The following is a 57,671-nucleotide window of genomic DNA, read 5'->3' on the forward strand; positions in this document are numbered from 1 at the left end:
TTTAGGTTTTAGGTTTTAGGTTTTAGGTTTTAGGTTTTAGGTTTTAGGTTTTAGGTTTTAGGTTTTAGGTTTTAGGTTTTAGGTGAAAAAAGTTTGTTTCGATTACAAATTCAAATACAATTTCAATTTCTTATCAACATTTTTTTTGATCCAAAATCCTATTCTCGATACACTTCTACCTTTGGTCGAAGCACTCGAATCGACGAATTTTACACTTTTCACTTAAAGCTTTTCATTTAAAACTCTGCGTTCCGTACAAATATTTGGTTCTCTATAGCGTGTATAACTAGACCTGCAATATTCTTAGAACCCGTTTTTACTAATAAATTATTACGATGCCCTTCTACTGTTCTTGGACTGATAAACAATTGTTCTCCTATTTCTATTGTAGTTTTTTGTTCGCAAATTAGTTTTAAAACTTCTCGCTCTCGTTTGGTTAAATACTCATCCTCTCTGGATTGTTTATTCATCTTCAAAGAAGCTTCTTCCAGAATACTCATCACATTTTCATCATAATAAAAACCTTTTATTGCTACGTGGTTTATGGTACTTATAACCTCTGTAGGTGTAGCATTTTTGGCAAGATACGCTACGGCGCCTTGCTGCATCATATTAGTAATAAAAGGTTTGCTATAATAACTGGTTAGTGCGATGATTTTGATTTCGGGAAACTTTTTCTTGACAATCTTAGTGGTTTCTACTCCATTAAGATCTGGCATTTTAAGATCCATTAAAATAATCTCCGGTAAATCTCTTGTTAGATTTAATTGTTTGATCAGATCATTGCCGTTCTCTGCCTGAATGCAAATCTCTATATTACTTTCTTTATCCAGGATGAAAGTAATTCCTTGTCTAAATAATGTTTCGTCATCGGCTATGGCTAGTTTAATGATATCTTTTTTCATGGTTGAGGTTTTTTAGTGCTAATATTAAAAGTTGCTCCATTACCGATCTCACTATGATATGAAAGCTTCCCATCGAGTATCTCTACTCTACTTTCAATATTTCTGAGGCCTATTCCCTTATTTTTATTTACCGACTTTATATCAAATCCTTTTCCATCATCAGAGTATTCTAAATCTAATTGTTCGTTAGTCTCATTTATTTTTAATCTTATATTTTCTGCTTCACCATGTCTGACCGAATTATTTAGAAGTTCCTGAATAATCCTGAAGATATGCAATTCATTGCTTTTAGACAATAGATCTTTATATTTTATCTCATAATTTATTTTTACTTTTTTACTACTTATAAACTCATCACAAAGTTCTTCTATAGCCGCCTGAAGACCGAAGTTTTCTAAAATCGGCGGTAACAGATTGTGAGCTAATCTCCTAGAACTTTCTAGAGTTCTGGTGGTTACCGATAATATATGTTGTAAGGTATGTGCCTGCTCATTTTTCTCTAATTTGCCATCTATTAGCACATTGGTACTAAGACTTACCACATTAAGTTTTGCACTAATAGCATCATGCAGATCCTGTGCTATTCGTTTACGTTCTTCTTCTTGTGTTTCTATAGTGCTATGCAACAGGTCTTTTTGGTAAGACAATTCTAGCGTTGCTTTTTCCAGCTCTGTAGCAATAATCTTTTTACGAGAAAAGAAAAAGAAAAGCACTAATGCCACTGCCATAAGTAATAAGACCAAAATAGCAATTAAGATAATCACTATGATTTGGGAATCTTCTTGTAGTAATTCTTTCTCCATTCAATAAAGATTAGGATTTGGAATAAAAAGTATAATATACGATTTGTATTAATTAGTAAAAAATTCATCGAATCCGAAATATTTAAATTAAATATCAAGTTACCCGAAGCAAATATTAACGTACTAGATACCAAATATAAAAACAAACCTACATTTACTATTAAAAATAAATTTTCTCCTTGTAAACATCTATATAAGTATACTATAGCATATACAATTAAAATACTTTGTGTAATTGATATTCCAATAGCATGATATCTAAAAAAAATGTCTGGATCATCAATATATTGGTAAGTTAAAACACCAAAAATTGGTAGTAATAGATATAGTATAAATTTATTTTTAAGCAATATTCTGTAAAAAATAGAAAGAATAATAAATTGAGAAATGAAATAGAAATGAGATAAAAATAAATTCGGTTTGTGTAAAATTTTTGCTACAAAAATTGTTGCTAATTGAATTAAGCTAACAAAAAAAAGATAACAGGATAATACTTTAAAAGCTCTACCAAATTTGATAAAGCTTTTTAAGAATAAAAATGTATTAAATATTAAAAATGTAATCGTAAATACATTTAAAAGTGAAAAAAAATTAAAATCCACTATTGCTGATTTAAAGGACTGTTCTGATCACAATCTGGAGGACAAGGCGTTGTAAAATCATAAATCCCACTAGTTGTAGTATCTGAAGCTGATGATTTTAACGTTGTAGGATTGCCATCCACTGTACCATCAATGATATCTCTATAGACTCCATCAACATTTTCTGTTCCAACAAAGATTATTTTTTCTGTACCATCACCATCAATAGCTAAATACCCTCTTACTTTAGAATTTAAATTGTTAGCATTTGTTTGTGCCTGTTGTGCGGCAGCATCATCTAGTATTCCAATTTCATTTAATACTTCTACAAAATCAACAGCAGGTATTAAAAATGCATTTACCACATTAGGATGTTGTGTTCTCCAGTTTGCTGTCCATTGTGCTCCTGTGTCTTTAGAAATTGTGTTTTCGTTGTCCGGGTTCATTTTGTTTTTGGTTTAAATTAGTAATACGATTAAATAAGCTTACAAAATATAGGGTAACAGTTTGTAAATAATCTGCTCAAGATAAACTAATAATGATTTTTTTATATCACTATTAAATTTAAATTAACATTCTCTAAATTTAGTATAAATGCTACATATTTCGTTAAATAAATGTGAAAAATTTATTCGATTTAAAAGTAAAATCTCCCTCTTGATTGAAAACCAAAAGAATAAAAATTATTTTATAAGTAATCTGAAATAAATTCGTAAAATATGTACTTCCTCATCTAACCTATAATTCTAAGGAGAGGAATAATAACCTACAAAAAACCTGACTGTACGACGCGACGTGCAGTCAGGTATTATAACCTAATTTATTGATTTTTTTAAGATAACTCTTGGACATTAAAAGAAACCTGCCATTTGGATACCCATTCTTCAAACGTCTCTTTTAACCAATTATTTGCTTCATCAAATTTCTTCTCTGCTAGTAATTCTTTAAACGGGACAATCTTTTCGTAATATGTAATTCTTAACTCTTCTTCTTTGTTTTCGCTTTCATCTATCATAGCAGTAATCAAAGGTGAAATAAAATAGTACATTTCATATTGTACCTCTCCATTTTCCAACTCCAATAATATAAAATCTCTGAAATAACGATATATATCTAGTTCTTTTTCGTTCGAAAACATAGATACTGTTAATTCTGTTTTACAAGGAGGATCACTATCAGGATCTCCACAAAATGGAGGACAAGGATTAGTAACGTTCATATAAATCTCTTCAATAAATGCCGAGTTACTATTAATCGGTCGAAAAACAGGTTTTAATACCTTTCCTTGTAATCCAAAATCTATCGATACACATTCACAATTTTCGTGACTTACTAAATCTAGTAATGAATTCTTACCTAAAAAATTACCTCTTGTTACTTCCTTATAGATTAAGGTATCATCCATTTTAGTCATTTGACCTACATAAGCTGTTATACCTTTTACAACATCTGTTAAAGTATTTAAATGACCTGCATGATCATAGTACCCATATTTAGCTACTAATGGTTTTGATAAATCAAGATTTTCACTGGTATGTGTGCAAGGAATTAAAAATACACGTATCGAATTAGGATTCATAGGATCATCTAATCCATACATAAATCGAATGCCGGAAATCCATTCATGAGAATTTAACGCTTTTACAATAATCTCTTTTTTAATAGTTATAGAATTAATTATTCCAGGAAACTCTTCTTGATAAGCTGATGTAGCTTTATCAAAATGTTCTTTACTTACGTAACCACCAACATTCATGGCGTTTAACTGATGAATTCTCTTCATACTCATAAATTTTAAGATTAATAATCAATATAAATATAGCTGTAATAAGTAGGCTCTTAAAAATACGAATTATTTTTATTCATGTTGCAGATTTCCCGAAAACCCCACAACAAACTTCTTTAACCTATAAGAGAAATCTCCTTCTATATTGAAATCAAATAAATAAAATTTATATTTTGAAAAATTCTAAAGGGATTCTCTAGAATCTATAAAAGAAATAGGCTTACGACTCATCTCAGGGAATTTTTTCGCTTTTAGAGCTTCTTTGGTATTTAGTATTAAATCCGGGACTACTCTTAAGTTCGCTCTAAGATGTTCTTTTAGTTCTTTTTGTTGCAAAGGATTTAAAGAATCAGATACATGAATTAATAATCTATCCGTACCAAGCTCGCCAATCACTACTTCGATTACATACATTCCTAATCCTTCGAAACTGGTCAGTACTTCTATGACACTTTGCGGATATAATGTAGTTCCTTTATACTTAATCATGTGCTTCTTTCTACCAAGTACAGGACTTAAACGCATAGTAGTCCTCCCACAACTACACGGTTCCGTATGTGCCTGTACCATATCACCTGTAGTATAACGTAACAAAGGCATTGCTTCAATACCAAGCGTAGTGATTGCCAACTCCCCTACTTCTCCTTCTTTAACCGCATTACCCTGTTCATCAAGAATCTCAGTAATGATCAATTCAGGGAGGTGATGTCCTCCTTGATGTGCTTCGCACTCTGTAAATGCCGTACTCATCTCAGTAGACGCATAGGTAGAATACAGGTCAATATCCCATTTCTCTTTGATCTTGCTTCCTAAGGTATTTAGATTAAAATCTTGATCTCTTAGTGGTTCTCCTATGCATATAGCAGCTTTTACAGAAGAGTTTCTATAATCAATACCGTGTGTCTCTGCATAAGAGATCAATTTTAACAAAAATGAAGGGACTACTACTAAATATGTCGATTGAAAACGTTCTATAGAATCCCATTGTAATTCCGGAATACCGGACCCAACACGAACCATGGCTGCGCCCAATTTTCTTGTTCCCAAAAAATATGCAAGACCAGCCATAAATCTACGATCCAAGGTTGTGGTTAGTTGTACCACATCTGTTTTGGTTACTCCTGCAGTTTCAAAAGAAGCCGCTTCGTTATAAGCCAATCGTTCTAAGTCTTTTTCTGTGAGGGCAAAGGTAACTGGTTTACCTAAAGTTCCTGAGGTGGTTACATAATCCACAATTTCTGATTTAGGTACACATAAAAAATCATCATTATATGCTTGTAAATCATCCTTGGTAGTGATAGGAAGTTTTTTAAGGTCCTCAACGGTTTTGATAGCTGATTCTGAAATATCAAGCGTAGCGAACAATCTTCTATAGTAAGGAGAATATTGCGAAACAAAATCTACTAACTCCCGAAGTTTTTTATTCTGAAGAATTGATATTTCTGTTAGTGTAGATTGATCTATATTCCTAATCATTAACTTATATTTTTCGTTCACACTTTCTGATATATTTTTTTAGATTCTCCATATCAGGAACTGTAGTTACTTCTCTTTTCATAGCTTGCTTAAAAGCTACTAATGCCTTTTTGTAATCTTTTTGTGTGTAATGATATTCTCCAAGCACAAAATATGTCGCCCAATAATTAGGGTTTAAATTTTGAAATTTTGAAAGCTCCTCTTCTGATACCTTTTCTTCTGTATCGGTAGCAGCTTCAATTTTTCTACTTAGCACCCTAAATACCTCATAATTAGCATACGTTTGGGTATGAATAAATGGATCTTCCGAAACATTTAGAGATTCTGAAGCAATCACAACTTCTTCCTTTTGTTCTTTTAATCTTCCGAAAACTTCATCTAAATCATAAGCAACGAATTCTCCCATTTGATAAGGATTTGTAGAAACCCAAACTTTCCGTTCTTCGGGTTGAAATACAATTCCGTGATGCGCTAACATTTGATTCAAAGCCTTTTCATTACCATATCCTATTAACCCATTGTCCAGACCATCTCTGTTTCTTAATATGGCTACTGCTTTTTCTGGATTCAGTTTATCATTTTCCGATAAAAGCTCTGTCATTCGCTGATATCTATAGAAAGAATGACTTTCTGCTATTGCTTTTTGATTACGCTTATCTTCGACATAAGTATCACTCTGAAAATGATTAGAACACACCAATTGATTGGTATTAGGAACATTATAAACTCCAAAATTATTTGGTGAAACCTCTATCAACGCTGCTCTTTTATCTTTGGCACTACCTATCATAATAGATTCTGACACAAAGACTTCTCTTTTTTTAGCAATCGCTATAGCTTCATCAATTGTAGAAGCATATTGCAATATTTCTCTTGTCAGAATAGATATAGGCGTTTTAGCCACCAATGGAATTTTAGATTTACCAGCATTAATCGTAATAGTCAATCCTTCTTCATTCATTCCGGATAATGCTCCCATCATTCCTGCCCATCCATAAGTCATAAACTTATAGCCTTCTGAAGGATTCATAAAAGTGACTAATTTTTCTTTGGAAAAATCATCTCCTGCATAGAAGTCAAAATTACGTCCGATAAGTAATTTCCCATCTTCAGTTTTATCACCCCAAGCAGCAAAAGACGTACATCCTACCAGCATTAAATCTTGTAATGCATGTCCAATATCGTGCGCTCCGTGCGCATAGAGCATACGTACATAAGGTTCTGCAAAGTTATTATAATCATTAGAGGCATATCTAGAAACTCCGTAAATTTCGGTTTTATACTCTTCTGGAACGTTAAGGTGTAACTTACGATTATACCAAGCTATGATTTTACTTAAAAACTTAAGATACCCTTCTGAAGGAATAAGTTCTGTAATCTTTCCGATAAAAGCGTCTTCCTGTATTTTGATCAATTCTCTCCCTAAACTTCCAGCAGCAATTCCTCTTTCTAGTGGTTTTCCTTCAAGGTACATTTCCCATAATCCCTGCTTATTTTTACGAAGAAGGTTATTATTAAGGGTGAAAAACGTGGAACTATGTTTTATTCTAGTTGTGTCGACATTTTCGATTCCTGAAATATCAGGTCTCGCTGCCAATGACTTCTTTACACCACAAGATGATGATGTTATTACAACAAACAGAAAAAATATATAATAGAAAAAATTCCTCATTATGAATCGGATAATTCTTTTTCTTCCAAAGTATTTTTAATTCGTTTTAGTAAATATTCTTTACCTACTAATTCTCCGCAAGTTACAACTGCGCTTATTGTTACTCCTAGCACACCGTGCATATTTAATCCTTGACCTGTAAATAATAAATTAGGAATCTTAGTTCTTGGTGATAAAAAAGATTTCATCGGATTCTCTGCATCTTTTGCAAAACCGTACATAGAACCCTCGTAACAACCGATATAATCTCTATAAGACAAAGGTGTAGAAGTATGTACTGATTTTATACAAGACCTAATATTTGGAAATTTTTTCTCTATCTCTTTTAAGTATGCCTCGATTTTACGTTGTTTAAACTCCTCATAGTCTTCTCCTCTATCATTCTTTTCTGCAACCGTATTAAAAGTGTCTGCCCAAGGTTCCATTTCATCAAATCGCATATAGGCAATAGAAGTTAAATTTTCTGCAAAACCTGGATTTTTAATATCTTCAGTGGTAGAAATCAAATATGCTTCTGGCCAATTTTCTTCTTTGTATTCTTGTGTGGTCCATACTTTCTCTGGTGAGCTTGTATGATAATAGTTTTTATTGATATACTGAAAAGTTCCCTTTTCGAAAACAATATATATGCTAAATGAAGATATAATACTTTCCGTATTTTGAATCCTCTTATAATATAAATTCCTAAAACGCTCTTTACCGATAATCTGTAAGGTAAGTTTTGGATCCACATTAGAAATAAAATTATCACCAACAAAAGTGTCGTCTTTGGTGGTGGAAACCGAGACTAGTTGACCTTCTTCAAAATTAAATTTATTTACTTCCTGATACTTATAAATTTTACCTCCCAGCGCTCTAAATCTTTTTACTAATAACTTAGCAATCTGACTTCCTCCCTGAATACACCTCCAGGCACTTTCCATGTATGAGTTAATAGATAATGCATGTACATAAAATGGAGTTTTATCTGGATCACCTGCATACAATAGATTGGAACCGGCAAGAACTGCTCTTAATTTGGGATCTTTTACAACACTATCTATATAATCCTTAGCTTTAAGTGTTAACAGATCTTCTCCATAATATCGATCTCCTTCTTGTAAATTATAGAGCGGAAATCTATAGCAAGTATCCCTTACCTTATCGACATATTCCTTTATTCCTTTTTCTTCTTCCGGAAAAAACTTCACCAACTGATTTACAAAATTATCATATCCTTGTGCGTGTGGATACTCGAACTTATCATCATCAAAAGTTACTACATCATAGGCATCAATATCCATTCTTTTGATTTTCAGATCGTCCATAATATCCAGATACTTAAAGTACTGATATAGATTCTGTCCTTTATCCAAACCTCCTATATAATGAATACCGGTATCAAATATACTTTTGTCTCTAACAAAAGTCTGTAGGTTACCTCCGAACTGGTTGTTCTTTTCTAAAACACATACCTTTTTACCTTCTCTGGCAAGGATATTTGCAGAAACCAATCCTCCTAATCCACTCCCAATAATAATGACATCGAATTTCTCTTGCATCTATTTTATTCTATTCAAAACTGTTAACCCAAACTCTTGAATATCTACTCTAAAAGTAGTTTTCATTAATTCGGGAAACTCGTTACTCTCAGAAAATATAATAATTCGCTTTATACCTTCTGATAGTATTTCTTTTATGTATTGTGGTTGTATTGGTGTAGCTGTATGTAACAAAAGTACATCAAATTTTGTCGATGTCAAATCCTGATCATCTACAAATTCCACTTTATTTCTTTTAGTACTATAACAGTTTTTTGCGATAGCCAATTTTTCATCTTGAGTAAGTATTCCCTTTAGCTTAACATACGGCCTTTTAAAACTTAGATATAGTAAAAACTGTCCATAATCATCGCTGTATTGCAAAACACGATCTTTGTGATCAATGAAACTTGCAGCCTTATAGTATTTTTCTTTATGTAATGCATAATCAGCTTTGATTTCTTTAAAGCAACTTTTATATCTATAATTATTTAGCAATGCTTTTTTATAATAATCGACACCTTCCAGATCTTTTTGTACCTCAAAAAATTGTTCTCTAAAATAAGCACTTATCTTTTTAGTTCTTTCTGCATAACCACTTCCAAATTCTTTATTATCTTCAGTAATTCTTGGTAAAATCTTTAATTGTACCGCACCATCGTGAATTATAAAATCACCTTTTGGAGATACTTGAGCATTACCGTGAATTACCACAGGTAGTATATCCAAGTTCAATTCTTGAGCGAGATAAAATGATCCTTTATGAAATCTGCTCATCTTAGCGGTATCTGTTCTAGATCCTTCTGGAAATGCTATTAATGAATATCCTTGTTTCACTTTTTCCCGTAAATGCTCTACTCCACCTTCTATACCTGAAGAAACCGGATAAAACCCTGCTAGTTTTGCTGCTCTTCCGAAAACTGGATTATCATACACCCAATCCTTCACTAAATAGATCAGTTTTGGGTATAACATTCCAACTGAAATAATATCTAAAAACGAAGAGTGATTAGCAATAATGATACATTGCTTACTAAAATCTTCATTTTCTGAATTATATACTCGTTTTTTTACAAAAGGGTTAGAATATAAAACAGATCTCATCAACTTAGATGTAACGCTATGAAAAATGGCCATTTTCTTTTTCATACGTGCCGGAAACCAAGGAATAATCAAACTACTAATTATTGACACAATAAATCCTCCAATGATAAAATATCCAAAGCTAAAGAGTGACCATAATGTTTGACGCATTCTAAGTGGTGTCAGTCCTTTTTTAACACGATTAGTAATGAATGCTCTAAATAGCATTGGCTGAATCGTAAACGCTACCAAAACCGCTGATAAAATCCCAATTAGAGATACTATAGAAATAGATCGAAGTGCAGGATGTTTAGCAAATATCAACACTCCTACTCCTAATATGGTCGTTATTACCGATAATAAAATAGAAGTTTTATATGTAGACAGTTCTTTTACTCCATACGTAAATTCTTTTACAAGTCCATTTGTGATAAAAATGCTATAATCTACTCCCAAACCAAAAATAAATGTGGAAATAATGACATTAAAAATATTAAAGTCTATGCCCAACATTTTCATAACTCCCAACGTAATTACCCAAGTAATTGCAATCGGTAGTGCAGTTAACAACGTTAGCATTGGATCTCTGTAAAACAATAATAACAATAAGACTACCGCTATAAGAGAATACCCGATTAATGAATTAAAATCATTCTTAAGGTTTCCTAGTAAAGTTTCATTTAGCTGCTTTCGATCAATAACAACTGTATTTGCTATCTTACCCAAAGAAGTATTGATTTTATCGGCATTCTCGTGATCCACTTTTATTGCAGAAACCACTGTTGAAAAACCATCTTCATTAGTCACAAATTCATCAAGATATAATTCTTTGATATTTTGATATTCAGTAAAACTTATCGGTTTGATTTCTGAATTTAATGTTGTGTAAAACTGAGTAAATGTTTCTGGTTTAAAACCAACAACACTTCCTTTTTCTTTTAATAAATTAGTGATAGCATCTACACGATGTTTTGTCCAGAATTCATTCCATAATTTTATTTTTTCAATTTGGGCCTCCTGAGAAAGAACCACTCCTCCTACTGAGCTGAAATTAATTAGTTCCTTATTTGACTTCTTCTGTTGTAAAGTCTCAAATAATTTATTGTTGGCATTTAAAGCTTCATTTAGCGATGTTCCGTATGAAACCAGATAAATTGATTTTGCTTTATTGTTATTGATTCTATCCAAATCTTCTTCTGCCGCTACCAACTCTTCCGGTTGATAGTTCATTGTACTTAGATCTGTATTAAACCCTACTTTATGAAACAGAAATAATCCAATAATAAATACTCCCCCAATAATTGAAATAAGAATTTTACTTTTATGAAAATCTGTTTGCGAGATTCGATCTATAAATGTTTTTCTTTTAGCTTTTTTACTTTCAGAAAAACGATATACCTGTGGAATAAATATCAAAGCAAAAACAGATGCTCCTACTACGCTTACGGCTGCAAAAATTCCAAGATCATTTAACGCTTCTGACTTTACAAAAATCAAACACAAGAAAGCAACAGCTGTAGTTAGACTACTCATAATAACCGGCATAGAAACGTCTCGATATAGCTCTCTTACATTGTTATTATTTCTGAAATGTGTAAGGATATGTAACGAATAATCTAAGGTAATTCCTAACAATACAGAGCCTATACCTAAAGATATGGCAGATATTTTTCCTTTGATCAAATATAATATTGCTATGGCAATGATTGCTCCAAAAACAGTAGGAGTAAAAATAATCAGTGGTACCGTGAGTTTTCTATAAAAGAAAATCAAAATCAGTAGTAGGATGCTCATTGCAATACTAACCGTAAGCTGTATATCGTGTTTTATTTGTTTGGCATTCGCCACAGCATATAATGTAGCTCCAAACAAAGTAGCTTCCGCCTGTTCAGAGTACTTATTATTTAGGTCGGATGTGATTTTTTTTAACTGTTCAACAAAGAATGTATTTTCTCCTGTCTCATTAGTTGCTAACGCAGGAGTAAGAAATAGCAGTAAATTTTTTCGATCTTTAGTAATTAAAAAACCATTATATAAATCGTAATTATCTCCCAACTGTAATTGGGCTAGTTTTTGTAGCCCTTTTGGGGTTAATGCTAAAGGATCTTTAACAATAAATTTTTTGGTGACCAAACCTGTCGGAGAAATCAAAGTCTTGTAGTTATTCTCAATAACTTTAGCAATAGAGTCCGGATTAATTTTCTGATCTATATCCTGATAATCCGATTCAGTAAGAAAAAATGGAAGATGTTGATATACAAAATCATATAATTCCATCACATTATCATCTGCAACCTTTCCTTGTATTTTTTTTACATATTTAGAAAGATGTGTATTGATAGAATCGATATAAGCAGAAGCATACGCTACAAGATCATCTGGATTTTCATTTTTATTAGTGATATTAACCACAATTTTGTCCGAAAACGATACTGTTTTTAGAACTTTCTGTGTAACTTCTGATTTATCACTATTAGGAATTAGTCGAGTAATATCTTCCTCAAACCCAATTTTACTTGCCAAAAATGCAAATACAGCAAAAACACCAATAATTATAGGCCAAGCAATTAATTTATTCTGCTTGATATACCGATATACTAAAAGAAAAAACTTATGCATCTATTGCATTACTTTTGGATTTGCGAGAGCTAAAATACAAATACGCAATGACTCCTGAAATCAATGATACCAATGTTGCCAAAATAAAACTCCCTAATATATATTGTCCTAAACTTTTGAAGATATCGGTTCCTGATTTTACATCTTCTATATTAAGGGTAACGTCCATTTCTCTTCCCATCGCGATCGCACCAATCTGATAGCTACCATAAATAATAAATGGAATTAATGGAGGTATACTTATATTAGAAAACAAAAATGCAATAGGTCTATTTAGTTTGAAAGCAATTGCCAATGATATAACCAAAATAGTCTGAAATCCCCATAAGGGCGCAATACCTATGAACAAGCCGAGAGCAATCGCACTTGCTTTTTTTACTGGAGGATCATTGCTTCTTAATACATTTTCTCTCCAGTATTGCTTAAACCCTTTTTTTTTTACTCTATTTATAAGTCGTTTAGGTAAGTAAAACAACAAAGTTAACGTTACTAACCAAGTATTCAGGATACTAATTCGAGTGAAATCTTTGAAAGGTCTAAAATGAGATACTCGTTCGGTCTCGTCATATAGAACTTGAACTGGTATATTCCGAACTTCCACATTTCTCCAGGCAAGTTTAACAATCACCTCTATTTCTAACTCGAATTTTGTTGTGAATAGTTTTAGTTTACTAATCTCCTTTATTGGATATAACCTATACCCTGACTGTGTATCTTTTAGTTTGATACCGGTTTCTATATAATACCAAAAATTAGAGAATTTATTTCCAAAACTACTTTTACCAGGTACCGATGGATCATCCATATTTCGAGAACCTATCAACAACAACGATGAACTAGAGTCTTGTTTCTCCAATTCGTCTAAAAATAAGGTTAAATCACTCGGAAAATGCTGGCCATCACTATCGATAGTGATTATATAATCATATCCCGAAAGGTCCGCTTGTTTAAAAGCTTCCCTCAGCGCCATTCCTTTCCCTTTATTCTCTGAAAAAGTAATAATTGTAAAATGATCTTGATAGTTTTCTAAAATACTAGCAGTATCATCTGTGGAACCATCGTTAACGATAATAATTCTATCAGTATGCTTCAGAACACCTTGGATCACTCTTTCCAATGTTTTCTGGTTATTATAGGTAGGAATGAAAACACAGCAATTTAGTGTCTCAAAACGATGGTCTAGTAATGTAGTTGTGGTCACAGTGTTATTTTTTCCATGTCAAAAATAGGATATGATACGATTAAACAAATAGAAATATTACCTAATTCTTTTTGTTTTTTCAACAAAAGACGAAATTTTGATTTGTTCCATCTTATTATTTCCAACTAAAGAAATTATTATTTCATCTTTTGTAGTGGTGATCATTTGATTTTGAAACTCATTGTCAGGCCTAATATTTAATAAATACTTCCCTTTCTTCGTAATATTTGTAATAATTGAATTGGAGCTTACATCCATAATATCAAATCTTAATTTTTCTTTTTTGATATCTAATTGAGGGAACATAATATCTTCTATTTCAATGTTTTGATCATCTTTAGTTACTTCAAATTGTATCTTATATTGGACAAATTGATTTTCATTTGGCCTTCCTGGTATGGTTATTTCTTTAACTGCAGACACTAATAAAATTTCTTCTTTACAGGATAAGAACGTGCACAGCATTAAGAAAGTAATTATCACGGATACGTATTTCATTTTTGTTAATTTCTATAAATTAAAAACCGGTAAAGAAAATAAACATTCTTTACCGGTCTAAAAAATTATGGTTTCAATTATTTCACTATAATTCTTTTTACTATTCTCTTGTTGTTATTTTTCATGTCAACTAGATAAACTCCCGAACTGTATGATGATAAATCGACAATAGTAGTTATTTTGTCTGTTTTAAAACTTTTAACTACACCACCAATTATATTATATATCGTAATTTCGGATTCACTATCAAAATCGGCTAATTTTATAGTAAATCTTCCATTAGTTGGATTAGGAAATACGGTCAATACACTACTATCTACAAATTCTCCAATTCCTAACACAGAAGAGTTTATAGGGATTTCCCAAATACCACGTCCGTAAGTAGCTACTCTTAATTTACTTGTTCCGTAATGTACTTCTAAATCATTAGATATTACATTAGGTAGTCCTTCACCATAAACTTCCCAATCTGTACCTGAGTTATTCCTATGAAAAACTCCAATATCTGATCCTAAGAAAAGATCTCCATTTCCTCCCGTTAAATATAGAATTTTATGCATAGGTACGTTAGGTAACGTTCCAGATATGTTAGTCCAACTAGTTCCTGAATTATCAGATTTAAAAACTCTATTTCCATCATTATATCTTCCATAGCAAATATAAACTTCTGCCGGATTAGTAGAATTGACAGCAATGCTAGTTACAAGACCGTTTACAGGTAATGTTAATGTATCCCAACTTGAACCTCCGTCGGCAGTTGTATAAACACCGTTTCCATCAGTTACATAAAGAACTTGATTGTCTGAAGGAGCGACTGTAATTGCCCTAGGAGCTCCACCTGGTGAACGCATATTATCCCAGATACCTCCAGAATTAGATGAACTATAAATATTACCAAATCCGCCGTAAATAGTATTTGGATCTATAGGATCTATCTCCAAAGGCCAAACAAATCTTGCTCCATTTGGTGTGTTTAATCTTGTAGTTTGTGTTGCCCATCCATCTGTAGTTCTTTCTACATATCCAGCTTGACTACAGGTCCAAGCTATATTAGAATCACTATAATTCCATAAAGCCTCTACGCCATCACTTCCATAATTCCTATTAATCCATTCTGTACCATTATACTGGGTAATATCATTATCCTGTGCTCCAGCTAATAAAAAATCTGCATTCTGAGGTGTCCCTGCAACTTTATAATATTGTGTTATTGATAGACCAGAAGATAAATCTTGCCATGGATCATCAGTCTTAATATTTCCTACAAACAAGCCACCATCATTAGCCGAAAAAACCTCAGTACTACTTCCTGGTAAAAATTCTAAATCGTGATGATCCGAATGCACATAAAAAAATGGATTTCCTGGCACCCAATATCCATCAAGATATTTTTGCCAAGTACTTCCTCCATTAGTACTTCTCCATCCATCTACTCCTCCTATAATAATTAGGTCCGCATCATCTGGTGCTACTAAAATTGTTTGGTTATAACCTCCTTGTGTGCTCAATGAAGATGGAGTGGATATCAATAATGAATTCCAAGAAGCTCCTCCATCAGTTGATCTAAAAACTGTACCGTTGTTCATACCAACCAAAAACTCTGGGTCGCTTGCTGTAGTTGTAATATCAAAACGACCTCTATTAATCAAACCAGTAGATGAAGTAGTCCAGTTTTCTCCATTGTCAGTAGAAATATGAAAAGTTGTTGATCTACCCCCAGTTGCAAACAAAATAGTACTCGAGCCTTCTTTATACATTATATCATTAAAACCTGTAGCTGTTGTTTTTAAACTCCAAGTTGTTCCAGCATCAGTTGATTTATAAATCCCACCATTTGTAGTTGCAAAAATGGTATCTGGATTATTAGGATCTATAAGCAAATGTGCTATTAATCTTGTTTGCGTAACTTCATAATTTAAACCGGTTGTCGTCCAAGTTTCTCCGTGATCAGTAGATTTTAAAACTCCAATAGAATTGTTTTGAAATCCATCATAGTCTCCTGTAGCCATATACATGATATCACTATTGGTAGGGTGAAAAACGATATCTGACACACCAAGATTAGGAATATTATCCCCTTTAGGCGTCCAGGTATTTCCGAAATCATCAGATCTCCAGATTCCACCCCCTGGTGCTCCTACCCATATTTCATCTGTATTTGCCGGATTAAAAGTAACGACATTCAATCTTCCCATACCTGCATAAAAAGTAGTCTCAGATTCAGGAATCACCTTAGGACCTATTAAAGTCCAGCTTGCTAAATTTTCATTTTTTTCTACTGAAACATTTTGCAGATATTTATCCCACTCATTATACGCTATTAAAGGACTTGGAAAAGAACCATCTTCATTTATACGGCTCTCCCAAAAATAGGCCCAACGCTCAAATTGTTTGATTTTTTTTCTATCTGCTCTAGCACTACTTTTGCTAATTGAAGTATATTCCTGTCGCTTTTTGTTTACTACTTCAAAATAGTTACTGTCATCTTTAGCAGGTGAATTACGCCAATCTTGTGCCGTTATTATATAACAACTTAAAATTGCTATAAAAAAAAGGAAATTTTTTCTCATTTATGTGTTAGTTAGAATTAGTCTATAATAACTAAAACAGTAAAAGCTTAAAAAACCCTACTTTTTTTGAACAATTATTTTTTAAAAGCCTTTGACGTCAACATAAAACCTTTGATAAATTTCTTTAATTTGGGAGAGGGTACTTTATCAATATTTTCTGTCAGAAAGCTTTTATCTGTATCTATATCCTTGTAGTATCTGGTAATTCTAGGAGCGCTAGTTTGCACACTTAATCTAATCATCCTTAGTTCTATATTATTAGGATCAGATACTATTGCTTCTTCAATTAACTTCTTTCCTTGTTTAAAAAAAGATATTTTATCTCCTCTTTTTTCAGAAAACGAAGCCTTCAGCGTCAGTGCACATCCATAATACGCTGATAATACGGAATTTCCTTTGTAGTCTATATTCTTCGTTAACTCATGAAATTTCTCAGTATTCTCTTTGGAATCTTTTGCATATTTATATGAATTTCTTACTTCCATAATATCAGCAGTAGTGGCATTTGCAATAAGTAATCCAATAAATAAGACAAAAAACTTCATATCGTTAATTTATAATTTAATAAAAGTAATCACAACTTTTAATGCTATGGTATCATCATATTTTACAGTACTCTTTACTTTAATTTCCTCTTCATTATCTGTAAAATCATTGGTAATAACTAAATCCGGAGTCTTTTCAGGATTAATCACGGCCATAAACTTTACATTAGAAGCCTTTTTCATAAATAAAGAACATCCTTTTCTGTTTTCTGTAAGCTCCTTAATAATCTGTAATGTACAAACACCAGGAGTTATCGGATTACCAGGAAAATGGCCTTTAAAAATATCATTTTCAGGATTTAAAGATATAGTCGTAGTTTGTATACCATCCTTTACAGAATCTTCATTGATTTTATATAAATCAGCTATTAGCATATTATTTTTTTAGGAAGTTTAACTCTATATTTAGTTTGATGTTTTTATGATCAATACGTATGTTTTTAGCTATCAAATCCTTAGAAACATCCTTAAAAAGTATCATGAACTTTTCTTTTCTTTTAGTCGCATGAATTATTTTATGTAATCTCAGATTAGATTGATTGTAAAAGTAGTAATTACTGCGTTTGTCTCTTTCATTTTTAAGAACATTATAAGTAGTATCGTAATACTTTTCCTCAACCGTTCCTTTTTCTTTGATTAACAATGAAAAATCTCTGATTAAAGTATTCAGAATAATTCTTCTATTAAGCTGATCTACAATTGAATTAATTTTATATTCATCTTTCTCAAATTCTATATCAAAAAAAGTACTTCCAAATTGTGAAGTAAAAACGATGCGATGCTTGTATGGAGTTATTTTTTTCAAAATAAGAATACCACTAAATTCATTACCATACACTTCTATATCTGCTTTATATACATAATCGATATCAAGGTTTGAAAAATATGGATTTTTCACCATATCATTTGTTTCCACTTCAGATTCCATGAAATTATCTACAGTTGCAACTTTACAACCAAAAACAGACACAATCAGTATACTAATGAGTAAATATCGCATCAGGAATAGGTTTATTTACAGATGTATTCTGAAACTTTATAAGTGTATAATCTCCTGAAGGTTCTATTAATTTAACACTGGAAACTAAATATTTTTTTGATTCAAAGCTTAAAACAATCTGCTTAAACATATTTTTTAAGGTCTGATCTTTTGGAGATAGTTTTGCTATATATTGATCATCATTCTTAAAAAAACTCATAGAAAACTGAGTATCATCTAGCATATCACCACTTACGCTCTTGGCAATCAAATCATTCAGTTTTTTAAAAACTTTATTCGAAGCAAGATTAATATCACTTTTTTTACCTGCATCATTAATAAACAGCTTCTTATCCTTAAAAATTACGCTATACTCATATGGTTTTGTGTAAGACCATTTGATAATATTTGGTGATTTAAAATATAAATTCCCACTACTTTCTATATCATTAGAGAGAAAATCAATATGCTTTATTTGTGTAAATGCATTTACAATTGTTTTAGACTGTTTTGCACTAGTGCTCACGGCATTCTTAAAAGTATCTGTTTCTAATGTAGAAAGTGCCACTTCTTGAGCTTGTAGCCAAGAAAAATTTATGAAGAGGCAACCAAATAATAAAAATCTAAGCATACGCTTGTATCGAAAATAGTTCATCTATAGTAACTGTTGTAAAATTATTCCTTTGCAAAAATAGCAACAATTGTTCCAATACTGCTACAGTAATTATTTTTGTATCATGAAGGAGTATAATATCTCCTCCTTTTAGGTTTTTTGTAATTCTTTTAAGTATTACTTTTTCTGAAGGAATTGTAGTATCGAATGACCGCTTATTCCATCCAATAACTGAATGCCCCGTATTTCTAACAGCTCTAGCTATATTTGGATTGGTAATTCCATATGGAGGCCTAAAAAGCAATGGCTTTTTTTTAGAAAACTTTTCTATTATAGTATCCGTTTCCTTAATTTCATTAGTAAACTTATTCGTACTGTAGATATCAATAAATTTATCGTGGGTAAAGGTATGATTCCCAATTATATGATTTTCTTGAATAATTTTTTTAAGTATATCAGGATGTTTTTCGATTTGCTTTCCGATACAAAAAAAAGTCCCTCTAACATTATACTTATTCAACACTTCCAGTATCTTTAAAGTATTCAGATCTGGGCCGTCATCAAAAGTAATGGCTATTTTTTTCTTTGTTAGCTTTGGATTACTATTTAAACTTTTAAGAAAGTATCCTGATCTTATATTAGCAACTCCGTAAGTGGTAATTAGAAGCCAAAGAAGCCCCAGTACAAGTAAACTCCACCAAGGAAGCTTATTGAAATTAATTGCGGTAACAATAAGAATACCTGCAATTATGGATATAATATTGACTGTTTTCCTAATTAGCATCGTTGCAACAACGCAATACTATGATTTTTTCCAAGATATTGATTATACAAAAGTACATTATTATGATTCTTTGCCGTAACATCATTAACCTTTAAGACAGAAGGTATTTGATTAGTTTCAAAAATTTTACAAGCAAGCCAAAAACCGAAACTAGAAGCAACATAATAGTCACCTATCAAGTGCTTATAACACAATTGTTCTATATTTGAAAAAATCGAAGATTGTAAATTTTTATAGTAATTATCGTATTTTACATCTCCATTATTACCTAAAACTACAGCGTCTATATCATCTAAAGACAGTCCTTGACGAAAAACAAATTTTTCGATATCTGCTTTTATTTCATTTGGTGTTGCCTCACTTATAGTTTCTACATCAACAATATTGGCCAAACTTTTATCAGTTTTTGCACCTAAAACCATAAATGTAGCACCTTCACTAGCAACTGTACCTAATGTATTTGAGTCCAATAAATCAATTAAGTCAATATCATCATTCTTGATTTGACCATCTAATTTATGTAGTAAAGTAGAGTTTTTAGCAATTTCATCAATACCACCAACCAAAATATTTTTTCCGGATTCTTCTGACAACATTAACTGAGCATCCATTACAGAAGTTTCAAACGAAGCTGCTCCTTGAACGTAAGTAACATTATACGCCTTACACCCTAATCCCAATGCTACTTGACCTCCAACAGTATTATGCGTCGATTGAATAAATAGTGTTGGTGTTAAAAACTGCTCATCATTATGAAGAATGTTTTCCAAAAATTTCTCAGAATCTTGTTTACAGCCCATTCCTGTGCCTGTAATTATAGCATCAGGCATTTCTACTCCAGAATCTTTTAAAGCCATAGATGCGGTTGTAACTCCCATCTTTACAGATTTAGACATTCGTCTCATAGCTGCTGGCTTTATATAATCTTTATAATTAGGATCATGACATCTAAATATCGGTTCCTTGTAAGAAATTAATTCCTCTAAAAACGTACCTGGATCCGTTGTAGGTTGTGCAGAAATGCTAGCAATACCATTAATAAAACAATCGCTCATTATTTTGTAAAAATTAAAGTGGAACAATTGCCTCCAAAACCGAAAGAATTGGATAAAATAGTTTTCACTTCTTTAGCCACTAATTCGGTTTGCGGGACTAACGAAAACTCTTTCATTTTAGTTTTGAAATTCAAATTTGGGAAAATCAGATTTTCCTTCAGCGATAAAAGCGAATAAACCGCTTCTACAGAACCCGCTGCAGCTAGAGTATGTCCTGTAAATGCCTTTGTAGAACTAAATACAGGTATGTTTTCTTCTCCAAAAATTCTAGTCATAGCCACACCTTCTGATAAATCATTATTAGGAGTTGCAGTTCCATGAGCATTTACATAATCAATGTCTTTAGCAGTCATATTAGCAACCTTCAATGCTTTATTCATGGCAAGGTACGCGCCTTCTCCATCTGATGATGAAGCAGTTTGATGAAAAGCATCATTCGCATTTGCCCAACCAGCAACACGACCTAATACTTTTTTATTTTCTTTTTCTACTATAGCATCGCTCTCCAAAACTAAAAAAGCTGCCGCTTCTCCGAGGTTTAATCCTTTTCTGTTATCATCAAAAGGAGTACACTCTGAATCCGACAAAATCATTAAAGTACCAAAACCATTAATGGTAAACTTAGACAATGCATCTGTTCCTCCAACAATCATTCTGTCAATCTTACCTGCTTGAATCATACGTGCTCCAAGCATTATTGCATTTGCTGCTGAAGAACAAGCAGTACTTATAGTAGAGACATATCCATGTATTCCTAAATAATTAGAAATAGATTGTGTAGTAAAACCAGCATGTTGTGCCTGAATGAATCTTCTATAATCTTCAATTTCATTATACCCTAAATAATATTTTTCGGTAGTATCCATACCACCTACACTAGTTCCTGAAATAAAGCCGGTTCTATATTTATTTATATCCGAAATCTGAGCATCCTGCAATGCCTCTTTTGCCGCAATAGTTCCAATCATAGCTGTTCTAGAAAAACTGTGTAAAGGTTCCAAACCTAGTTCTTCTTCCAGGACATTGTTGGTTTTTTTAATCTCACCAACCATGATTTGATCGCTATGGCGAGTTTTCAACATCTCGATTCTAGAAATTCCCGGAGATACTGATTTTAAAGCATTAAGATTTTCTTCTACGGTGTTTCCGATAGAAGATATTATTCCCATACCAGTAATGGCAATGCCTTTATTCATATTATTTTGTACGGTGTTTTGAAATATAATCGGCCATTACGCTAATAGATTCAAATATAGCTTTGCCTTCTTTTGGATCTTTTAGCTTAATCCCATAGTCTTTTTCTAATAACACAATTAGTTCAAGTGCATCAATAGAATCTAATCCTAAACCGTCACCAAATAGAGGATCATTATCTCCTATTTCGCTTACCTCTACATCTTCAAGGCTTAATTGTTCTATTAATTTCTCTTTTAGCTCTTCTCTTAATTCAGCCATAACTATTGATTATATAAATTATTTAATTCTTCTTTTGTTAGCTTTTTTTTACCTTTTTTTGAAAGAAAAGCCAAAAATACGTCATATTTATCATTATCCAAATCTACCCATCCACAAATAACATTACTTGCTTTTCCGGTATTCATTAAAATTTCAGAATATCTGGACATAAAATCAGCATCAAAACTTTCTGTGACAAAAAATGCATTCTCACTTTTCATCTTATTCTTAATACTTATCTCTCCCATAATAATATTAGGGAGTGTATAAACAAAAACTGCTGGAGATGGATAAAAATCTTCACGATCACGAATACTTACTTGATGCTTTCTATCCGTATCAAGGCTTGATGATCTATTAGATAATACCAGAGCGGTATCTTGGTCTACTTTTTCTCTGTCTTTTAATAAAACTTCTGAAGCTAAAAACCCCAGCTTACACAACTCGTCCATTTTGTGAAATTTTGGGTATTTTAATTCCAAAAACTTATAGACCCCTTTTGCAAAATCCTTCAGATTATCTGATTCTGAATCAATATATAATTGATCTCCATTTTTAAAGACCTTGTTATCTCGAATCGAACAAAAATCTGATATGTAATATTTTTCTTTAATCACGATACCTCTTTTTCAATAATCAGTGCCACATTACATCCACCAAAACCAGATGCGGTTTTCAGAACCCTTTTTAATTCTTTTTTATCATTCTTGGCAATTACATTAATTGATTCTGAAACTCCTAATTCTTCAAAACCTAAAGAAGCAAATAACTCATTATTAATTAGACAATGTCTGGCTATGATACTTTCGATTAAGGCAGACGCGCCTAATGTATGTCCATAGTATCCTTTTAGACTATTGATAGGAACGCTTTGCATTCCAGCTCTATTAAAAGCAATGGCTTCCATTTCGTCATTATACGGAGTTGCTGTACCATGCGCAGTAATATAATCAATCTGATTACTCTCTAAACCTGCTTCTTTTAAAGCTTTTTTGATGCTTATATACAAACCTTCTCCGGTTCGTGAAGGGCCAGAAATATGGTTTGCATCATTTGCCGAGGCATCGCCAACAATACTAATGGCTTCATCTGTTACATTCTCCTTATTAGAACTCAACCATGCACTTGCCGCTGCTTCTCCTAAACTTATACCTGTCCTATTTTTACAAAACGGTTTACAGGGAGCAGGACTTACTGCCTGAAAAGAAAAGAAGCCAGAAAGCGTAAATTCAGAGAGTAAATCTCCTCCTATTACCACCACATCTTCAAAAAGTTCGGACTGAATCATTCTCTTTCCAACAGCCAGAGCTAATCCTCCAGAAATACAGGCATTAGATAGGATAACAGGTGTATGATCTGATTTAAAATAATGCTGAACAGCTTTGGAAATACTTGCCAGATAGACTTTCTCATCAGAATCATCTCTCAAATTATTAATATTTCCCTTTGTGGTAGAAATAATAATTCCACATTTAGTAATATCTAAAGAAGGATTCTCTACGAGTAGTTTAGAAACAGATAACAACATCATCTTTTCTAACTTAGTATACCCTGAATCATTTGAGATTTTTTTCCAAGCTTTAGAAAGTTCATCATTATTAATCACCGCGCCAAAAAATGGTTCTGACCAAATATAATCATCTTCAATTTTTTTGATTCCAGTCTGATTTAAGCGAAGATTATTTATGTTTTCTTCTGTAGAAAATCCAAGAGGAGAAATTATATTATCCGCAACTAAGTAGATTTTTCTCATAGTAATCCAACTTTACGTTTCCAATCAAGAAAGAACTCTGGAATATTAAGAGACATATTACCATCCATATCCAAGAATACCTGCGTTGTTTCGCCCACACAAACTAGTTCTTTGTTTTGATTATATACATTATATCTAAAAATCATTTTTGCAGCAGGACTATCTACATACACTGTTTCTACTGTCGCAATATCACCATATTTAAGTGGTAACTTATGATCACAATTAGAATTAACAATTGGTGTTACGTAATCATTATCTTTCACATGAAGATAAGAAATTCCATGGCTTCGACCAAAGGCTTCTCTTCCTTCTTCGAAATAGGTTATATATATTCCGTGCCAAACAATACTCAAAGGATCACAATCATTAAATCTGACTCTCACCTCATGAACATGTTTGATATCGGTTATAACTTCTTTAGACCGCCTTTTTCTTTTCATAGTATAGTATAGCGATTACGATAGTACTAATAAAAAACCCAATTAGCAAACCAATTTCTGGAAGAATGTCTATCAAACTGCCTTTTCTTAAAAAACAATCATAAAAAGCCTCTAATCCCCAGTTCATAGGAGAAATTTTAGCTATGAGCTGCATCGTATCAGGCATTGCAAATACAGGAACCCAAACCCCTCCAATTGCGGCTAATAAAACAACTAATACAGCTCCAAAAGGAGCTGCTTGTTCATGCGAACTAAAAACAGTTCCTAACAAAATCCCTAAGCCAATAGCTCCTAATCCGGAAGATAAGGCTACAAGGTATAATAATCCTAAATTATCTCCCAAATCCAAAATAGGTAACCCCAATTTCGGAAACACATAAATCCCTAAAAGTAAAATCAAGGTAAACTGTAATAAACTTACTAATAGGAACAAAAATGCTTTACCTGCTATAATTGTTGAATAATTGATTGGTGTTGTTTGTAAACGAACAAATGTTCCTTGTCCTTTTTCGTGTACAAGATTTAATGATAATGGTAAAATCATAAAGAAAATCGCAAACAACGTCCAAGCAGGTATGTTATGCTGTACCGAGTTAGGAAGAATTGATTCTCCAGATAACGAAGGGTTTATCTGTTCATATTTTACAAAATTATCTCGATTAAAAGACTTAAGGCTTTCTGATGCTCCTAATTCTTTTTCGAAAGCTTCGTAAATCGATTTAGTCTCAATACTCGCCACCAATTTATCCACTGCAAATATCACGGAACTTCTAAAAGTTTCCTGTGTTATCGGATCAAAATACAGCTTTACAACCTTACTAGATAGTTTTTCTTGAACGTCTTCTACTTTTACAGAATCCACTGCACCTTCAAACTCTTCAAGAATTTTAGTTATGTTTTTATCTATTTGTTTCTGAAGTCCATCACTCAATCCTTCAGGAATCACAACTGCCAACTGGTAGTCGCCAGAAGCAACTAAAAGCTTCGCTTTTTCTTCTGTTAAGGGAATATTATCTATTTCTGAAATCGGTTCTAAAAACTCTATTTCAGAAAAGCTCTTTTGAATTTCACTTGATAACTTCCCGTTATCTTTATCTACTAATAAAATTTCGATGGAGTTGCTTGAAATCGATTTAAAAGTAGCATCCTGAATCAATGTAATTGCAACTACCAAAATAATTGGCATTACAAACAATATAATTAACCCTCCAGGATCCCTTAGAAGCAATAAAAACTCTTTTTTTATGGAAGCTAAAAATCTATGCATAATCACGAAGTTCTCTTCCTGTAAGTTCTATAAAAACATCTTCTAAGTTTCTTGCGTCCTTGGTATCAGAGATCAATTTGGACGGTGTGTTTTCTGCAATAATTTTTCCTGAATCAATTATTCCTACTAAAGAACACAAATCTTGTGCTTCTCTAAGATGATGAGACGTATAGATTATAGTTGTGCCTGCTTTATTTAACTCTTGGAGCTTTGATGTAATTGCCTGTTTTGACTGAACATCCACTCCCACAGTTGGTTCATCTAAAAATAATAATTCTGGATTATGAAGTATTCCCGCAATAAGATTTACTCTTCTTTTCATTCCTCCAGAAAATGTTTTAATTTTTTTATCTGCAAAAGATAGTAATCCTAATTGATCCAAATGTGATAAAACAATTGGTGTTAATTCGGTTTTTTTCATTCCGAACATACTCCCGAAATACAGTAAATTCTCTTTTGCGGTTAATTTTGGATACAACGCATACTCCTGAGGCACCACGCCAATTGTTTTCCTAATTTCTTTAGCTTGTATCGCAAAGCTCTTACCAGAAATCAATACTTCTCCGGAAGTTGGCTTAATCAAACCACACAAAATAGATATTAATGTAGTTTTGCCTGCTCCATTAGGTCCTAAAAGACCATATATCTCACCTCTGTTAATTTCTAAATTTACAGCATCTAAAGAAAGAAAAGTAGCACCTTTATACTGTTTAGAGATATTTTTTATCTGAATCAGAGGAGTAACATCCATCTTAAAACTATTTAATTGCTTTCTTAAGATCTAAAAAGAAAGCTCTCTCTGCCAGAGCAATCGCATCTAACTTATCTGCAATTTTATTATATGCATCAGTTTCTCTACTTCTATTCTTATATAACCTGGAAGCATCAATAGCAAAATCTCTCCATTGATCACCAATTACAGTCATTTCTTTCGAAAGTTCGGCAAGCCTAGGATTTTCCATAATTACGGAAGCTTCTTGTAAAAACGCAGCAAAAATAAATCGAAAACCTCCGCCACCAGTTCCTATCTCTTCTTGCATACGAACTAATTGCCCTAAATAATGATTTGTCTTTTTTACTCCAATCTTATCAGGCCATTTACGAATTTGCTTAGCAACGTACCTAATCCCTCTATACCCAACTACTGGAACTGGAGCTAGCATATGTCTATATGCCTGTTTAATTCCCTTGGTAATTGCTTTTTTAAGATCTATATTACTGGGCAATTGCGTGGGATAATAAATATGTCCATTAGGCGCGAATGGTCCTTTAGCAAAACGTACTTTTTCTAATTCTTTAGAAGATAAGGTAGTCACTTCTGGCATTACAGGATCACTGATTAAATAATCATCTCCTACTTTTCCATAAACAACCAGGTTATGCGCATTAAAGTGAAAACGATACTCATCAGGAAAATACGTTAAGTTATACACTCCTACTTGTAGTCCTACCGGATTATTTTTGGCCAACTCAGCATCAAGTGCTTGCTGTGCTTTTTCTGTAGATTTATACTTATACCTTTTAATTTTAAACCCCAGTCTCTTACTTACCCTAGAAAAGATAAATCCAGGAACAGGTCTAAAACTAAATGCGGGTGCAAAATTAACCTTTATAAAAGGTATATATATAAAGAAAACTCCAGAGGCGATACCAAAAACCATTGGTTCACTTACCTTGAGTCCATTATAATTCAATAAATTAGAAACCACTCCATTTTCGCAATGGGCAGATTGGTTGTGTTCAAAGTTTATTTTCAAATCTTTGGATTTTTAAGTTCTTCTAAAGAGACCTCGAAAGTTTCAGCATATTTCTTTAATGTCTTTTTACTTAGTTTTTTAAATGTTTTGGCTTTTAAATGTCTTTTTACTTTCCATTGCCAAAAACCAACATATCCAGATAAAACCACAACATCCATTCGCTGTAACTCCATATAATATGCGATAGGGCTAAGCTCTCCTTGTTTTATTTTATGGATGGTTTCCTGAAGTTGTTCTTCTATTAATTCTAAAGACTTATTTAGTGCGATCGTTTTTGCCTCCCAACCAGAACTGAGTGCTTTTCCATACTTTCCGTCTTTATCAACAGCATATACTATCTCTTTTATATTTGCTTTGGAAAGACTACTTTCATCCTGAGGAACTTCTTCTTTCTTCATACAATCAAAGAATTAAAATTTAAAGATTTTTATATAACTAAGAATCTACTATGATAGTTTTCATCTCTGACGAAGCAATTAAACCTCCTTCTGAATCATTAATACGAATTTCTACTAATGAAACCTGCATAATTTCGGCAATAATCTCTACAGTAGTTATTAATTCCGTCCCTACTTTAGGTAGTGAATGAATTGTGGCATGTTTTATAGATCCAATAAAACCAGTTTTAGGTTTTTCGTCTTTTCCACGATTTACATATCCTCTATATCCTCTATGCAATGCGATACTTTGTGCCATATTTTCGATAAGACCTCCTTCTGTAAAATATTCATCAGAAGTCAATATATTATCCGATGTTACTTTTAAACCGGAAATAACCTTTTCATTATCAAAATACAATAACTTATCAATCATCACAAATGGATCCTTTTGTGGGATCAATTTCTTGATGAAATCTTTATCCATTATTTTATTTTCTAATTGATTATTCATTAGCACACAGTAAACAAAATATGAAAATATGAAAATCTACCACTCTCAGGAACAATTACTAAAATTTTATCTCCAAATTTTAATTTCCCGGAATTTTTAAGTTCGTTAATCATTAAATAGATAGACGCAGAACCAACATTACCTACATTAGCTAAGTTAGTAAACCATTTATTTTTAGGTATACTAACATTTTGGTTTTCTAATTCATCATATAATTTGTTTTCAAAATAAAATGAAGATAAATGCGGTAAGAAATAATCTACTTCGTTTATATCAAAATTATTCTTAGAAATAGCGTCCTTGAGACTAGAAACCCCTTTTTGAATAATATGTTTACCTAAAACTTTCACATCTTGTTTTAGCGAAAAAACAGATTCTGACAACCATTCCTCGGGTTCATATTCACTCCAAGGCTTAAGGCTTCCATCTTCTTTTTTATCTCCTCCAGCATACATACAAGCTTCCAGTTCATGTGCAAATGAATAAGCCTGCATCCAATCAATACGTAATGGATTTTTTCCTTTAGGTTCACTTTCTAACAAAAATGCACCTCCACCATCAGACAACATCCAACGCAGAAAATCTTTTTTAAAGCCAATAATTGGTTGTTCTTCTAAAGACTTTAAACTCTCTACCTCTTTATCAAACTTTCTAGATTGCATCCAAGTAGAAACTCTTTCTGTGCCGGTACAAACAGCATTTTTAGTACTTTCAGACCTAACAGATAAAAATCCATATTTTAACGCACTCATTCCTGAACAACAAACACCAGAAGCAGTATTTAACTCAATACTACCTTTTGTATCTAACAACCCATGTACCATAGAAGCATGAGAAGGCAATAAATTATCAGGAGTTGATGTTCCACAAGAAAGTAATTCTATTCCGCTTTCAGAAAAATCAGAATCACATAGACTCTTAATTGCTTCTCTAGTAAGCTGAGCATTATTATGAGTTATATTTCCATTATTATCCACGGCATAGTATCTTTCTTTAATACCATTGTTTCTTAAAACAATTCTTCTCGCTCGTGAAGGCTGATCATCAATCATCCCTAATCTCTTTTCCATTTCATCATTCGAGACCGGATCATTCGGCAAGAAATGCCCTGTTTTTGTTATGTAAACGTTTTTCATAAATAGTGATTACTTATCGTAATCTTGTTGATTGATAATATTTGATGTCTTTTTTTATGCGTACATAAAAAGGCAAATAAGTCAACAAAAATATAATAAAAACTATTGGTACAAAAACCCAAATAGCAAATTGGAGATAATACTCAAAAAAGTTTAGCCATTTCGCCCTTCTTTTTGGTGATTTTAGCCCTATCTTATATATTTGCGCTGACCACTTACTAAAGATATGATTTCCAGATTTATCTGATCTAATTAAGAAAGGTTTTATCCGAACTGCTCCATCTTTTACCAACTCTTCTTGTAATGGTTCAAAATTTTCTTGAAAAAGATATTTTTTTATAATTAACCCAAATTTTCCAGCTTCTTTTATATCCTTATCCGATACACCTGGTTTTGGAAAAACACCCAAATATTTGGTTTTCTTTCCCCCCATCATCCAATGTACAATAGTAATCACACTTATATGATTCCAATGACGATCTACAAATGCTATATTCCCGACCAATTCGGTTTTACAATCTACCAACAATCTTTTGACCTTTTCCTGGGCTAGAATCCACATATTCCTAGAACCATTAATGGTTATAACCGGAGTATCTTTCAGCAACACTTTTGCATCATCTCCTTTCAGAAAAGAATTAATTGGAATTGATGGTGAAAGATACCAAACAGTATAGCCAAATATGATCAAATCATACTTTTTATTTTTTATAGAATCAGGAATCGGCTTGTTAGGCTTTGGTATCTGCAAATAAGACTCAGGAAACACCTGTAGAAAATCTTTCTTATCCCACGGAAATTGATAAGGTTCTTCTGGACAAATTTTATGTACTGTAACAGAGCAATTTTCCTCTAGCTGTAGCGGTCTAACGAGATTTGTTAATATATCACCTAATTGACCACTTTGGCTATAATACAATACCAGTACACTCTTCATATGTTAGGGTTTAAGATCATCCCAATAATCATAGTAGTTAAACCATTGCAAGGGATACTTTTTAACCATAATCTCAGTATTTCTGACATACTCTTTTAATACATGGCTAGGTTTGATTGATGATTCTGAAAATTCGGGCTCACGCGCATACAAATTATATTGCTTGCCCGATCCTTTCATAATATACATAAAAAGAATAGGTTTTTTCTTTCTGGCTGCTAATTTATATGGTCCTGATGGAAATTTCACTGACTTTCCTAAAAACTCATGTTCAAGATACTGGATTCCTTCAACATATCGATCTGCGGCAAAAATAATCACTTCTCCATTAGCTAAAACATCGTTCATCTGAAAAATATGAGACATATCTTCCTTAATTACAATAAATTTCATTGTAGTATCGGTCGACACCGCTCCGACATACTGCTTAATTTGCTCATTTTCCTGATCGGTAACCATCAGATTAACTCCGGTATTGGTCATATCAAATTCATCAAAAAAATAACGAGCAATATTAAAGCTACCCACATGTCCACTAAACACAATACCTCCCGTCCTTTTTCCCAAAAGTTCTTGTATTTTTTCTTTACCATCATAAGCAAACGTAAACTTTTTCTTTAATCCAAAAGAAATAGCAGTCCGATCTATAAGTGTTTGTCCAAAAACAAAATAATTTTTATAAACGCTTAATATGGATTTAAAGAAAGACTGTTTTAACCTTTTATTGTAGAAATAATAACTTGCTTTGGTTGTAGTATAAGAGAACACCAAATAGTAAGCAGCTACAAATACCAAAATAGAATAAGCGGCATTAAGACCTAAATTCTTTATAAAGAATATGAATATTTTATATCCTAAAGGTGTTCCTTTAGCCTTACCTTCCCATTGGGTCATTATGTATCTTAAATATTGACTTTGCGTTCTATCAAATCATAAAAATCTTTGAAGCTTTCGACACCGACAAAATCATCTCCTACCAGCTTAACTCCAAAAGTAGCTTCAATAGCCACTACAAGATCCACATAGTCCAAACTATCTAAATCTAACGTTTCTTTAAGGTTTGCATCAGGAGCAATATCATCCGCTTCAACCTCGAATTCCTCTATCAAAAAGTCATCAACTTTTTCGACAATTACACTTGTTTCCATCATCTTTCTAGTAATTTTTTTCTATTCTAAACCTTTTTTATGACGATTGCAGAATTTGTGCCCCCAAACCCAAATGAATTCGACAAAAATACATCAATTTTTTTATCCACCGTTTCTTTTACCAAATTTAACTTTGTCGAATCTTCATCCGGAGATTCTAAATTAATATTAGGTGCTATAAATGAATTATTCAGCATTATTAATGAATACACTATTTCACTAGCTCCCGCCATCCAACATTCATGACCGGTCATTGATTTTGTGGAACTAACATATGGTTTTGATTCACCAAAAACTTCATGTATTGCTTTTGCTTCATTTGCATCTCCAATTGGAGTTGAAGTTGCATGTGCATTTACATAATCAACATCTTCTGGCTTAATATTAGCCTGGTCTACAGCTCGCTTCATAGCTCTAGCCGGCCCTTCTTGATTAGGTGTTGAAATATGATCTCCGTTAGAAGAAAAACCATAACCAGCAACTTCTCCTAAGATGGTCGCTCCTCTTTTTACAGCACTTTCATAGGATTCCAGAAATAAAGCTGCACCACCGCCACTTGGTACTAATCCGTCTCTTTTACTATCAAAAGGTCTTGATGCTTCCATAGGATTATCTTCATTTATAGAAAAAACTCCTAATCCATCAAAGCTACCAAATGCATAATCATTAATTTCCTGAGCTCCACCGCATAGCACATAATCTTGTAATCCTTGTTTTATCAGTAGATATCCCATTCCAATAGAATGAGACCCACTTGCACAAGCTGCGCTAATTGTAAAATTAACTCCTTTTAATTTAAACACGGTAGAAAGATTCATTGTTACCGTAGAGTTCATGGATTTAAAAACCCCACCAGACCCTACCAAAGTAGTATCTTTCTTAACTCTAATTTTATCAATTGCTTCCATCACTGATTCTGCGGTACTATCATTACCAAACAGAATGCCAATTTCTTCTTTTTCCAAAAATTCCTCATCAATACCAGCTTGATCAAACGCTTGTTTTGTTGCTATGTATGCATATTCAGATTCTGAACCAAAGCTAACACGTTGTCTTCTACTTAACTGTTTTTTTAAATTTGGCTTTGGTACTGTTCCGGTTAACGCAGATCGATACCCAAACTCTTTACGAGATGGCTCGAAAACGATACCGGATTTTCCTTGATACAATGACTCTTTCACTTCATCAACATTCGTACCAATACAAGAATAAATCCCCATTCCAGTAATAACTACTCTTCGCATAATCTCTTATGAATAAATTCCCCCATTAATATTAACGACTTCTCCTGTTATATATGACGCTTTTTTGGATGCCAAAAAAGTTACCAAATCGGCTACCTCTTCTGCTTCTCCGAAACGATTTACAGGAATCATGCGCTTCAATTCTTTCTCATCCATCTCCACAGTCATATCCGTTTTTATAAAACCCGGTGCAACCGCATTTACTGTAATTTTACGTTTTGCCACCTCTTGAGCTAATGCCTTTGTAGCCGCTACAAGTGCTCCTTTTGCTGCAGAATAATTAACTTGACCAGCAGTTCCCTTTACTCCGGAAACGGAAACAACATTTACAATACGACCATAACGGTTCGTTAGCATTTTCTGAATAAGATGGTTTGTTACATTATAAAAACCGTTTAAACTAATATTCAAAACATCATGCCAATCTTCTGGTTTCATCCACATGAATAAACCATCTCTGGTTATACCTGCGTTGTTAACAATCACTTCTATAGTTGCATCCGGATTATCTGCAATCCAACTATCTAGTACTTGATGTGTGTTTTCTACGTCCGCTACATTAAATTTTAGCAACGTACACTGACCACCTTCATTTTCTATTAACTTTTTTGTTTCATTGGCAGCAGTATCATTAGATTGATAATTAATCAAAACAGGATAGTCTAGCTCTTTTGCTAATTTTACAGCTATTGCTCTTCCTATTCCTCTAGATCCACCAGTAACAAGGGCGTATTTCATTTACAATTTTGGTTTTAAGGTCAAAATAATTATTGGTTCAGAAAAGCAACAATTATTCCAAATTAAGATTTAATTAACAATATTAAAAGATTCCTAACAATTTTAACAATCGTCTAATGATATTTGAAAAAAAATGTCTATTTAATTTTCACAAAAGGCTCTGCGTTTTCAAACCACTTATCTCCCAATAACTGTCCATTTGGTTTTAAAAATCCCCATTTCTTATTATATTTCACACGTGCCAAACCATCTACAAATCCTTTTTCAGCTACTCTTCCTGATAAAAACCCGAAACTACCTGCTGTGATTCCGTACTTAGCATCAATAACTAATTCTCCTTTTGTGTTTACAAATCCCCACTCTTCAATTTTTACTGGAGCTAGTCCATTAGCAGCAAAATAATCAACATCACCATACTTATTTTCAACAACCACTTTACCATTAGTATCAATATACCCCCATTTGTTACCATCAAAAACACCAGCATATCCATTTTCAAAAGTTTTTGCCTTTACAAACTGAGGTTCTATCGCCCATTTACCTTCTTTATCGATAAATCCTATTTTTTCATTTTTACGTGCAATCGTATACTTCCCTCCATCTCTAAAATCCCAAAGTTTAGTAGCCCCATCAACTTTATTAAAAGAATTAGCCGTCGCCATACCAAAAACTTCTTCTCCTTTTTCAGCACGAGCCACTCCGTTTACATAATTACCAATTGAAGTATATTCTGGTTTTATAACAATATTCCCTTTATTATCTATAATACCCCATTGACCAGCTAGATTTGCAAATCTAGCATACCCATTTCGAAATCCTTTAATAATCTTATAAGCAGGTTTTACAATAATTTCTCCTTTTGCATTCATCAAACCAACCATTTTACCCTCTCTCACAAAAGCTACACCATCTTTAAAGGGGTATAATTTTTCGGCATTGGAATAAGACAACTCTTTGCCTTGCTTATCTATGTAGATCCATTTTTTATCTTTTAGAACCATAGCAACTCCGCTATTAAAATCTTTAGCTTTGCTAAATTGAGGCTCTAGAAGCCAAGTACCATCTGGATTTATGTATCCCCATTTTTTACCATCCAAAACTAATGCTACACCGTCTGCAAAATTATTTGCCTTCTTATATTTTGGCGTAATAACAAACTCTGCTTTTTTATCAATATACCCAAATTTCCCGTCTTCTCTTACTTTTGCAAGTTCTTGAGAAAATGCGGTTTGTAAACCAAATACTAATGCTAGTGTAATTAAAAGTGCTTTTTTCATCATATTTATATTTAAGGTTTATTTTTTAGTGCCTAAAATTAAACATAAGTAAACATGCATAATTTTATATGGTTTATAAGCTAAATCTTAATTCCAAATATTTAGTATGCATCATTCTCCTTCAAAAAGTCTTTAACTTTTTGAACAAAAGGGTATGTAATATAGTCTTTAGTAAAAGGAGGAACTATCTTTTTGATATCTTCAACCAACTTCTGAGTTCTACTTGACAACTTATCTCCAAAATCAAGATATTCTAAAGCTTGCACAATAGTCATTAATTCTATTGCCAAAACCTCGAATGTATTCTCTATAACCGTTTTGGTTATATTCGCAGCGTTCGTACCCATACTAACAATATCTTGATTATCGTTATTATTTGGGATACTATGAACATACATAGGGTTAGAAAGCATTTGATTTTCTGCAGTTGTAGAAACTGCAGTGAATTGAATTCCTTGCATTCCAAAATTAAACCCAAGCTTTCCTAAATTAGCAAAAGGAGGCAATATATCATTAAGTTTAGAATTCAGAAGATAGTTTAATTGACGTTCTGCAAGCATTGATAATTTGGTCACTACCAACTTAAGCTTATCCATTTCCAGAGAAACATAATCTCCGTGAAAGTTACCACCATGATACACATGCTCGGTTTCTACATCAATGATAGGATTATCGTTTGCAGAATTTAATTCTTCTATTAATATTCTACCTACGTGTTTTATTGTATCACAAACAGGACCTAAAATTTGAGGAACACAACGAAGTGAGTAATATTCCTGAACCTTTTCTTTAAAATAAGTATCACCATTTTGACCAGAATACAGATGCTCTGTACGATCTCTGGTAAGTTTACTATCTGATAAATGTTCTCTCATTTTACGAGCGACATCCTGTTGCCCTAAATGAAGCTTACTATGATTCAATTCTTCTGAAAGATGATCATCATAAGCCTCTACTATTTCATTTATTGCTGAAGAACAGCTAATGGACCAGTCTAATAATTTTTGAGCGTTAATAACATTAACAATACCTATTCCGGTCATCGCGGATGTACCATTCATTAATGCTAATCCTTCTCTAATTTTAACTTCGATTGGTTTAAGGCCTAATTCTTTAAAAACCTCAGCAGTATTTCTTCTTTCTCCTTTATAGAAAACCTCGCCTTCTCCAATAAGGACAAGTGCTAAATGCGCTAATTGTACTAAATCACCACTCGCTCCTACTCCTCCGTGTTCAAAAATCAATGGTGTAACATCGTTATTTATAAGATCTTTTAAACCATTAATTACAGATATATTAACTCCAGATTTACCTAACGATAATGTATTAAGTCTGGCTAACATTAGTGCCTTAACAAAATCAGGCTCCATAGCTTTACCTGTTCCGGAAGAATGACTTCTAATTAAGTTAAACTGCAATTCTATTCTATCCTTGTCATCGATCTTATATTGCGCCATTGGCCCGAATCCTGTATTCACTCCATAGATCACTTTATTTTCAGAAAATTTTTCTAAAAACTTAAAGCTATCATCTACTCTTTTTACTATAGATTCATCTACGGCAAGGTTCTCTTCGTTAAAAATTACGCTGAGAAAATCTTTTATTTCTAACCTTTCTTTTAGTATTAGCATTCGCGAATTAGTAAGTTTTTTCCAATATTTGTAAAAAAATTAAAGTTTACTCTTTATTTTTACAGAGGGCAAATGTAATGTATTTAATATACCTTTGAAAATTATGAAAAAAGAAAATGTGGATGTACTGGTTATTGGCGCTGGTCCGTCAGGCAGTGTGAGTGCTGCTTATCTTAACAAGCAGGGGGTAAATGTTAAGGTAGTTGAAAAAACGAAATTCCCCCGCTTTCAGGTTGGAGAAAGTTTGATCCCCAGATGCATGGATAATTTCAAAGAAGCAGGTCTTCTTGATTGCCTTATGAAACAAGGGTATGAAAAAAAACACGGTGCCCGATTCATTAAAGACGGAGTACATGGATGTTTTGACTTCAGTAAAAAATATGGAGATGGTTGGGACTGGACCTGGCAAGTACCGAGAGACCATTTCGACAAAACTTTAATAGACGAAGCTATTAAGCAAGGTGTTAGCGTTGATTTTGAAACCGAAGTTACCAATGTAGAATTTAACGGAACTGATTCTTTAACTACTGTCAAACACAAAGATGGTTCAGAAAGTCAAATCGAAGCTAAATTTATTATAGATTCTAGCGGTTTTGGACGTGTAATTGCTCGTCAACTAGGCCTAGAAGCTGCTCCAAAAATTGCTGAACACGGATCAATTTTCACACAGGTAAAAGACATTAATCGTCCTGAAGGAACTGAAGGAACTTTAATAACTTTTGAAATTATTGAGACCGAAGTTTGGTTTTGGTACATTCCTTTTTCTAATGGGAATACAAGCATTGGCTTTGTTGGACCGATGGAATGGATTAACAAATTTAAAGGGAATACAGCAGAAGTGCTCGAAGAGATGATGAAAACTTCCCCTTATTATTATGAGCAATTTAAAGATCTTCCTTATTTATTCGATCCATATAAAGTAGAAAATATTTCTAAAAATGTTACTAAATTGTTTGGAGATGGTTTTGTTCTTACAGGAAACAGTGCTGAATTTTTGGATCCAGTATTCTCATCTGGAGTATCATTTGCTACAGAAACAGGTTTATTGGCTGCCAAATTAGCTGTGAAACAACTAAACAACCAAGAGGTTGATTGGCAAGTTGATTTTGTTGATTACATAAAAGATGGTGTAGAAGTTTTTTCTACTTATGTAAAAGAATGGTATACCGGAAATTTACAAAAGATTATTTTTCATAAAAACGAGAACCCTGTTTTTAAAGAACAAATATGTGCGGTACTAGCCGGATATGTATGGGATAAAACAAATCCATTTGTTAAAAAGCACAAACATATTTTACGAAGTGTTGCCAAATTAGTGGAAATGGAAGAGAGTATGTCATAGTATAATTTTCTTATAGACACATATATTAAAAAGACTATTTTTTAGCAGTAACTTTTACTAAAAACCTATCTTTTTTACGCCCCATACCTTCAATAAGAATTTCTGAATCAGAAAGCTTAAGTACTTTACGCATAACAAAATTCTCGAACTCTTTACCTTTTATATTACTTGCCTCAAAAATTACTTCTTTTTTCACTTCTCCTGTAGAGTGGTTTATAATATAAGTAGTAAAAAAACCTTTCTCAACCCCAATATATCTATGTGGTAATTTGTTTTCAGGTAAATCAAGATTTTTTATATTATCCATATACAATAAATAATGATTTTCTCCAGAAGACATATACTTATAAGACATTGACAAAGTATTTTCAGCTCTAATAGTAATTTGCCTTTTAGGTAACCTATGCATCCAATCAATTAAACCATCTTTGTTAATTTTAGTAACTAAAATATCTCTATAAACATGCTTTGATTGAGATCTATTCTGCATGTTTGCATTATTACGTGTCTGAACATATTTTTGTTCTCCAATAATTAGAAAACTTCCATCACTATTTCTAACTATTTTGTTGATAATTAGGTTTTCAAAAGTAGGTTTTTCCTCCTCATCATCCACCTGTTTTTTTATATCCTTTTTTTCTTTCCCAGTAGCATATTTTTGTAACATTTCTAGCGGAAAATCATAATTATTAAAATCACTAACACCCCCATCTTTATTAAGTTTGACTGTAAAAATACCTGTTGCCTGACCTTTATCGTCTATAAAAATGTTACTTTTATCAGGGTTTTTTGATGTTCCTGCCATCACCAAATTCGAATCACTATCTTCATAGATCATTATTTGGCTTATGAAATTATTGCCTATTCTAATTTCATTTTTAACAATTACATTAGTATTCTTTTTAACCTTAAACATCTCTAGATGATAATTGGCTTTTTTCTCTTTTTCCTTTTTTTCATCCGTACTATCATCATCAAATACTGATGCTAACATGTAAAAATCTTCATTCTTATCAATTGCAAAATCAACATTATTCATCTTCTTCTCTGTATAAGGCATTTCCACCTGTTCTTTCCAGATCAAATCTAATTTCGAATCAAAAACATTTATAAGAAATCTATCTTTCCCTTTGGAATCATCTCTAAATTCTGGTTTTAGTCTATATGTAATCAACAACTTGTTATTGCTCAATGACTTTCTTAGGATATACTTCTTACCAAAAAGACTCTTCACTGTATTTACAACACGAAATGATGAAAATGAATTTCTAGCGATCTTTCCTTGTTGATTAACCACTTCTTTGACACTAATAACCTCAAGACTTTTCAGAGAAAATAATTGGGCATGCAACGATTCTACTTGAGCATCTCTATCCCATTTAGCATAGAAAAACACCACATTATCCCCTATTCGAATTATTTCCTGAAAATGACCAATACCTTTTAGAAAATCAGGATATTCCTTTCTACCAACCTCTTCTAATGTTTTGGAGTCAAATTTTTGAACAACCATATCATGCTGACGTGACTTTAGAGATATTACATAATCTTTATACTTAAAAACCTCTTTTATTCTACCCTTCATATCCTTGTACTCTTCTCCAACTTGTACAATGAAATTTTCAGATAGTTTGGGGTCCTGACCAAACACATTTATCACAATAAATAACAATAAGAATAAAAGTCTATTTTTCATATTTACATATTTATAAGCTATTCTACTATTCATTTTTTTTGAATCAAGCGCGAAACTACAAAAATTAAATAATAGCTTTCTCACCCAAAAAGGGTAGGTATTATGACTTTTATAAAAAAGAATACTAAAACGTGAACAATTTATTATTTAGCAACTGAAACTTTTAGCAATAAGTTATTCTTCTTACCATCATATGCTTCAAAAATCATATCCTTATTGAGAGTAGTGTTGCTACTTTATAAACTTCTAGATTATCTAAAAGAGAATTTCTAATATCGCTTCCGGTAAGAATTGGATCTTTGGTTACCTCTCCACTAGCATCGTCTATTGTATAAGAAGTTAGAGGTACAAAAACTCTTTTTACCATCAAAATACCTTACAGGATATTAATCAAAAGATCTTTTTAAGTTAGTGAAGTCATCTGTGTTTACAATACAAACGGAATGATTTATAGCTACTAAATCATCATAACTTAGTGGAAGAAGACTTAATTGATTTTGATAATTGGTCCTCCAAACTACTTCTCTTTTCATAACCATGAAATTAAAAAATTTAAAAACTTATCAAAATACAAAAAAGACTGCCTTTTCAGGCAGCCTCATTTTTTATTCAACAGTTTACAAAATATTTCAGAAAATTAATTTAAAATTAATTTCCCTAACGAACTTCCTTCTCTACTACCTCCATAAATCCAATATGTATTCGTACTCTCTCTAAACTTTGTAGCAGGCTTCACTACTATTTGTTTCTTTTCAAATTCGTCAGGATCTGTTCTAGATATCTCTCCAGTTTCTTCATTAAAAGAAAAAACTACGGGTATCATTTTAGTATAATTTTTTGCCTTTTTTACGTCATCGATTTTAGTTACACCAATATTTTTAGGATCATCGTTAACCACTACTGTTAATTGTCCATTATGATAAATTGGTATCGCACTCAAGTACTCTGGTCCATTACCCAATATCGTTAGTGGAAAATATAGTCCCGCAGAAACTGAAACTCCTCCAGAAGCACCCCAAAAACCAATAGAAAAACCTAATTCAGAAACCACAACTTGTTGTTCTTTAGGAATCACATTGCTCCAATCTAACGTACCATCTTTGTTCAAAGCTGTTACTATTATTTCATTTGCAATATATGTATAAGGTGTTATTCTCATTGGTCCTATACCGCTAGCTCTACCTTCAATTATTAATTTATATTCTGAAAGGACAATTACTCCTCCATTTTCTCTTTCGACAAAAGCAATATTTCTATAGTAAGGTTTTAAGTCCTTCCCTTTCTTAGCGCGTCTTTCTCCAATTAGCTGTTCTTTAACTGCGACAGTAAAGTCATTAAAGGTTTTTTTAACCACTTCTCCTGTAGTATAATCAAAAATCACATCATACATACCTTCTACAGTAGATTCTGCCTTACCGCTTTTCTTTAAATCAGAATAAAAACCTATTGCATGAAGTGTATTATCCTTTGTCTCTATTAAGCCGCAACTTAATGCTCGTTTACCTTCTAGAACAACATTAGTTACTTGTTTTTCATAACTATTTTTTGCTAAATAGGCATGTATCGTAATATTATTGATACTTGTTTTCTTTTTCTTATCTCTATAACTTTCTGTAGTCGCAATTAACACATCTCCGTGTTCATTAACCTGAACATCAGAAAAATCAAAATATTGTCTGTTCTTTTCTTCAAATACAACTTCATAACTATCATTTAGAACAGAGGTTAACGCATCATCCAAAAGCGTTACCGTGTATTTCAATTGTTCTTTTTTAGAATTGATACCAACGTGTGCTATTAAATAATTAAAATCATCATAGGATGAAGTAAACACAAAAGACCCCTTCTTCTTTTTCCCTTCAACAGGAACAGATAACACTGTGGTAGTATTTACGATTTCATTTCCTGAAACCTCTTTTGCTAAAAAATTATTGGTTTTAGCTTTTTTATCATAATACGAAAGCATTAAAAATATTTTCTCCCCTACAATAGCCAAATCTTCTACCTGTAATTTATTACCATCTATTTTATCAAACTCAAGCAATGTACTATTTTGAAATGCTTTTGTGGAAGCATCAAAAGTTTGTAAAAAATAGCTCTTTTTTTTCCTTGCTAATGCATACACAACACCTTCTTTTTCTCCAGCAATCTGAATAACATCGCCATCTTCAGAAGTTATTGTTTCGCCAAAATCAAGATCAATATTACCTACTTTTAATTGGGCAGATAGCGTTGTGCAGATAATTAACAAGAATAATAATACTAGTTTTTTCATAATGTAATTTTAAAAAATTTAATCGTTGATTAATAAATCTAATTGGTTCGTATATTTTTTTTATTGAATTTTATCACTGCTAATTTTTATTCAAAAAAAAGAGGATGTCTTTCAAAACAGCCTTTCTTTATAAGTAAATTTTCCATTTAAAACATACGTATTATCTGTTAGTGTCAAACAGAAGACAAATGTTACTATATCATTTTTATTTTTTTTTAGAAATTTCACTTGTCAGTGAAGCTCTGATTCCGATATCTCCTATCTCAAAATCATGAATGTATAACATAACTTCTACATTAGATTTTTGAGGCAGCGCATCAAAACAATTAACTGTCAAAATTCTCTAAGGATTATTTTTCAATCGTTACAAAAACAAAACACTCTTCACTACAAACCCTAAAAAAGAATCGACAAAAAACTCAATAATAACAAAATTAACTTTTTTTTTAGCGTAAATTTCGTGCAAATATAACAATCTATATATTTATAATCAAAGACATATATCAACTAAGAAAAAACTTGTGTTTTTTGCCTCTCTATGATTAATCATTTTCTCAAAAAAATGAAATACTTAGTATCAACCTCTTAATTAACCAGTTACGTTACAAAAACTAATTTTCTTTTTTCAAGATCTAATATTGGATATGTAACATCATAATGCGCCAATTAGTAGTAACAAAATAGAATTCTTCATATTTTCTGTGTATCAATTAATGAACTTAAACGTTTTTAGAAAAATTACAATTGCAAAAGTGAAGATATTACGGTAGAATTACCCCACCCTTTTTGGGCAGGATTTATTACTTTGATTAAAACAGTGAGGAAAATTATTATTTAGCTAGAGAAACTCTAAGTAACAGATTATTCTTCTTACCATCATATGTCTCAAAAATCATATCCTGATTTGGTAGTGTTGCTACTTTATAAACTTCTAGATTATCCAAACGAGAATTTCTAATATCGCTTCCAGTAAGAATTGGATCTTTTGTTACTTCTCCACTAGCATCATCTATTGTATAAGAAGTTAGGTACAAAAACTCTTTTTTGCCATCAAAATACCTTGTGGGATATTCATCAAAAGATCTTTTTAAGTTAGTGAAGTCATCTATATGGAATAGGTAGTGTTTACCTGCATTTTTAAAATTAATATATGACATACTTCGTTTTCCTCTAGCCCCTGTTTGGTATTTTGGTAATCTATGAAACCATTTTACAGCTCCTTCTGGAGAAAGTTTAGAAGCTATTACATCTCTGTAAAAATATTTATAAGTCGTTCTTGAACCAGAAGAACTGGATGTAGTAAAGGATTCTACATATCGCTGTTCTCCGAGGATTACCATACTCCCATCCTCATTATACACAACATCATTAACTTTTAAACTTTCAAAATCTTTTTTATCCTTTTCATCCTGAGTACCTTCATTAATACGTTCTTCTCTTTTTAAAGCATACTGCTGCGCTATTTCTTCAGGAATATCATTTTTTAAAACAGAATTAACAAGTCCCGTTTCATCTAAATTAGCGGAAAACAGACCTGTTGCTTCTAATTTATTATCATTATTTACATAAAAGCCAGAAACTCTTACTTTCCCTTGCTTATCCAAACCAATAACCGCATCCATAATCGATTTACCTGCCAGTTCTATTTTACTTTTAACAATCTCCTTAGGGTTTTCTTTAATTTTAAAAACTTCTGTTTTATATGTATTCTCTAACTTATTCTTTTCTTCTGCCTGAGAATTAAATACAGAAACAGTCATATAAAAGCTTCCTTCATTATCAATTGCAAAATCTTCATTTTCCAACGATTTGCTTGTATAAGGTAATTTTACTTTTCTACTCCAAAGTAATTTTAAACTTGAATCATATACACTGATTCCAATTTTATCCGCTTTATCATTAGCGGTTTTCACTCTAAACAATACTAACAACTTCGTTCCATCAAATGATTTTTTAAAAACAAATTTGTTAATTCGCCCACCTGCATCAAAACCATACGTACTTTTAAAACCTACATCATTATTGATATTATCTTTATCGCTACCTACAAGAACGGGTTTCTCTGCTATAATCCCCGTAAGTGAGATTTTTTGAGCATATGCTTTATCCTTTACCGTATAAAACGCTACTGCTTTTCCATTAAGATTCATTACCGTCTGAAAATCTCCTTTATCTTCGATTACTTGTCTCTTTTTTACATCTTCTTTAAGATCTTCTAAAGAAAAACGTTGAATCGTCATATCATTTCTGCCTTTTTTAATAGCAACCATTCTGTCTCCAGAGGCAACATAATATGAGTTAGAACTTCTAATTCTTTTATACTTTTCTCCTATTTTGAAATTAAATTCTTCAGAAAGAACCGGTTTCTGAGCATATGAACATATACTAATAAAGATTATAAATAGAAGAATGTGCTTATTTTTCATTGTAAATGATTTTTTATCTGAGTACATAACGTTTATAATTAGGTCAAGTAACACAAATATATGATTCTTGATTGAAACGTGTGTTTTTCGGAAGTTTTATGCCGATCTTAATTTTTTTTTACAGATTTTTTTGAAATGAAAAAACTGATTTTCAACTTTTTAAAAACACAACCCATATAAAACGAAAATAATGATAAAAAAATGTTGCATTGTAGTCTCATAAAAGCTACATTTGCATCCGCATTTGAGATATTAATGTGGAGTTCATAACATTTTTTTGAATTTAGGAGAGGTGCCAGAGTGGTAATGGAGCAGATTGCTAATCTGTCAACGCGTAAGTGTTGCCAGGGTTCGAATCCCTGTCTCTCCGCAATTATTTCAATGATTCTTGATGTTTCAGAAGTGTTGAAATTTTTGAATAGTTACACTTCGGGGTGTAGCGTAGCCCGGTTATCGCGCCGCGTTTGGGACGCGGAGGTCGCAGGTTCGAATCCTGCCACCCCGACAATAATAGAGTTACGGGCTCGTAGCTCAGCTGGATAGAGCACCTCCCTTCTAAGGAGGCGGTCATAGGTTCGAATCCTATCGGGCTCACAAAAAGTCTTACTTGAAAAAGTAAGACTTTTTTGTTTTAAAAAATTACTTTGTGTCCTATTTATGGATCAAGACCAGCTGTTGCATTTATGCAAATATTATAGTTAGTCTGAAGAGAAAAACTCTATATTTTTGACTCCCATAAAACTTTCAGCTGGTTGTTGCTATGTTTATTTAGTATTTTAACCGCTCATTTTTATCCCAAATACCCCAATAAGCACCTACATCGCCCTCCGCACCAACTTTCCAAGACTCATCAAAAGATGAAAAAAAGAATATCTCAATATCATCTTCTTCAGACCATTTTTGTGTATTCATAAAATACTTCATAGCATTTTCGTAAGATGGAAATGCTCCTTCGAGGTTTGTTCCTTCACTTGGCCACCCAGTTTCAGAAATGATCACTTTTTTTCCTTTGCCAGCGCGGAGTGCTCTTTGGTACATATCTTTCATATACAACAATGAATAATCCATATCACAACCTTCCCAAAAAGGGTAACAATTTGCTAATATAATATCACAGGCATCACTAATTCTAGGATGATCAACAAACTCATAATATGCATCCACATAGCCCACAGGTACATCTTTTATTTTTGATTTAGCGTGGTAAATATGATCTAATAATTGTTGTTCTGTTAAATCACCTCTATACATTACCTCATTGCCAACTGCAGCAATATCAACATAGCTTTTTTCGCATAACTCAATAAGGTTAGCAACCTCTTTTTGGTTTATCTTCTCATCATCTCCAAGCCAAGCTCCAACCATTGTTTTTATGCCATATTGCTTGGCTATCTCAGGTATTAATTCATTGCCTTCTGTAGTAGAAAATGAACGTACCCATTTGGTATATGGTGCAATGATTTCTATTCGACGCCTTATTTGTGCTTCAGATAGTTGATCTCCTGGTTTTTGCCCCTCGACATAAGGACTAAAACACAATCCGTGCATACCATTTTCTAAAACCTGCTTATACATTTGTTTTAAATCTCCAGTAGTTTTATCAGTGTAGTCTAAACTAGCTAAAGTCAAAAACTTTTCTTTTCTTACAGACATAAGATAGATATGATTAATTAATATTATTAAAGTTCTCCTCTTCGTTCCACCAATGTGGCCTTTATATCCCTGGCTCTCTTTTCGCTAAGACTATATTTCCACATTACCCATACAGCTAATGCTGCAGTTACTGATGGAACTATTATGTCAGCTACTCTAAGCCCATTCATGGTTTCTAAAGATTGCTCAGTTACGTTAGGGTCAAATCCTACAATACTCAAGATTACTCCTCCTAAAACCAACGCAATAGATTGGCCTATTTTAACCATCAGCCAATAAATAGCTCCAAATGTTCCTTCTTTACGCGGCATTCCATTTTCTAATTCATCTAAGTCACATACATCTGCGGTCATAGACATCATTAAAGTAAACAATCCTCCCATTCCGAAGGCAAATAATGGAATTGGCATGAATATAAGCCATGGAACTTCGCTACCAGGATCTATACTAAACCATGACATCCCTATCTTATCCAATACTGGGTTTAAAGATTCAAATATCGAACCTATTCCAGAATTTAATGATTTACCTAATGCCGTTTGATTAAATTGACTATTAAGTTCTTTATCAAACCCCCACCATTTTAAAAGGTAACCTACTATTGATAAAACTGTTGAAATTATAAACGCTTTTTTCTTTCCCCATTTATTTGCCATTCTTGAAATAATAGGTATGACAATGAACGCAGTAACCATGGCGTTAATCGTATTAAACCACGCTGGCCAAGTACCTGCTAATTCATAACTACCGTTATACATATAAAATACAATGATGAAGACACCGAATGCAGCAACAAGTTGAAATCCATTAAAAACCAAGAAAGTCGCACCACATAATTTCATAAAAGGTTTATTTTTGGAAACCTGAACAATTCCTGCAAATAAATCCTTCATGTTAGCAGTAAGCGTTTTGAAATTAATCTCTTTCCTGTTTTTCATATGTGAGGAATCAATGCCTTTGCAAAACAATGCTGGCAAAACTCCAAAAACTATACACATCGCTCCTACTATAAGTGCCATTGTACGTACTCCTTCTGCTTGTGTATTAAATGTATTTGCGTCCGGAATAATCACATACAACCACGGTACAATCATCCAGGCAATTTGACCCATAGTATTAGAGAATGCCATTATACGCGTTCTTTCATTATAATCTGATGTCATTTCATAACCCAACCCAACCAATGGAGTAGCAAACATAGTATTACCAATAAGGAATAACAATTGAATTATCATCACATGCCAAATAATATAGGATTGAGTTGCATCATCACCTATTTGCCACATTAAAAAGAAAAGAATACCACTTATGATAGCACCAACAAAAATATAGGGTCTTCTACGTCCCCATCTGGATTTAGTATTGTCAGAAATGAAACCCATTATTGGGTCTGTTATAGAGTCAAATATTCTAGGTAACCCTCCTAAAAGCCCAGCCCATAAAGGATCAACTCCCCAAGCAGTTAATAGAAAGAATTGGATAAAAACCTGTAGTGTTCCGGGTAGTATATTTAATATAAAATGGCCAGTACCAAAGGCAGCTTTTTGACCTACAGGGACTTTATCTTTTGTGGCAGTTTTAATATTTGACATAGTTTGAGTTTTAATTTGTAACGACTATTGTTTGAATAGCCTGTGCGTTAATAGAAATGTCTTTTGACTTTTCACCAAGGACTAATGAAAACTGTTTGGCTTCTTTAGTAGGATTAAATACAATCACCGCAATAGAGCCATCCGTATTTTTTGCTGCAGTAACCATTACTTTATCATCCGAATTCTCTACATCTATCACTTTAGCTCCGGGACGAATATATTTACTAAAATGCGCCATAGTATAGTATAAAGGTGTGAAGTATACCTCATCATTATCTGGATCTACAATCACTGGTGCTACACACCAGTTTTTAAACCAGTTCGGGCCTCCTTGTTTATCTAGCACCATATTCCAATCTACCCATCCATCTACCCAATTATTCAAACAACCAATGATATCTCTAGCATAGCGATAAACAGGCACATATTTAGGATGCAAATGTTTCTGGTCTTCTGGAGCCCAGTCCCAACCCCAATCAGTTGCCTCTTTGGACCAATACCAAGCATCGTCTTTCCATTTAGGTACTTCTGCATCAACACAGGCTTCAGTTTGAATCAAGTATTTATCTGGTGCTTTATTATGAGCATACTGTAATGCTTCTGGAAAATAATCATAAGTACTCTCGTACCAATGTACAGCAGTACCGTCATAATATTTAGAGGACACTTCATCTTTGTACATTACATCCACCCATTCTTTTAAACCTTCTCTATTTTGATCATATCCCAGAATTTTAATATCACCCTTACCATCTTCTTCTAATTTTGGCCCTAAATGATTTTGTACAAAATCTGTCATTTCTTCTGGTGTAAAGTGCATACTTTCCCAGTTATCGCCATTACCATGTGGTTCATTTTCGACGGTGAATCCCCAAATATCTATTCCCTCTGCTTTGTAGGCATCTACATACTTAGAAAAGAACAATGCCCAGGTATCATAATGCTCTGGCAGTAGTTTTCCACCAACCCAATCTTTATTATCCTTCATCCAAGGTGGTGCTGTCCAAGGAGAAGCAAAAATTTTAAAACCATCTTCTGAAGCTGCCATGGATTTTTTAATCATTGGGATTAAATCATCCATATCTTCTTTTACCGAAAAATCCTTGAGTTCCTTATCTTCATTAGGTGTATAGGAATATTGACTTAGTGAGAAATCGCAAGAATTCATATGTGTTCTGGTAAGTGAATAATTGGCTCCTTCTCTTCCAAAGTATCTTTTTATGATTTTATCACTATTTTCTTTACTCAATTTATTAAGTAAATACGCTGAAGATTCTGTAAAAGCTCCTCCAAACCCAGTAATAGTTTGATAGGTTTTTTCAGGATTTAAGGTAATACTTGCTTTTGTTTCGGAGCTTAAAAATTCCGAAACTTTCGTCAGCTTATTACCGCTTGCAGAAGTTTCATAAACCTCTGTTTCAAGACTTTGTTCTTTAGTAGTGCAAGCACTCATCGTTAAAACAATTAGTAGTATTATGTGAATTTTTTTTCTCATCTTTTTAAAAGCTAGTTGTTATCGCTTCTTTAACGTCTGGTAATTCTACATTTTTCATCATCTCTGTTTTATCACCATTATACGTTTTGGTTATTGGTTTACCTCCTCTAGTTAGTCCTTTGAATACTTCTTTATCTACCATATCCCAAAGCGCATATTTTGCTTTGCCATCCACCGTGATTAATCCAAAATGATTTTCTGAACCTTTCTTATTGTGAGCATCTTTCCAGGGTTCATCAAATGCCTCAAAATAAAAGCATGAGATTCCTTCTTTATTGGTCCACTCTCTTATGTATTTATAATACAACGCTTCTTTAAACTCATCTGTAGCTTTAGAACCATTTGGTCCATAATGTCCATTAGAAACAGTAGCCCAGCCGGTTTCTCCAATATGAATAGGCTTTTTCACACCTAAACTACCCATATAATCTGACACTGCTTTATATTGATTCTGTGCAAATTTCAATGCTCTTTGCATAGCGGCTTCTATTTTCTCTTCTGAAGAGCGGTTTTCTTCGTCAACATCTATTCCCCAAAACTCAGGGTTATAATGCGTATTATGATATGGATAGGTATGCATAGATATATAATCCACCGCTTTGAATAAAGCTTCTAAATCTTTACCATGATAGCTTTCTTCTCCACCTCCCCAAGATGCAAAATCATCAGAAGAAGTAATCCATAGATCTTTAGAAAGTTTACCTTCTTTCTTTAAATTCTGTAAATAATTAACCCATTTTAATATCACATCTGGCTCGACATAATAACTAGTTGCCCATTTAATCATAGCTTCATTACCAACAGCGATTACCTTTACAATATCTGGATACTGATTGGCCAATGCTATGGCTCTATTTACCTCATCTTCATTTTTCTCGCTTTCTATAGTATGATCTGGTTCTTTATCTGTCCAGGCATTCTTACAATCAATCCAAGCACCAAGCATAACATACATTTCGAAAGTTTCATCTTCTGTCTTTAGCTGTCGAATTGCTTTTAACAAATTAGAAGCTTGAGCCAACTGAACGTTATAGGTTCTCAAGATTTTGATATTCATCGCCTTCAGCATTTTCATATCTTCCTTGAGCTGCGAAATAGTAGGTTGAAACTCTCTCGATGATTTACGATAACCTCCATAGGATATCGCTAAATAATTTGGATTACCTAAAATATCTTTTGCAGTCATGCTTTTTTGAGGTTGCATAGCTAGTTTGGGTTTGGGTTCTTGATTGCAAGACAGCATAAGTAACGTACATAATAATACTGCTATGTTGCGTCTTAAGGTCATTTGTTTTATTTTAAAATAGTTTTCTCAATATTTACTTTTATACTTTCTATTTCACCAGTTCTTTCAAATAGTTTTTGACTAATGGAAGCTTCTAGACTTAAACTGGTATGTGAAATTATCGAGTCGTTGATATAGGTTATTTCAACACTATTTTCTCCTGATAATGAATACACAATAGGCACTTGGCAATATGTAAAAGCCAATTCATGTTTATATAGTTGTAATTGTTTTTCATTTTGATTTACATCTACATAATGAAACATTTTTGGATCTTTTAAGAACTCTCCGATTCTTAACAAACATGGATTAAATTGCAGCTCACTATTTTTAACCGTTACGCCTAATTCTCCTAAACGGCTTAGGATATCTTCTTTTACTTGCCCCGTCATTCCTGGTTGCTGTGCTCCTTTGCCTGTTGGTGTATGTGAGTAAGGATCTGTAGGGAAGGCTCCATACAATTCTGGAGATTTGTGAACTCCAATACCTTCGTTGATTTCATAATAGTGCTCTAATAACCTTCCTACTACCTCATCCGATTCTTTATTGTTTATTGCTTTTAAACAACATTCTTGTACTGCTAGTAATAGTTTTGAAACCATATGCCAATAAATAGAACCTAATCCTTCATAACCGTAAAATGTTCCGGAACGCCCTGTAAAGGATTTATGATTAAATACTTTTTCGAAAGTATCTAATACTAAACTTCTATACTTTTCAACTAAAATATGATATCCCTTAGTTGATAGTTTTTCTAATTCCTGTTTTAAACTTTCGGCATTATTAAAACTTCCATTAAAATGATAATTTCCGTTTACATCTTTTTCAATGATTTGTGTATTATTATCTATAATTAATTGCTTAAGTAATGCTGAGTTTTCCACATATTCTTTCGGAATGATATTCTTTTCTGTGAATTTTGGTAATTCTTTATTTGGATATAGTAAGTAACTGTATTGATCTACCCTAAATAGATTACTATTCTTCATAGCATCTAACAGACTTAAACTATCTTTTGAGGATAAATACCCAGAACTTAATACCGCTACCTGACCTTCAAGCATTTCATCCAGATATGTAATGGAAATTTCACTTTCATTTTCTACTGTCATTAGATTATATGCGTGATACATATTATCATCCCTTTTATTTGCATTTATCGAATGATTTAAATATTTCAAGGTCAAATCAATAAACGTTTTTAAATCATCAAGCTTAAGTGTTTCTTTTTTACCGGAAAATGCACTGTCATAAATGTTGGCTCTATAATTACTTCCGGCCATTCCTAAACCATCAAGAATTTTCTTTCTATCTATATTTGATAGACTCTTGGACAAAAGCTCTTCATGATTTTTGAGGGTGTCTTTCACATTATTGTAAAACGCTACAAGTTCTTTAGAAACTTCGATGTCTTTATCTTCTGTATTTTCAAAAACATTTTTAAAGAATTTTAGGAACCGTCTTAAGTAATACAGTGTTACCATAGAAACCCCATTCCCTACCAAAGCATTATTAGCATCATTCCATTCCGGACGCTGGGTATTTAACCAAATTCCTCCTTCAGGAATAAAATTAGATAACTTAGCCAATGTTGTCGCCAATATCTTTTCGATGAAATTCACTTTATGAATAAAGTGGTTTTCGTCTCTTAGCAATACTCCATCTGCTCCAAATTCGGCACGTTTTTCTTGTATCTTTTTATCAAGATTGTAATCAAACTCAATCGTATCTTTAGGATTCTTTAAAAGATTGCCATAGGACTTAATTTTGTAAGGTACATTAGCATACACAAACATATCCTCATTAAGGAAATTTTGTAGTCTATTTGGATAATGATCTTGGAAAAATTCTAAGAATTTTAATAAATAAATAATTTGATGATCTCCCCAATAACCAATGTAAGACCATGGATCGTGCTCCTCGATAACTTCCCAATCTATACCACCTTTTGTAATTCTATAAGGATTATACCCATCAAAAGTACTGGCGTTTAGAAATTTGTGGATCATATTTTCCACAAACTCCGGATAAGAATGTGCTAAAGCCTCCCAATTTTGAAAAATATCTCTCCAATTACCCTCATAGTCTAAAATCTTAGACCCATCTATTTCGCTCTGGGTGTTTATTGAAAATCTATTCCAAGGACGACTAGGGTCACCGTGACGTCTACTAAACTTAAGAGGCATATACTCTAACGTAAGTCTTCTAAAATTTTTATCTTCGTTTTTATACGCTATTTCTCTAAGTTCGAAAAGAGTAAAAGTATCTGGAAAATCTTTTAACAATGCTTCATTCTTACTATATACTTTCTTATTGGCGGATGCCAAGTAATTAGTGAAATCTTGTTTTTCTATTGTATAATTGGCATCGAAAATGCCCCCTCGCATGATATTAAACAAGGTATTTGCATAGTGTCTTGCATTCCGTCTTTTGTCCGCAGTAAACTGGAGTCCATCTGATGCGGATACTAAATTGATCAGGCGTTGCGTTCCTAGTTCGATATCATCATTAACTTTCTTGATTAAATCGTTATCGTTTTTGAGTTTTTCTGAAATTTCAACTACCTGAGAAGGTCCCTGATTAACATCAGTTACCATTATCCAGTCTTTACTTTCGGCTGCTTGTAGGGAGATTTTACAATTAACAAAATATGCGCCTTTTTCAGCTTTTACATCTATTTCTTCATCTATGTCTTTCCCATTCCTGTAGCTATTCAATTGTAATATTGATACCAGGTACTTTGAATTTTCTAAGCCCTTAGACCAAACAATATTTGCTTTTAAAGCTTCACTGGGCTCTGCACGATCTACAATAATAGCACTTAGGGCGTAAATACCGAGTTTACTATCTTGTACAAGCTGACTTCTTTTATAAGCATCTACCAAGTTACTTCGTATTCCCTGTATATCTGTATTGACTCCATAGGGCATGATATTTTGTAAACCATCTAATATTTCGATATCTATAGCTTCATCCGAGTTATTTATTAATGTACTTTTTCTAACAAAACCGTACTCATTACTGGAACTCCACATATATCTGTAAGCCAAACCTACATCGTGATTTATTTCTTCAAATAAAATTTTGTCCCCATAGGCATTTTTATAAACATTTCTGGAATAGTGATATGTTCCTGAATACCGTTCGGAAAACGGTTCCCATATAAATAGTTCTTCTTCTTTTTTTATTCTAAAAATGGATTTACTTCCTGTAATGTCATATGATTCAGTGATCTTATCATCGGTATAATACGGGAAAATTGCACTGTCTGAATCTTTTCTACCCGCAGATAATCCTCCATTACTAGATATGAACATCCAATGATTAGAATCGCTAACGATACTCATAAAAAAAGGACGCATTACATCACTATTAGAAATCATATAAAACATTTCATTATTTATAGTAATGTACTGGAGTTTCACCTCTTTATTTCTTACTCTTTCTTGCATTAATACAGAATTCTTTATCATTTTTATGTACTTCGGTTTAAAGGATTACTTCTTAAACCATTTATATTATTAGGCTCTAAGTAAAGAGGTTGAAGAAACATTCAACCTCTTCTAATTTTCATCATTTCAAATAGTTATTCAGGTTTAAACTACTCAAGTCTTATATCATCAAAATAATATGTCCCACCCGATGTTATTGCGCTATCGACCTGATCATTATCTGGTTTTATAACTAAATGATTGTATGTTGTTGGTGATGCTGGTAAATTGATAAAAGTAAATTCGACTTCTGTCCATTCATCTGCATTCGCTATTGTTACAAATACTGGAGCTGGATTACCAATACTTCCATCATTAGGTAGAACAGCTAGTTCAAAACGCATTACCACATTTGCTTTAGTAGAATAGACTTTAACTTTAAAAGTCATTGTTGTAGTCAAATCGAAATTATCGAAGGTATTTTGAACTCCTGCGAAAAATTCTGAACCAGTTGGTTTATCTACTTTTAAAACAAAAGCAGAAGTATTAATACCTGTTTGAAAAGGATTTGCTACGACTTCTGAAGTAAGCCCCGCTCCAAAATTAACATCAGAAAGAAATGTTTCGCAACCTTCAAAATCTAATGGTAATGATGTAGCTGCAACAAAGGTAGTATCACATCCACCACCACCTGTACCTCCAGAAGTGTATAACCTGAAATCATCTATAAAATAAGTCTCTGTGGTATTCGTATTCAACTCAAAAAACAATATGATCTTATCATACTTTCCACTTTCTCCGCTTGCAAAGTTAAAAGTCAATTCTTCCCAACCACTGGCTACACTTGTAACGGCTCCTACTTCTACATTAATCGCATTGTTGGTCTTATCTTCGAGTTTTACTAAAACATTTGTTCCTGCGTTAGGAGACCATACTTTTAATTTAAACCCTGAATTCGCATTAAAATCAAATTTTGTATCAAAATCTATTTGATTATTCGCAAATAATGCAGCACCAGACCGATCTATTTGGCCAACTTTACATGATTTATTTACGTCATTATCAAAATCTGGATTATCAATCCAAGACAAACCTGCATCAAATGAGCCTATACTAGCAGTTGGATCTGTTTGGAATGTTAAATTAAAATCTGATGCATCTAGTGATTGACTAGTTTCTGGAGTACAAGGATCTGCAACCATTACTGAAACCTGCTCAATATCATCCAGATAAAATATACCCGCTGCGGTACCTGGGCCATCTACAAAAATTACCATATCATTGTAAGAAGCTGATGAGTTAAGTACAAATGTTAATTCTTCCCAACCAGAACCTCCATGGTTTTGTGCATTCTCAACAGGTGCTTCTGTGCCATCTTCAAATTTTAATAAAACGGGTAATGCTTGATTAGAGAATATTTTCATTTTAACCCCCTTATCTGCGGAAAAATCAATAGCTGTATCCAGGTTAAAGAAAGCATTTTCGAAGTTAGCACCTACATTCGTGATTTGTCCAACCATAGTTGGTTCGCTATTTATACCTGATAATTCTGGGTTATCTACAACAGTAAACGATACATTACCAACAATCTTAGTAGCATAATCAATTCCATTACAATCAAAATCTATTGGGATTTCTAATAACGTATCCGTACAAGGAATATCTTCAGTATCAATTTGAGAAATATCATCTATATAAAATGTTCCTGCAGTCGTACCTGGTCCATCAACAAAAATGGTGAGTTTTGAAAATGCGTCTGAAGAATCAAATGTAAAGTAAATTTCCTCCCAACCTGTTCCTCCATGACTTGCGGTTGTCTCTACAAACGTACTTCCTTCTTCAAGTTTTAATAGTACATCAATTGGAGTGTCTGACCAAAAAACAACTTTTATAGATTTTTGTTCGGATAAATTTAACGGCTCACCTAAATCAAAGACAATACCTTCAAATGTTGCTCCACTATTAGTAATAGCACCGACATTAGATGCACTTGTATTTGCTCCTGAAAGGTCAGGATTTTCTACAACTTGAAAAGATGCACCTCCAAAAACCTCAGCTTGATAGTTAACATTATCTGCATCAAAATTGATAGGAAATGTTATAGGCACAGGAATGTTTATAAATATTTCATCTTGAAAAGTACCTTCTGCTCCAGCTACATTTTTTGCAGTTAACACGACGGTATAGCTACCTGTTGGATATGTTTTAGTTGGATTAATTTCGGTAGAAGTTGTACCGTCCCCAAAATCCCAGGTATAACTATCGGCATTTTCAGAAAGGTTGATAAAAGATACTATACCTGTATCTTCGTTTATGGTTTGTGCAAAAGTTGCAATTACCTTTGGTAAGTTGGTATCATCATCTTCGCAACCAAAAAAAAAGGCAACAGCTATAATTAGAAGCCAAATTATATTAGTTTTTTTAATCAATTGTTTCATGAGTTATCTTGTTGTTTTAGAGGTTACATGGAACTTGCCAAATAATCTTGATGAACGTCAAAATTCTTGCAATGGCTCGTTTCACAATTTTTTAATAATTAAATTAGTTTATTCCATTAGTATATACTCTTACATAGTCTACAACCATGGTTTGTGGAAAGACCGTTTCTTCATTTGGTGATCCAGGTAAGTTACCACCAACGGCAAGGTTTAAAATAATGTAGAACTGCCTATCGTTAAACACCCATTCACCCTCTCCATCTGTTTCTTCATCCACATCTTCAGGAGTGACCTGGTAATATAACACGTTATCTACATAATAGTTTATGTAGTCTGGTCCCCATTCTATTCCATATATATGAAAGCCAGTATCCACCCTACTATTTACTAAGGTGTACTTTTTTGATATGGAATTTTCACCTGAGTATCCAGGTCCATGGACAGTGCCAAATATTTCTGTTGGCGCATCACCGGTATTCTCCATAATATCTATCTCACCTATCTGTGGCGAGACACTACCATCGCTATCATCACCTAACAACCAAAAGGCCGGCCACATTCCCTGACCAAAAGGCAAGCGTATACGTGCCTCAAAACGACCGTAGCGTTGTTGAATTTTTCCTTTGGTCTGTAATCTTGCAGAGGTGTATTGTGCTCCATTAAAATCCTCTTCTTGGGCGGTGATCAATAAAAAACCATTCTCTACAGTAACGTTTTCAGATCTATCTGTATAGAATTGTAACTCATTATTTCCCCATCCGGGAATACCTTGTTCTGAGCCATCACCGATATCAAAATTCCAAAAAGAGGTATCAATTTCGCCATCCACATCAAAATTATCTTCTGCCACTAAATTATTGAATGTGGCCACTGTTTGAGTATCATCAGTTCCACAACCCATCATAAAAAGGCATGAAATAAAAAGAGATCCGATTATCCTATTTAAATTATTATTCATTTTTCAATTTTTTATTCTCTATAGAAGTATACATTATCAATTACAAAAGAGCTGCCATTTGACACAAGTGCGACTCTTGCTATGTTATTTAAATTAGGAGAACCAGCAAATCCACCTGCTGTGGCTTCTGTAAATGCATTTATTGGTATGTCTATACCAACCCAAGCACCTTCTATTAGTTCTGAACTAGGTATAGTAAACCCTCCTCCTGTATCATCTCCTCCTTGAGTGCCATCATCAGTGTTATTTGGACCAAAATCAATCAGCTGAACGGTAAATGCTGGATTTGCAGAACTACTCAATTGTACATCTACATGCAGGTGCGTCATACCCGATACATCTTCAGTTCCATCCCAACCAAGTCCTACAAAACTTAAATTATCATATGTAACAATCTGGTCACCATTTAAATTTTGTGTTTCGATCTGTACATTTTGATCATTAAATGCAGCGAAATTCAAATTATTAACATTCGTATAAGCATCGCTAAATATTGATATAACATCTGAGGAATCTCTTTCTGGAGGCGTTTCTGCACCAACAAAACTACCGAGTACTTCTAAACTCAAAGATCCTTCTGCTAAAACACCATTAAGTTGTCCTGTAATGGTTGTAGTACCTTCTCCAACAATTTGAATTAATCCAAGTTCATTAACAAATGCTACATTAGTATTAGAAGACGAAAAATCAAAATAACTTGGCGCAGGTCCGAC

49 protein-coding genes and 3 tRNA genes (1 of these 52 running past the window's edge) are annotated in these 57,671 nt (G+C 32.9%); 4 read left to right on the plus strand and 48 right to left on the minus strand.

Annotated features, from left to right (window positions below; translation table 11 throughout):
- Positions 1-236 precede the first annotated feature (236 nt).
- The 35 genes from Q0910_RS16995 to Q0910_RS17165 form a co-directional block, all read right to left on the minus strand.
- The gene (locus tag Q0910_RS16995) at positions 237-905 is read right to left on the minus strand and encodes a response regulator transcription factor (RefSeq protein ID WP_299219004.1); all 669 of its coding nucleotides are present in this window, start codon (positions 903-905) and stop codon (positions 237-239) included.
- Positions 902-1,708, minus strand: a complete 807-nt coding sequence (locus Q0910_RS17000) for an ATP-binding protein (RefSeq protein WP_299219006.1) — start codon at positions 1,706-1,708, stop codon at positions 902-904. Before Q0910_RS17000 ends, Q0910_RS16995 begins: the two co-directional genes overlap by 4 nt.
- 601 nt (positions 1,709-2,309) lie before the next feature.
- On the minus strand, positions 2,310-2,735 hold the full coding sequence (locus Q0910_RS17005; protein ID WP_299219008.1) for a hypothetical protein: 426 nt from the start codon (positions 2,733-2,735) through the stop codon (positions 2,310-2,312).
- A 386-nt stretch (positions 2,736-3,121) separates the two neighbouring features.
- Positions 3,122-4,072: a hypothetical protein gene (locus Q0910_RS17010; protein WP_299219010.1), complete on the minus strand. Its 951-nt coding sequence runs from the start codon at positions 4,070-4,072 to the stop codon at positions 3,122-3,124.
- 186 nt (positions 4,073-4,258) lie between these two features.
- Positions 4,259-5,551, minus strand: coding sequence for an AMP-binding protein (locus tag Q0910_RS17015; RefSeq protein ID WP_299219012.1), 1,293 nt, complete (start codon positions 5,549-5,551; stop codon positions 4,259-4,261).
- Between the two features lie 4 nt (positions 5,552-5,555).
- Positions 5,556-7,223 (minus strand): C45 family peptidase, encoded by a 1,668-nt coding sequence (locus tag Q0910_RS17020; RefSeq protein ID WP_299219014.1) that lies wholly within the window; start codon positions 7,221-7,223, stop codon positions 5,556-5,558.
- The gene (locus Q0910_RS17025) at positions 7,223-8,764 is read right to left on the minus strand and encodes an NAD(P)/FAD-dependent oxidoreductase (RefSeq protein WP_299219016.1); all 1,542 of its coding nucleotides are present in this window, start codon (positions 8,762-8,764) and stop codon (positions 7,223-7,225) included. The genes Q0910_RS17020 and Q0910_RS17025 overlap by 1 nt, the downstream gene beginning before the upstream one ends.
- Positions 8,765-12,445: an MMPL family transporter gene (locus Q0910_RS17030; RefSeq protein WP_299219018.1), complete on the minus strand. Its 3,681-nt coding sequence runs from the start codon at positions 12,443-12,445 to the stop codon at positions 8,765-8,767.
- On the minus strand, positions 12,438-13,646 hold the full coding sequence (locus Q0910_RS17035) for a DUF2062 domain-containing protein (RefSeq protein WP_299219020.1): 1,209 nt from the start codon (positions 13,644-13,646) through the stop codon (positions 12,438-12,440). The genes Q0910_RS17030 and Q0910_RS17035 overlap by 8 nt, the downstream gene beginning before the upstream one ends.
- Positions 13,647-13,703: 57 nt before the next feature.
- A complete protein-coding gene (locus tag Q0910_RS17040) occupies positions 13,704-14,144 on the minus strand; it encodes a hypothetical protein (RefSeq protein WP_299219022.1) in 441 nt (146 codons plus the stop codon).
- Positions 14,145-14,221: 77 nt separating this feature from the next.
- On the minus strand, positions 14,222-16,714 hold the full coding sequence (locus tag Q0910_RS17045) for a T9SS type A sorting domain-containing protein (RefSeq protein ID WP_299219024.1): 2,493 nt from the start codon (positions 16,712-16,714) through the stop codon (positions 14,222-14,224).
- Between the two features lie 74 nt (positions 16,715-16,788).
- Positions 16,789-17,259 carry a hypothetical protein gene (locus tag Q0910_RS17050; RefSeq protein WP_299219026.1) on the minus strand — a complete coding sequence of 157 codons (471 nt, stop codon included), beginning with the start codon at positions 17,257-17,259 and terminating at the stop codon, positions 16,789-16,791.
- A 9-nt stretch (positions 17,260-17,268) separates the two neighbouring features.
- The gene (locus tag Q0910_RS17055) at positions 17,269-17,634 is read right to left on the minus strand and encodes a 3-hydroxyacyl-ACP dehydratase (protein WP_299219027.1); all 366 of its coding nucleotides are present in this window, start codon (positions 17,632-17,634) and stop codon (positions 17,269-17,271) included.
- Between the two features lies 1 nt (position 17,635).
- Entirely contained in the window at positions 17,636-18,259 is a 624-nt protein-coding gene (locus tag Q0910_RS17060) for a hypothetical protein (protein WP_299219028.1), read from the minus strand.
- On the minus strand, positions 18,240-18,869 hold the full coding sequence (locus Q0910_RS17065; RefSeq protein WP_299219029.1) for an outer membrane lipoprotein carrier protein LolA: 630 nt from the start codon (positions 18,867-18,869) through the stop codon (positions 18,240-18,242). The genes Q0910_RS17060 and Q0910_RS17065 overlap by 20 nt, the downstream gene beginning before the upstream one ends.
- A complete protein-coding gene (locus tag Q0910_RS17070; RefSeq protein ID WP_299219030.1) occupies positions 18,862-19,635 on the minus strand; it encodes a polysaccharide deacetylase family protein in 774 nt (257 codons plus the stop codon). The genes Q0910_RS17065 and Q0910_RS17070 overlap by 8 nt, the downstream gene beginning before the upstream one ends.
- Complete coding sequence (locus Q0910_RS17075; protein WP_299219031.1) at positions 19,629-20,690, minus strand: beta-ketoacyl synthase N-terminal-like domain-containing protein; 1,062 nt, start codon at positions 20,688-20,690, stop codon at positions 19,629-19,631. Before Q0910_RS17075 ends, Q0910_RS17070 begins: the two co-directional genes overlap by 7 nt.
- Positions 20,690-21,886: a beta-ketoacyl-[acyl-carrier-protein] synthase family protein gene (locus Q0910_RS17080; RefSeq protein ID WP_299219032.1), complete on the minus strand. Its 1,197-nt coding sequence runs from the start codon at positions 21,884-21,886 to the stop codon at positions 20,690-20,692. Before Q0910_RS17080 ends, Q0910_RS17075 begins: the two co-directional genes overlap by 1 nt.
- A 1-nt stretch (position 21,887) precedes the next feature.
- The gene (locus Q0910_RS17085) at positions 21,888-22,145 is read right to left on the minus strand and encodes a phosphopantetheine-binding protein (RefSeq protein ID WP_299219033.1); all 258 of its coding nucleotides are present in this window, start codon (positions 22,143-22,145) and stop codon (positions 21,888-21,890) included.
- A 2-nt stretch (positions 22,146-22,147) separates the two neighbouring features.
- The gene (locus Q0910_RS17090; protein ID WP_366142675.1) at positions 22,148-22,762 is read right to left on the minus strand and encodes a hypothetical protein; all 615 of its coding nucleotides are present in this window, start codon (positions 22,760-22,762) and stop codon (positions 22,148-22,150) included.
- Positions 22,759-23,898 (minus strand): beta-ketoacyl synthase N-terminal-like domain-containing protein, encoded by a 1,140-nt coding sequence (locus Q0910_RS17095; RefSeq protein WP_299219034.1) that lies wholly within the window; start codon positions 23,896-23,898, stop codon positions 22,759-22,761. Before Q0910_RS17095 ends, Q0910_RS17090 begins: the two co-directional genes overlap by 4 nt.
- Positions 23,895-24,341, minus strand: a complete 447-nt coding sequence (locus Q0910_RS17100) for a thioesterase family protein (protein ID WP_299219035.1) — start codon at positions 24,339-24,341, stop codon at positions 23,895-23,897. The genes Q0910_RS17095 and Q0910_RS17100 overlap by 4 nt, the downstream gene beginning before the upstream one ends.
- A complete protein-coding gene (locus Q0910_RS17105; protein WP_299219037.1) occupies positions 24,319-25,608 on the minus strand; it encodes an ABC transporter permease in 1,290 nt (429 codons plus the stop codon). Before Q0910_RS17105 ends, Q0910_RS17100 begins: the two co-directional genes overlap by 23 nt.
- Positions 25,601-26,359 carry an ABC transporter ATP-binding protein gene (locus tag Q0910_RS17110; protein WP_299219039.1) on the minus strand — a complete coding sequence of 253 codons (759 nt, stop codon included), beginning with the start codon at positions 26,357-26,359 and terminating at the stop codon, positions 25,601-25,603. Before Q0910_RS17110 ends, Q0910_RS17105 begins: the two co-directional genes overlap by 8 nt.
- A 7-nt stretch (positions 26,360-26,366) precedes the next feature.
- Positions 26,367-27,365: a BtrH N-terminal domain-containing protein gene (locus tag Q0910_RS17115; protein ID WP_299219041.1), complete on the minus strand. Its 999-nt coding sequence runs from the start codon at positions 27,363-27,365 to the stop codon at positions 26,367-26,369.
- Positions 27,362-27,763 (minus strand): hypothetical protein, encoded by a 402-nt coding sequence (locus Q0910_RS17120; RefSeq protein ID WP_299219043.1) that lies wholly within the window; start codon positions 27,761-27,763, stop codon positions 27,362-27,364. Before Q0910_RS17120 ends, Q0910_RS17115 begins: the two co-directional genes overlap by 4 nt.
- Positions 27,764-27,800: 37 nt before the next feature.
- A complete protein-coding gene (locus tag Q0910_RS17125) occupies positions 27,801-28,256 on the minus strand; it encodes a hypothetical protein (protein ID WP_299219046.1) in 456 nt (151 codons plus the stop codon).
- A complete protein-coding gene (locus Q0910_RS17130; RefSeq protein WP_299219048.1) occupies positions 28,256-29,392 on the minus strand; it encodes a beta-ketoacyl-ACP synthase III in 1,137 nt (378 codons plus the stop codon). The genes Q0910_RS17125 and Q0910_RS17130 overlap by 1 nt, the downstream gene beginning before the upstream one ends.
- A 13-nt stretch (positions 29,393-29,405) precedes the next feature.
- The gene (locus Q0910_RS17135) at positions 29,406-30,329 is read right to left on the minus strand and encodes a dialkylrecorsinol condensing enzyme DarA (RefSeq protein ID WP_299219050.1); all 924 of its coding nucleotides are present in this window, start codon (positions 30,327-30,329) and stop codon (positions 29,406-29,408) included.
- Positions 30,330-30,332: 3 nt separating this feature from the next.
- A complete protein-coding gene (locus Q0910_RS17140; RefSeq protein ID WP_299219052.1) occupies positions 30,333-31,223 on the minus strand; it encodes a lipid A biosynthesis acyltransferase in 891 nt (296 codons plus the stop codon).
- Positions 31,224-31,231: 8 nt separating this feature from the next.
- The gene (locus tag Q0910_RS17145; protein WP_299219365.1) at positions 31,232-31,477 is read right to left on the minus strand and encodes a phosphopantetheine-binding protein; all 246 of its coding nucleotides are present in this window, start codon (positions 31,475-31,477) and stop codon (positions 31,232-31,234) included.
- Between the two features lie 26 nt (positions 31,478-31,503).
- Entirely contained in the window at positions 31,504-32,721 is a 1,218-nt protein-coding gene (locus Q0910_RS17150) for a beta-ketoacyl-[acyl-carrier-protein] synthase family protein (protein ID WP_299219054.1), read from the minus strand.
- Positions 32,722-32,727: 6 nt separating this feature from the next.
- Positions 32,728-33,459, minus strand: coding sequence for a 3-oxoacyl-ACP reductase FabG (gene fabG, locus Q0910_RS17155; RefSeq protein ID WP_299219056.1), 732 nt, complete (start codon positions 33,457-33,459; stop codon positions 32,728-32,730).
- 137 nt (positions 33,460-33,596) lie between these two features.
- Complete coding sequence (locus Q0910_RS17160; protein WP_299219058.1) at positions 33,597-34,736, minus strand: WG repeat-containing protein; 1,140 nt, start codon at positions 34,734-34,736, stop codon at positions 33,597-33,599.
- Positions 34,737-34,837: 101 nt separating this feature from the next.
- Positions 34,838-36,367 (minus strand): aromatic amino acid ammonia-lyase, encoded by a 1,530-nt coding sequence (locus tag Q0910_RS17165; RefSeq protein WP_299219059.1) that lies wholly within the window; start codon positions 36,365-36,367, stop codon positions 34,838-34,840.
- A gap of 103 nt (positions 36,368-36,470) precedes the next feature.
- Here Q0910_RS17165 and Q0910_RS17170 point away from each other — a divergent pair, with 103 nt between their 5' ends.
- Positions 36,471-37,709, plus strand: coding sequence for an NAD(P)/FAD-dependent oxidoreductase (locus tag Q0910_RS17170; RefSeq protein ID WP_299219061.1), 1,239 nt, complete (start codon positions 36,471-36,473; stop codon positions 37,707-37,709).
- Positions 37,710-37,743: 34 nt separating this feature from the next.
- On the opposite strand, the gene Q0910_RS17175 is transcribed toward Q0910_RS17170, so the two are convergent.
- The 5 genes from Q0910_RS17175 to Q0910_RS17195 all read right to left on the minus strand — a co-directional run bounded on the left by Q0910_RS17175 (position 37,744) and on the right by Q0910_RS17195 (position 44,106).
- Complete coding sequence (locus tag Q0910_RS17175; protein ID WP_299219063.1) at positions 37,744-39,405, minus strand: hypothetical protein; 1,662 nt, start codon at positions 39,403-39,405, stop codon at positions 37,744-37,746.
- A 205-nt stretch (positions 39,406-39,610) separates the two neighbouring features.
- A complete protein-coding gene (locus Q0910_RS17180; RefSeq protein ID WP_299219065.1) occupies positions 39,611-39,772 on the minus strand; it encodes a hypothetical protein in 162 nt (53 codons plus the stop codon).
- Between the two features lie 19 nt (positions 39,773-39,791).
- A complete protein-coding gene (locus Q0910_RS17185) occupies positions 39,792-39,938 on the minus strand; it encodes a hypothetical protein (protein ID WP_299219067.1) in 147 nt (48 codons plus the stop codon).
- Between the two features lie 104 nt (positions 39,939-40,042).
- Positions 40,043-41,680 (minus strand): hypothetical protein, encoded by a 1,638-nt coding sequence (locus Q0910_RS17190; protein WP_299219069.1) that lies wholly within the window; start codon positions 41,678-41,680, stop codon positions 40,043-40,045.
- Between the two features lie 830 nt (positions 41,681-42,510).
- Positions 42,511-44,106: a hypothetical protein gene (locus Q0910_RS17195; RefSeq protein ID WP_299219071.1), complete on the minus strand. Its 1,596-nt coding sequence runs from the start codon at positions 44,104-44,106 to the stop codon at positions 42,511-42,513.
- 286 nt (positions 44,107-44,392) lie between these two features.
- Here Q0910_RS17195 and Q0910_RS17200 point away from each other — a divergent pair.
- The 3 genes from Q0910_RS17200 (at position 44,393) to Q0910_RS17210 (ending at position 44,700) form a co-directional block, all read left to right on the plus strand.
- Positions 44,393-44,476, plus strand: a tRNA-Ser gene (locus tag Q0910_RS17200).
- 60 nt (positions 44,477-44,536) lie between these two features.
- Positions 44,537-44,611, plus strand: a tRNA-Pro gene (locus Q0910_RS17205).
- A 15-nt stretch (positions 44,612-44,626) separates the two neighbouring features.
- Positions 44,627-44,700, plus strand: a tRNA-Arg gene (locus Q0910_RS17210).
- Positions 44,701-44,874: 174 nt separating this feature from the next.
- On the opposite strand, the gene Q0910_RS17215 is transcribed toward Q0910_RS17210, so the two are convergent.
- From Q0910_RS17215 to Q0910_RS17250, 8 genes are all read right to left on the minus strand, one after another.
- A complete protein-coding gene (locus Q0910_RS17215; RefSeq protein WP_299219073.1) occupies positions 44,875-45,759 on the minus strand; it encodes a glycosyl hydrolase family 17 protein in 885 nt (294 codons plus the stop codon).
- Positions 45,760-45,785: 26 nt separating this feature from the next.
- Positions 45,786-47,351: an MFS transporter gene (locus Q0910_RS17220; protein WP_299219075.1), complete on the minus strand. Its 1,566-nt coding sequence runs from the start codon at positions 47,349-47,351 to the stop codon at positions 45,786-45,788.
- A 10-nt stretch (positions 47,352-47,361) separates the two neighbouring features.
- Positions 47,362-48,846: a glycoside hydrolase family 30 protein gene (locus Q0910_RS17225; RefSeq protein ID WP_299219077.1), complete on the minus strand. Its 1,485-nt coding sequence runs from the start codon at positions 48,844-48,846 to the stop codon at positions 47,362-47,364.
- A 4-nt stretch (positions 48,847-48,850) separates the two neighbouring features.
- The gene (locus Q0910_RS17230) at positions 48,851-50,089 is read right to left on the minus strand and encodes a glycosyl hydrolase family 17 protein (protein WP_299219367.1); all 1,239 of its coding nucleotides are present in this window, start codon (positions 50,087-50,089) and stop codon (positions 48,851-48,853) included.
- A 50-nt stretch (positions 50,090-50,139) separates the two neighbouring features.
- Positions 50,140-53,604: a hypothetical protein gene (locus Q0910_RS17235; protein WP_299219079.1), complete on the minus strand. Its 3,465-nt coding sequence runs from the start codon at positions 53,602-53,604 to the stop codon at positions 50,140-50,142.
- 128 nt (positions 53,605-53,732) lie between these two features.
- Entirely contained in the window at positions 53,733-56,000 is a 2,268-nt protein-coding gene (locus Q0910_RS17240; protein WP_299219081.1) for a PKD domain-containing protein, read from the minus strand.
- 103 nt (positions 56,001-56,103) lie between these two features.
- Complete coding sequence (locus Q0910_RS17245; protein WP_299219083.1) at positions 56,104-56,958, minus strand: glycoside hydrolase family 16 protein; 855 nt, start codon at positions 56,956-56,958, stop codon at positions 56,104-56,106.
- Between the two features lie 11 nt (positions 56,959-56,969).
- Positions 56,970-57,671, minus strand: the 3' portion of a protein-coding gene (locus tag Q0910_RS17250; RefSeq protein ID WP_299219085.1) for a glycosyl hydrolase family 16. 765 nt of this gene lie beyond the right edge of the window; only the last 702 of its 1,467 coding nucleotides appear in the window; its start codon lies off the right edge, out of view — the gene reads right to left on this strand; its stop codon occupies positions 56,970-56,972.

This window comes from uncultured Aquimarina sp. (assembly GCF_947495315.1).
Classification (GTDB): Bacteria; Bacteroidota; Bacteroidia; order Flavobacteriales; family Flavobacteriaceae; genus Aquimarina.

What these genes read in the sequence shown, in the direction of transcription:
- Q0910_RS17040 (WP_299219022.1), bottom strand. Translation starts at nt 14,144, where the DNA reads ATGAAATACGTATCCGTGATAATTACTTTCTTAATGCTGTGCACGTTC.
- Q0910_RS17000 (WP_299219006.1), bottom strand. Translation starts at nt 1,708, where the DNA reads ATGGAGAAAGAATTACTACAAGAAGATTCCCAAATCATAGTGATTATC.
- Q0910_RS17130 (WP_299219048.1), bottom strand. Translation starts at nt 29,392, where the DNA reads ATGAAAAACGTTTACATAACAAAAACAGGGCATTTCTTGCCGAATGAT.
- Q0910_RS17060 (WP_299219028.1), bottom strand. Translation starts at nt 18,259, where the DNA reads ATGCGATATTTACTCATTAGTATACTGATTGTGTCTGTTTTTGGTTGT.
- Q0910_RS17125 (WP_299219046.1), bottom strand. Translation starts at nt 28,256, where the DNA reads ATGAATAATCAATTAGAAAATAAAATAATGGATAAAGATTTCATCAAG.
- Q0910_RS17230 (WP_299219367.1), bottom strand. Translation starts at nt 50,089, where the DNA reads ATGCTGTCTTGCAATCAAGAACCCAAACCCAAACTAGCTATGCAACCT.
- Q0910_RS17015 (WP_299219012.1), bottom strand. Translation starts at nt 5,551, where the DNA reads ATGATTAGGAATATAGATCAATCTACACTAACAGAAATATCAATTCTT.
- Q0910_RS17085 (WP_299219033.1), bottom strand. Translation starts at nt 22,145, where the DNA reads ATGGCTGAATTAAGAGAAGAGCTAAAAGAGAAATTAATAGAACAATTA.
- Q0910_RS17100 (WP_299219035.1), bottom strand. Translation starts at nt 24,341, where the DNA reads ATGAAAAGAAAAAGGCGGTCTAAAGAAGTTATAACCGATATCAAACAT.
- Q0910_RS17050 (WP_299219026.1), bottom strand. Translation starts at nt 17,259, where the DNA reads ATGAAGTTTTTTGTCTTATTTATTGGATTACTTATTGCAAATGCCACT.
- Q0910_RS16995 (WP_299219004.1), bottom strand. Translation starts at nt 905, where the DNA reads ATGAAAAAAGATATCATTAAACTAGCCATAGCCGATGACGAAACATTA.
- Q0910_RS17220 (WP_299219075.1), bottom strand. Translation starts at nt 47,351, where the DNA reads ATGTCAAATATTAAAACTGCCACAAAAGATAAAGTCCCTGTAGGTCAA.
- fabG (WP_299219056.1), bottom strand. Translation starts at nt 33,459, where the DNA reads ATGAAATACGCCCTTGTTACTGGTGGATCTAGAGGAATAGGAAGAGCA.
- Q0910_RS17165 (WP_299219059.1), bottom strand. Translation starts at nt 36,367, where the DNA reads ATGCTAATACTAAAAGAAAGGTTAGAAATAAAAGATTTTCTCAGCGTA.
- Q0910_RS17240 (WP_299219081.1), bottom strand. Translation starts at nt 56,000, where the DNA reads ATGAAACAATTGATTAAAAAAACTAATATAATTTGGCTTCTAATTATA.
- Q0910_RS17160 (WP_299219058.1), bottom strand. Translation starts at nt 34,736, where the DNA reads ATGAAAAAAGCACTTTTAATTACACTAGCATTAGTATTTGGTTTACAA.
- Q0910_RS17195 (WP_299219071.1), bottom strand. Translation starts at nt 44,106, where the DNA reads ATGAAAAATAAGCACATTCTTCTATTTATAATCTTTATTAGTATATGT.
- Q0910_RS17080 (WP_299219032.1), bottom strand. Translation starts at nt 21,886, where the DNA reads ATGAATAAAGGCATTGCCATTACTGGTATGGGAATAATATCTTCTATC.
- Q0910_RS17150 (WP_299219054.1), bottom strand. Translation starts at nt 32,721, where the DNA reads ATGCGAAGAGTAGTTATTACTGGAATGGGGATTTATTCTTGTATTGGT.
- Q0910_RS17120 (WP_299219043.1), bottom strand. Translation starts at nt 27,763, where the DNA reads ATGAAGAAAGAAGAAGTTCCTCAGGATGAAAGTAGTCTTTCCAAAGCA.
- Q0910_RS17175 (WP_299219063.1), bottom strand. Translation starts at nt 39,405, where the DNA reads ATGAAAAATAGACTTTTATTCTTATTGTTATTTATTGTGATAAATGTG.
- Q0910_RS17105 (WP_299219037.1), bottom strand. Translation starts at nt 25,608, where the DNA reads ATGCATAGATTTTTAGCTTCCATAAAAAAAGAGTTTTTATTGCTTCTA.
- Q0910_RS17030 (WP_299219018.1), bottom strand. Translation starts at nt 12,445, where the DNA reads ATGCATAAGTTTTTTCTTTTAGTATATCGGTATATCAAGCAGAATAAA.
- Q0910_RS17110 (WP_299219039.1), bottom strand. Translation starts at nt 26,359, where the DNA reads ATGGATGTTACTCCTCTGATTCAGATAAAAAATATCTCTAAACAGTAT.
- Q0910_RS17185 (WP_299219067.1), bottom strand. Translation starts at nt 39,938, where the DNA reads ATGAAAAGAGAAGTAGTTTGGAGGACCAATTATCAAAATCAATTAAGT.
- Q0910_RS17020 (WP_299219014.1), bottom strand. Translation starts at nt 7,223, where the DNA reads ATGAGGAATTTTTTCTATTATATATTTTTTCTGTTTGTTGTAATAACA.
- Q0910_RS17225 (WP_299219077.1), bottom strand. Translation starts at nt 48,846, where the DNA reads ATGAGAAAAAAAATTCACATAATACTACTAATTGTTTTAACGATGAGT.
- Q0910_RS17145 (WP_299219365.1), bottom strand. Translation starts at nt 31,477, where the DNA reads ATGGAAACAAGTGTAATTGTCGAAAAAGTTGATGACTTTTTGATAGAG.
- Q0910_RS17095 (WP_299219034.1), bottom strand. Translation starts at nt 23,898, where the DNA reads ATGAGAAAAATCTACTTAGTTGCGGATAATATAATTTCTCCTCTTGGA.
- Q0910_RS17005 (WP_299219008.1), bottom strand. Translation starts at nt 2,735, where the DNA reads ATGAACCCGGACAACGAAAACACAATTTCTAAAGACACAGGAGCACAA.
- Q0910_RS17180 (WP_299219065.1), bottom strand. Translation starts at nt 39,772, where the DNA reads ATGGTAAAAAGAGTTTTTGTACCTCTAACTTCTTATACAATAGACGAT.
- Q0910_RS17075 (WP_299219031.1), bottom strand. Translation starts at nt 20,690, where the DNA reads ATGAGCGATTGTTTTATTAATGGTATTGCTAGCATTTCTGCACAACCT.
- Q0910_RS17010 (WP_299219010.1), bottom strand. Translation starts at nt 4,072, where the DNA reads ATGAAGAGAATTCATCAGTTAAACGCCATGAATGTTGGTGGTTACGTA.
- Q0910_RS17135 (WP_299219050.1), bottom strand. Translation starts at nt 30,329, where the DNA reads ATGAAGAGTGTACTGGTATTGTATTATAGCCAAAGTGGTCAATTAGGT.
- Q0910_RS17045 (WP_299219024.1), bottom strand. Translation starts at nt 16,714, where the DNA reads ATGAGAAAAAATTTCCTTTTTTTTATAGCAATTTTAAGTTGTTATATA.
- Q0910_RS17140 (WP_299219052.1), bottom strand. Translation starts at nt 31,223, where the DNA reads ATGACCCAATGGGAAGGTAAGGCTAAAGGAACACCTTTAGGATATAAA.
- Q0910_RS17170 (WP_299219061.1), top strand. Translation starts at nt 36,471, where the DNA reads ATGAAAAAAGAAAATGTGGATGTACTGGTTATTGGCGCTGGTCCGTCA.
- Q0910_RS17065 (WP_299219029.1), bottom strand. Translation starts at nt 18,869, where the DNA reads ATGCTTAGATTTTTATTATTTGGTTGCCTCTTCATAAATTTTTCTTGG.
- Q0910_RS17245 (WP_299219083.1), bottom strand. Translation starts at nt 56,958, where the DNA reads ATGAATAATAATTTAAATAGGATAATCGGATCTCTTTTTATTTCATGC.
- Q0910_RS17055 (WP_299219027.1), bottom strand. Translation starts at nt 17,634, where the DNA reads ATGCTAATAGCTGATTTATATAAAATCAATGAAGATTCTGTAAAGGAT.
- Q0910_RS17070 (WP_299219030.1), bottom strand. Translation starts at nt 19,635, where the DNA reads ATGCTAATTAGGAAAACAGTCAATATTATATCCATAATTGCAGGTATT.
- Q0910_RS17235 (WP_299219079.1), bottom strand. Translation starts at nt 53,604, where the DNA reads ATGATAAAGAATTCTGTATTAATGCAAGAAAGAGTAAGAAATAAAGAG.
- Q0910_RS17215 (WP_299219073.1), bottom strand. Translation starts at nt 45,759, where the DNA reads ATGTCTGTAAGAAAAGAAAAGTTTTTGACTTTAGCTAGTTTAGACTAC.
- Q0910_RS17190 (WP_299219069.1), bottom strand. Translation starts at nt 41,680, where the DNA reads ATGAAAAAACTAGTATTATTATTCTTGTTAATTATCTGCACAACGCTA.
- Q0910_RS17025 (WP_299219016.1), bottom strand. Translation starts at nt 8,764, where the DNA reads ATGCAAGAGAAATTCGATGTCATTATTATTGGGAGTGGATTAGGAGGA.